The following is a 56771-nucleotide window of genomic DNA, read 5'->3' as shown; positions in this document are numbered from 1 at the left end:
CGGTCAGCGCGCCGACCTGGTCGAGGACCGTGCGGACGGCGTGGCCGGTACCGCCCTGCCGCTCCTGGACGACGGGTTCGGCGGCCGGAACGTGCTCGGCGAGATGGGCGGCGACCTGTTCGCGGCGATGGCCGACCACGACGATCAGGCGTCCGGGGTCGAGCTCGCGGGCGGCGGCCAGCACGTGGCCGAGCATGCTCCGCCCGCACAGCTCGTGCAGGACTTTGGAGGTACGGGACTTCATGCGGGTGCCCTCACCCGCGGCAAGGACGATGACGGCAGCCGGGCTGCTCGCGCTCACAGGGAGGCTCCTCGGCATTGCGGACGGGGAACGGTTCGGATGCAGTTCAGGACGCAGGACGCCGGCAGCCCGCCCAACAAGGTCATGACCTGCGAAGACGTCTTCGGCGGCAGGCCGTCACTCACCCGACCACCGAAGGATACCGCCCGTTGGCCGCGCACGACTCCGGCGCCCTGTCACGAGGTCCCCGACACGACCGCACGAGGGGTGACTCAGGTGTGGCTCCGCCGCCAGGACTCGAACCTGGAATCTTCTGGACCAAAACCAGCTGCGTTTCCAATTACGCCACGGCGGATCGCGCGCGCCGGGCCCTCACCCGGCAAGCAAGGCCAACGATACCGACCCGCGCGCCGGGACGACACTTCGATTAGTGCCTCGCACCCCGGTCAGGCGGGCGCGCGGCGCTTCTCGGGGGCCGGTGGCATGGGATCTCCTGGGGGAACGTTCGGAGCTTTTCCTCGGGGGTACCGGAAACTCGGCGAGCCCGGCAGGCGTTGTGCGGGTTCACCCCTTTTGTCTGGATATCGGACGCGGCCCGGCGGGTTCTTCCCGAATTCACCGGGGCGACTCTGTCCAACTTACGGAACCGTAGGTTACGGTGGCGTAAGTATCACCTACTGCTGAGAGGGGGGCATCGGTGCCTTCTGCCCCTGTCCTCGAATCCACGCCCCGTGTTCCGGCACGGCCCGACGTCCAAGTCGATCGCTCCAGCCGGGCCAAACGCCTTCTGGTGGCGCTGTTCACCGGGGCTCCGATCCTGGCCCTGCTCGCGGCGCTCCCGCTGGCCTGGGGCTGGGCGCTGACCTGGGTCGACATCGCCATCGCCGCGGTGTTCTACACCGTCTCCGGCCTGGGCATCACGGTGGGCTACCACCGGTACTTCACCCACGGCTCGTTCAAGGCCCGGCGCCCGCTGCGAATCGCGCTGGCGGTGGCCGGTTCGCTGGCCATCGAGGGACCGGTGATCAACTGGGTGGCCGACCACCGACGGCACCACAAGTACTCCGACAAGGAGGGCGACCCGCACTCCCCGTGGCGGTTCGGCGACGACTGGAAGGCACTGGCCAAGGGCCTGGTCTGGGCGCACTACGGCTGGCTGTTCGACCGTGCGCGCACCAACCGGCAGAAGTTCGCCCCCGACCTGCTCGCCGACCGGGACATCGTCCGGCTGCACCGGGCGTTCCCGGCGCTGGTGGCCGTCTCGTTCCTGCTGCCCGCCCTGCTCGGCGGGCTGATCACCATGTCCTGGACGGGTGCGCTGACCGCGCTGTTCTGGGCGTCGTTCGTCCGGATCGGCCTGCTCCAGCACGTGACCTGGTCGATCAACTCGATCTGCCACACGTTCGGTACCGAGGACTTCTCGGTGCGCGACAGGTCCCGGAACGTCTGGTGGCTGGCGATCCCGTCCTTCGGTGAGTCCTGGCACAACCTGCACCACGCCGACCCGACCTCCGCCCGGCACGGCGTGCTGAAGGGACAGATCGACAGCAGCGCCCGGCTGATCTGGATCTTCGAGCGGCTGGGCTGGGCGAGCGACGTGCGCTGGCCCGACGCCGAGCGGTTGGCCACGAAACGTCGTGGTTGAGCGCCATTATTAGGGTGTGACAGAACCCGCTCCCCGGTCCCGCAGAAAGCGGATGACCGGCAAGGAACGCCGAGAGCAACTGCTGGGCGTCGGCCGCACCCTGTTCGCCGAACGCGGCTTCGACGGCACCTCCGTCGAGACGATCGCCGAGGCGGCCGGTGTCTCCAAGCCCGTGGTGTACGAGCACTTCGGCGGCAAGGAGGGGCTGTACGCGGTCGTCGTCGACCGCGAGTTCGAGCGGCTGCTCGAACTGGTCAGCGAGGCGCTGACCGGCGGCAGCCACTACCGGCAGAAGCTGGAGCGGGCCGCGCTGGGCCTGCTCCAGTACATCGAGGAGAACAGCGACGGCTTCCGCATCCTGGTACGCGACTCGCATGGCGGCACCGGGACGGGCAGCTTCGCCAGCCTGCTGAGCGAGATCGCCAGCAGGGTCGAGCACGTGCTGGGCGAGGAGTTGCGCCGGCACGACTACGACGACCGGAGCGCGCCGATGTACGCGCAGATGCTGGTCGGCATGGTGGCGCTGACGGGCCAGTGGTGGCTGGACGCCCGCCGCCCGCAGCGCGAGGAGGTCGCGGCGCACCTGGTCAACCTGGCCTGGAACGGTCTGTCCGGGCTGGAGCAGCGCCCCACGCTCGACCCCAGGCGCCGCCGCAAGGAACTGCTGCGGCTCAAGCGGCAGCGCGAGAAGGCGGCGGCCCGCGAGGAGAAGGCCGCCGGGAAGACCCGCCGCAACCAGCCGGACGACGTCCCGGCCGAGCCCTGACCCGCCCGGGAACAAACGGCGTCCCGATCCCGTTTTCCGCCCGGCACGACCCCGCACAGCGGGTCACCGGAGCGGCCCGTTCCCGCGGCCCCGGCCGCCCGCTCCTCCTGGAGGACCGTCCCATGACGCCCTGCGCCCATCTGGCCTACCTGCCCGGCCCGGTCCCGGCGGCGACGTCGGACGGCTGCGCCGAATGCCTGTCCGCCGGCACCCGCTGGGTGCATCTGCGCCGGTGCCTGACCTGCGGGCAGGTCGGCTGCTGTGACTCCTCGCCGCGGCGGCACGCCACCGCGCACCACGAGGCCACCGGCCACCCGCTGGTGGAGTCGGCGGAGCCCGGCGAGGACTGGGCCTGGTGCTACCCGGACGAACTGCTGATCCAGCCCTACCCCGGCGGCATCGCCCGGTGAGGTCCGACCCCTGGCGGCCGTCCGGAGTTCGTCCGGACGGCCGCGTTCAGGGGTCGCCGGCCCGCGGGGTGGTGGGGCCGGGGTTTCGAGCGGGTGCCGCCCGCCGCCCGGAGGGCGCACCGCAGGGGAACGTGAGGCCTCTCCCGGCGGCGGGCGGCGCCCGTGTCTAGGGGGATCTGCCGGCCACCACGAAGATCCGGCGGAACGGGAAGACCGTGCCGTGCGGGGCCGGCGGGTACGCCTCGCGCAGCAGCCCGGCGTACTCGGCGAGGAAGTCTCCGGCCGCGGCCTCGTCCAGGGCGGCGAGCACGGGGCGCAACGCGGTGCCCTTGACCCATTCGAGTACCGGGTCGGGGCCGGGCAGCACCTGGGCGTAGGTGGTCTCCCAGGCGTCGACCCGGGCGCCCAGCGGCGCCAGCAGGTCCAGGTAGCCGGCCGGGTCGAGGACCGGCCGCCGGGCGACCGTGCCGGCCAGCCGGTCGCGCCAGCGGGGCGCCTCGGTCAGCTCGCGCAGCAGGGCGTGGCTCGGGGCGGCGTGGTTGCCGGGCACCTGGAAGGCGAGCACTCCACCCGGGGCGAGCGCGCCGAACCAGCGGGGCAGCATCCCGGCGTGGCCGGGCACCCAGTGCAGCGCGGCGTTCGACACGATCACGTCGACAGGCTCGTCAGGGTGCCAGCCGGCGATGTCGCCGACGGTGAAGTCCAGCCCCGGCTCGGGCCTCGCCCGGGCGATCATCTCGGCCGAGGAGTCGAGGCCGGTCACCGCGGCACCGGGCCAGCGCCCGGCCAGGGTGGCGGTGAGACCGCCGTCCCCGCAGCCCAGGTCCACGACGGTGCGCGGGGGGCGGGCGGGCGTCACCCGCGCCAGCAGTTCGGCGAACGGACGGCCGCGCTCGTCCTCGAACACCGCGTACTGGACGGGGTCCCACACCGCATGTCTCGACATCGAGAGATATCCTCACCCGAGTTTATCTCGATGTCAAGTTTCTTGATCGCGACACACTATCGGCGGCTCACTCCAGCGGCCGGTACGCCGACAGGACCTCCGGGTTGGCCAGCGAGTCGGGGTTGGCCGCCTCCGCCACCGGCGTGCCGAGCAGGATCTTCCGGACCGGGATCTCCAGCTTCTTGCCCGACAGCGTGCGGGGCACGCCCGGCACCCCGACGATCTCGTCGGGGACGTGCCGCGGCGACAGGGAAGAACGCAGCGCGCTCCGCAGCCGGCCCAGCAGGTCGTCGTCCAGTTCGGCGCCGGGGGCGAGCTGGACGTACAGCAGCAGCCGCCCCTCGCTGCCCAGCCGGCCGGTGTCGATGACCAGGCTGTCGAGGATCTCGTCGAACGCCTCGACCACCCGGTAGAAGTCCGCGGTGCCCATCCGGACGCCGCCCCGGTTCAGCGTCGAGTCCGAACGGCCGTAGATCACGCAACCGCCGTCCGGCAGGACCTTGATCCAGTCGCCGTGCCGCCAGATCCCCGGATAGACCGAGAAGTAGGAGTCCTGGTAGCGCTCGTCCCCCGGGTCGTTCCAGAAGAAGACCGGCATCGACGGCATCGGCCGGGTCAGCACCAGCTCACCGACCTCGCCGACCAGCGGCCGCCCCTCCTCGTCGAAGGCCGCCACGGCCGCGCCCAGGCCGGCGCACTGGATCACTCCGGCGCGCAGCGGCAGCAGCACCGACGGGCCCACGAAACCGGTGCACACGTCCGTCCCACCGGACAGCGACCCCAGCAGCAGGTCCGCGCCGACCGCCTCGTACACCCAGGCGAACCCCTCGGGCGGCAGCGGCGACCCGGTCGCCCCGACGCCGCGCAGCCGCGACAGGTCGTGGTCGGCGCCGGGCGTCAGCCCGGCTTTACCGGAGGCCAGGATGTAGGGCACGCCGACACCCAGGTAGGTCGTCCCGGTCTCGGCGGCCACCCGCCAGACCGTGTCGCCGGTCGGCGCGCCGTCGTACAGCACCACCGTGGCGCCCAGCAACAGCCCGCCGACGAGGTAGTTCCACATCATCCAGCCGGTGGTGGTGAACCAGAAGAACACGTCACCCGGGCCGATGTCCTGGTGGAACGACAGCGCCTTGAGATGCTCCAGCACGATCCCGCCGTGGCTGTGCACGATCGGCTTGGGCAGCCCGGTGGTGCCCGAGGAGTACACGATCCACAGCGGGTGGTCGAACGGCACCGCCGCGAACTCCGGGTCGGGGTCGTCGCCCTCGGTCGCCAGGAACTCCTCGTACCCCAGCCCGCCGGGCACCGCCTTCGGGTCGCCGGCCACCACCACCGTGGCCCGCAGCGAGGGCAGCGCCGCAACGATGTCGCCCAGCTCGGCGGCGCGGGAGAAGACCCGCCCGTTGTAGACGTAGGACTCCACCGCGACCAGCACGACCGGTTCGATCTGGGAGAACCGGTCGATCACGCTCGGCGCCCCGAAGTCGGGCGAGCAGCACGACCAGATGGCCCCCAGCGAGGCCGTGGCCAGGAGGAACACCAGCGCGTCGGGGGTGTTGGGCAGGTACGCCGCCACCCGGTCGCCGCGCCGCACGCCCTGCCGGTGCAGCGCCCGCCGGACCCGCCGCACCTCGGCGGCCAGCTCCCCGTAGGTCAGCCGCCGCTCCGCGCCGGACTCGGCGCGCCCGATCACGGCGAGCCGGTCGGCGTGCTCGGGGCGCAGCGCGTTCCCGGCGTAGTTCAGCGTGGCCCCGGGGAACCAGCGCACCCCGGGCATCTCGGTGCCGGTGCGCACCGGGCCGGTGCCGCGCTCGCCCCGCACGTCGAAGAACGGCCACAACGAGTCCCAGAACGCGTCGGTCTCGGTGACCGACCAGCGCCACAGCTCGTCGTACGTCCCGGCCTCGACTCCCCGCTCCGCCAGCCACCGCAGGTAGCGAGTGAGCTGGGCACGCTCGACGACTTCCGCGGACGGTTCCCAGAGGAGGGTGCCTTCTTTGATCACCCGGTCAGCCTACGACCGGCCGGTCAAGTACTCCACAGCCCGTACCACCGTTGCGGTGTCTCCCAAGGTGGGCAGCACCACGTCCGCTCCGGCGTCCCGCAGCTCCGTCTCGGTCGCGCTGCCGGTGGCCACCGCGACGATCGGGCAGCGCGCGATCTGGGCCGCCCGCACGTCCGCGGCCGAGTCGGCGATGTAGATCGTGGCGATCACCCGGTCGCCGCGCAGCCAGGCCGCCGACTCGTCGAACGGAACGCCGTACTTCTGGCTCGCCCGGGTCCGGGCCAGCTCGATCAGGGTGCCCTTGGGGTAGACCTCCGAGCCGTACCCGCCGACCTCCAGGTCGAGGTACCTGCCCAGCCCCAGCTCGGTGGCCTTGACCGCCGCGTTGTCGCGGATGGATCCGGTCAGCACGGTCTGCACGACGTTCCCCAGCCGGCCCACCGCGGCCAGCGCCTCCTTGGCGCCGGGCAGCACCCGCCCGTGCGCCCGGACGTCGCCCCGGCGCCCCTCGAACGCCCGGGCGAGTTCGGCCATGAACATCGGCAGGTGATCATCGGTCGTCTCGACGTCGTTGAACGCCAGCGTCTCGAAGATGATCTCGGATTCGGTGCGTCCCGCGGTGGGCGCCAGGCGGACCAGCGGACGCCCCGTGACCCGCTGGAACGCCTCGGCGTAGGCCTCGCGCGTAACACGCCCGACATCGACCAGGGTGTGGTCGAGATTCCACAGCACCAACCGGTGCATCGTCGTCATTCAGTTCCTTTCCGGGGCAGGCGTGCTAATCGTCGGGCCTGCTGCCCGGTCCCCGCAAGCAACCTTCCGACATACACGGCAATCGTGATCGACTGGTGTGGTCAGGACCCCATATGCGGATACCGGTGGTCCGTCGGCGGGACGAACGTCTCCTTGATGCTCCGCGCGTTCACCCAGCGGATCAGGTTGAAGATGGAGCCCGCCTTGTCGTTGGTGCCGCTGGCGCGGGCCCCGCCGAACGGCTGCTGCCCGACCACCGCCCCGGTGGGCTTGTCGTTGATGTAGAAGTTGCCCGCCGCGAACCGCAGCTCGTCGGCGGCCGCGGCGATCGCGGTCTGGTCCCGGGCGATGATCGAACCGGTCAGGCCGTACGGCGCCGCGCGCTCCATCTGGCGCAGCATGGTGTTGTAGGCGCCGTCCTCGTAGACGTGGACGCCGAGGATCGGCCCGAAGTACTCGGTGGTGAACAGCTCGTCCTCGGGGTCGTCGGCCTCCACCACGGTGGGCCGGACGAAGTACCCCTCGGAGTCGTCGGCGCCGCCCCCGGCCAGCACGCGCAGCCCACCGGCGGACGTGACCCGGTCCAGCGCGGCACGGTGCTTGGCGAAGGCCCGCTCGTCGATCACCGCGCCCATGAACAGCGAGAGGTCCTCGGCGACGTCTCCCACGGTCAGCGACTCGACGGTGTCCCGGAAGTCGTCGCGCATCCGGGTCCACAGCGAACGCGGCACGTACGCCCGGGAGGCGGCCGAGCACTTCTGGCCCTGGTACTCGAAGGCCCCCCTGACCAGCGCGGTGCGCAGCACGTCCGGGTCGGCGCTGGGGTGCGCCACCACGAAGTCCTTGCCGCCGGTCTCGCCGACCAGCCGGGGGTAGGCGCGATAGCCGGCGATGTTCTCCCCGACCGACCGCCACAGGTGCTGGAACGTGGCGGTGGAGCCGGTGAAGTGGATCCCGGCCAGGTCCGGATGGGGCAGCGCCGTCCGGGACAGCGCCCGCCCGTCGCCGGTGACCATGTTGATCACACCGGGCGGCAGGCCCGCCGCCTCCAGCAGCCGCATCAGGAAGTGCGCGGAGAACTGCTGGGTCGGCGACGGCTTCCAGATCACCGTGTTGCCCATCAGGGCGGGCGCGGTCGGCAGGTTGCCGGCGATCGAGGTGAAGTTGAACGGCGTGATCGCCAGGACGAAGCCCTCCAGCGGGCGGTACTCCATCCGGTTCCAGCCGCCGGGCGCCGAGTCCGGCTGGACCGTCATCAGCTGCCGGGCGTAGTGCGGGTTGAACCGCCAGAAGTCGATCAGCTCGCAGGCCGCGTCGATCTCCGCCTGGTATGGGGACTTCGACTGGCCGAGGACGGTCGCGGCGTTGAGCGTGGCCCGCCAGGGCCCCGCCAGCAGTTCGGCCGCCCGGAGGAAGACCGCGGCCCGGTCGTCGAAGGACAGCGCGCGCCAGGCCGGCGCCGCCGCCCGGGCCGCGTCGATCGCCGCCCGCACGTCGTCGTCGGTGGCGTCGCCGAGCCGGCCCAGCACCCGCTGGTGGCGGTGCGGCTGGACCACGTCGATCGGCTCGCCCCCGCCCAGCCGCTGCTCGCCCCCGATCGTCATGGTCAGCTCGATCGGGGCGGCGTCGCCGAGTTCCTTGATCCGGGCCTCCAGCGCGGTACGCTCCGCGCTGCCCGGGGCGTACCCCTTGACCGGCTCGTTCGCCGGTGCAGGCACGTTCGTCACGGCGTCCATTTCGCTCCCTGAAAAAGATTCTCTGTACTGGTTCGGGACGTACCCGAGCATTACGGCGATGACTCAGCCGAGGTGCGGCAGCTCCTGGGTGGCGTACCACATCAGCTCGTGCCCCTCGGCGCCGTCGACGGTGAATCGGGCGTCGTCGTCACCGGCGTCGGCGGCGGGCAGCGCCTCGGCCGCCGCGCGCACGTCATCGGCCGCGTCCTCGTCGTCCACATGCCCGGCGACGATCTTTCCGGCGGGCACCGGCTCGGCCACCCCGACCCGGGCCGGATCGGGCCCGGGCTCGCCGCGCCCCGAGACCGTTCCCTCGGGGACCTCCGCCACCAGCACCACCCGGCGCGGCGGCGCCGCGGGATCGGCGGCCAGCAGCCGGAGCGAGGCCCGTGCCGCGGCGGTCAGCGCGGCGTACTCCAGCTCCTCCAGGTCGCCGTCCGCGTACCACTCGCGCAAGGCGGGGGTGACGGCGTACGCGGTGCCCGGCTCGACCGATCCCGTGGCGAGCGCCCGGGCGAGCGCGGGCAGCGTCGACGGTAGATAAACGCGCATGTAGTGCAGTGTCTCAGGAGGTCAGCGGCAGCCCGAGCATGTCCTCCAGCCGGGCGACGGTGACGGCCGGATCGGTGTGGTGCAGGCCCACGATGCCGAGCGCCTCGGCCGCCCGGATGTTGTGCTCGATGTCGTCGATGAAGACGCACTCGGCGGGTTCCAGCCCGAGCAGCCCGACGGTGTGCCGGAAGATCCGCTCATCGGGCTTGCGCAGCCCGACCTCGCCGGAGATCACCACGGCGTCGAAGAGCTCGGCGAACAGCTCGCGGGGGTACTCGTTGCCCCAGGAGTTCGACAGCAGCGCGGTCGGCACCCCCGCACGGCGGGCGGCCCGCAGCGCGTCGTACATCTCCTCGACCGGCTGGAACGCCTGGAACATGCGGCTCAGCAGCCCGGTGCAGTCGACCTCGCCGCCGTCCACGGTGCACAGCTCCGCGGCCAGCAGCCGCTCGAACTCCGCCGGGGCCAGCGTGCCGTCCTCCAGGCCGTGGATGGGGTTGGCCCCGGAACCGTCGTAGGCCTGCTCCACCCAGCTCTGCATCAGGGTCCGGTACACCGCCCAGTCGATCTGCTCGGCGGTCACCCATGCCAAGATCGCTTCCTTGAGCGGCGAGGTGAGCACCCCGCCCCAGTCCGTGATAACCGCTTTCACCGCCACGGGGGGAATCGTACGCGATGTCCTTACAGGTCCCTTCCGGTGCCCGGGGGGCGGGTGCGCGGCGGCACCCCGCCCGCCCGGCGAAAATCGGAATCACCGGAACACACCAATTAGGCACTGTCCGCTATTGCGGCGGGTTGACCCTGCGTGCTTCCCGTCAGGCGCCCTCCGCCCGTTCGGCCGTGCCGTTGAGCCGGCGCAGGGCGTCGCGGACGCCCCCGTGCGCGGCGCGCAGGGTCGCCGCGGCCTCCGCGGCCGGCACCCCGCCGAGCAGCGAGACCAGCGCCACCCGGGTGTCACCGCCCGCCTCGGCCAGTGCCGCCTCGCAGGTGCGCGCGTCCAGCCCGGTCGCCTCGATCAGGATGCGCACCAGCCTGGTGCGCAGCTTGGCGTTGAGGGCGTCGACGCTGACCATCAGGTTGGAATAGGTGCGTCCCAGCCGGATCATCAGCGTGGTGGAGAACGAGTTCAGCACCAGCTTGGTGGCGGTGCCCGCCTTCATCCGGGTCGATCCACTGATCACCTCGGGGCCGGTGGCCAGGCCGATGTGCACATCGACCTCCGCACCGAACTTGGCCCGCGGATTGCAGCTCATCAGGGCGGTGTGCGCGCCGGCCCGGGCCGCCGTGCGCAGCGCACCCACCACGTACGGGGTGCGCCCGCTGGCCGCGATGCCGATCGCCACGTCGCCGCGGTGCACGTCCGCCGCGTCACGCGCGCCCAGTTCGGTGCTGTCCTCGACGCCCTCGACGGCCCGGGACAGCGCGCTCGGCCCGCCCGCGTGATGGGCCACGACACAGCCCTCCAGGCCGAACGTGGGCGGTAGCTCGGCGGCGTCGAGCACCGCCAGCCGGCCGGACGTGCCGGCCCCGAAATAGTGCACCCGGCCGCCGCCGCGCAGCGAGTCGACGGCCAAATCGACCACCTGCGCGATCTGCGGGAGTACCGCGGCCACCGCGCGGGCGACCGTGGCGTCCTCGTCGTTGATCAGCCGCAGCACCTCCAGGGTGGGCAGCGTGTCCACGTCATAGGTCCGGGGGTTACGCGCCTCGGTGGGCAGATCGCAGTTGATCACCGACGCCTCCGGTCGGGTCGCACGGTCCGGCCACGGACCGCCTCGTAGGTGGCCTCCAGCGCCTCCCTGGTCGCCTTGAAGGTCTGCTGCGCGACCCCCACGAACACACAGTCGATCACCGTGAGCTGGGCCAGCCGGCTGGCGGTGGCCCCGGACCGGAAGGTGGTCTCCCGGGCCGCGGTGGTCAGGATCAGGTCGGCGACCTCGGCGATGGGCGACTTGGGGAAGTTGGTCAGCGCCACCGTGACCGCCCCGTGCTGCCGGGCCACGGCCAGGGCGTCGATCGTCTCCACCGTCGCCCCGGTGTGCGAGATGCCCAGCGCGACGTCGCCTTCCCCGAGCACGGCGGCGCTGGTCAGCATGATGTGAGCGTCGGACCAGGCCGCGCAGACCCGGCCGATGCGGTGCAGCTTCTGCTGGAAGTCCAGCGCCACGAACGCGCTGGCGCCGACACCGTAGACATCGACCCTGGAGGCGCCCACCACCGCGTCGATCACCTGCTGCAGGACGTCGAGATCGAGCTGGTCGGCGGTCTCCTCCACCGCCCTGGCGTCGGCGTAGGTGACCTTCTCGACGATCTGGTCGAGCGGGTCGTCGGGGCTGATGTCGCTGCCGATCACCCGGCCGCCGGCGGCGCTCTGCGCCCGGCCGGCCTCGGTCGCGAGGGTCAGCCGCAGTTCCGGATAGCCGGTGAAGCCGATCGCCCGGCAGAACCTGATGACCGTGGTCTCCGAGGTGCCGCAGGCGTGGGCCAGTTCGGTGATGGTGGAGTTGGCGACCCCCTCGGGGTCGTCGATGACGCGTTGCGCGACTCGTCGTTCGGCTGGTGGCAACGAGGGGAGCAGTGAACGCACGCGCACGACGGTGCTCAGCGGTGCCGAGTCCCTCGATGCGGTGGTGTCCCCCGTGCCGCCTTTTTCCTGTCCGGCGGGTTTCCTCATGGAAGAAATTTTCTTACGTCCTAGATGTCTCGTCAACGTGGTAAAGGTCTACGGTCACCATGTGTTGACCCATTTGGCCGGTCCTTACGTGATCGGAATCGACGCGGGTGGCACAAAAACCCGCTGCACTGTGCTGACTTTGGGGGGCGCCGTCGCCGGTTCCGGCACCGGCCCCGGCGCCAACCCGAACTCGGGAGGCGACACCTCAGGTGCGCTGACCATGGCCCTACGGTCCGCGATTGGCGATCTGGACCGTTCCCTGATCCTCAACGGCGTCTTCGGCATCGCCGGGGCCGGCTCCGCGGGACGCCCCGCGGCGGTCGCGGCGGCCCGGCAGGCCTGGCACGCGGTCGGCCTGCGCGGCTCGCCCGCGGTGGTCACCGACATCGCGGTGGCCTTCGCGGCGGGCAGCCAGGAGCCCGCGGGCATCGTGGTGTTCTCCGGCACCGGCGCCGGCGCCGCGGTGATCCGCGACGGCGTCATCGTCCAGCGGGCGGACGGCTACGGCCCGCTCGTCGGCGACGAGGGGTCCGCCGTCTGGCTCGGCAAGGAGGCGGTGCGGGCGACCCTCGCGGCCGTCGACGGCCGCGGCGAGCCGACCCTGCTGACCGAGTCGGTCCCCCGGGCCCTGCTCGGCCCCGCCACCCCCCGGGTACCGCTGCCCCGGCGGGTGCCCGCCCTCGTCGGCGCCGCCGGGAACGACCCCGGCGAGCCCCCGCCACCGGCCATCCCGGTGGCTCAGGCGATCATCAAGGAAGTGCACGGCCGCCCCCTCGCGGATCTCGGCAAACTCGGACCGGTGGTCTGCGCCGCGGCGACCGCCGGCGACCCGGTGGCCCGGCGAATCACCGACGAGGCGGCCCACTCGCTGCTGCGCTCGGTCGACGCCGTCCGGCCCGCCCTCGACGGCCGGCCCGCGCCGGTCGTCACGGCCGGGTCGGTACTGGGCTCCGGGCCGGTGGCCGACGCCGTCCGGGCCGGGCTGTGCGAGCGGTTCGGCGCCCCGCCCCGCCCCGCGGGCGACGGCGCGATCGGCGCCGCGGGAATCGCGCTGCGCCGGCTCGGCCTGGTGTCGCCCCGCTGAACCGGTGACCCGGACCGCCTGGCCGCGGGCCCCCTCCCGCGCCCGGTCACGAGCACCGCCGCTCACCGACCGGCCCGCACCACCGCGCGGCGCCCATCCGGCCGCCAGTTCCGGCCGCACGCCGCGGTACGGTCACCTGATCGCCACAGGTGCCCTGTTCGCCGAACGTTCTCCCCATGCTGCCCACCTGCATGTACACAGCCCCTACCAGGCATAACGAACACTTCGGATTCCGCGTTCCCCAAGCCCTCGACGCCCATCCCGGCTCAGGCGGCGCCGATGCCGGCCACGCCTCACTCCCTCGGCTCAGGCTGTGCTCGCCACCGCCCTCACCTCACTCACTCACTACGCGGACCGCTCGTCCCTCACGGCCCACTCCGCTCGCTCCCTCGGCTCAGGCGGTGATGATCCACTGGCTGCCGGTGCGGCGGAGGACGTAGCGGTCGGCCAGGAGACCGCCGGGCCGGGCCGGTTCGCCGCGCCAGCCCAGCTCCGCGAAGGAGACGGTGTAGCCGGCGGGCTCCGGGCCGATCGTCGCGGTCGGGACGGAGACGGTGCGCAGCGCGGCCAGGTCCGCGGCGGAGAGCTCCCGGCGGGCCGCGGCCAGCCCTGTCCGGCAGCCACCCGGCGCGCCGAACGCCGACTCCTCGAACTCGGGGCCGATCAGGACGCAGATCCGCGGATCACCGGTCGCGATCCCGCGCAGGTAGCGCATCAGCGCCAGCCGGGCCGGATAGCTCGGCCCCGCCGGAGCGGGGGTGGCGGCGACCAGCGGGGCGTCGGGCTCCGGGGTGAGCGGCGGCAACCCGGCCTCGCCGGCGCCAAGCGTGCAGCCGGCCAGGCACAGAGCCACGACGGGAGCGACGGCGAGCCCGACCGGCCACCGGATGAGGCGATGCACAGGACCTCCTCGGGGATGAAGGCGTGTGCGGCGGCCCGGCCGTCGCGAGCCGATCTTCCCAGCTCGCACGCGGTCCGTCCATGCGTCCCGGCGGTCCGGCCGATCCCGGCCGCCGGGCGTCAGGGCAGCCGCATCCCGTGGCCGAGCCGGTAGGCGCCGGGAACCTCGACCGGCAGGCGACCGGACGGCCGGGCGGCGCCGGTCATCACCCGGGCGAGCGCCTCGGTCGAGACCGTCCCCGACGAGTAGGTGGCCAGCGCGGCCCGCGCCCGGCCCGCGTAGCGCAGGTCGTAGGGCGTCCCCATGGCGGCGAGCACCATCGGGCCACGGCCCGTCGGCTGCCTCAGCCGGGCGTCGGTGACCGCACCAGCGCTGATCGTGGTCAGCACCCGGACATCCGCGGCGGCCGGGTCGGCCACCGGCCGCGCTCCGGCCCGGCCCAGCGCGGCCGACAGCTCGTCGGCGCGCGGGCCGGCCACGTGCACCGACCGGCCGCGCAGCGGCAGCAGCCCACCGGAGTTCTTGACCAGGGTGACCGAACGCTCCGCGATCCGGCGGGCGGCGGCCCGGTGCCCGGCCGAACCGACGATCTGCTCGGCCCGATCGGGGTCGGCCGTGATGTCGCCGAACAGCCCGCGCCGCTCCTTCAACCGCAGCACCCGGGTGACCGCCTCGTCCAGCCGGGCGGCCGGGATGGCGCCGGACCGCACCGCGCGCAGCACCGCCGCGTACGCGGTGCCCAGGTCGGGCGGCATCAGCAGCTGGTCGGCCCCGGCCTGGACGGCCCGGACCGCCACGGCGGCGTCACCGTACTTGCGGCGGGCACCGGCCATCTGCAGCGAGTCGGTGACCGCCACGCCCTGGAAGCCGAGCCGCCCGCGCAGCAGCCCGGTCAGCACCGCCGGGGACAGCGTCGCAGGGTCCCCGGACCGGTCGAGGCCGGGGACGACGATGTGCGCGGACATGATCGCATCGACGCCCTGCCGGATCGCCGCCCGGAACGGCGGGGCGTCCAGCCGCTCCCACTGGGCGGGGTCGTGCTTGATGACCGGCAGCCCGGTGTGGCTGTCGGTGGCGGTGTCGCCGTGCCCGGGGAAGTGCTTGGCGGTCGCCGCCACACCCGCGTCCTGGAACCCGCTCACCGCCGCGCCCACGTACCGCGCCACCAGCTCGGGGTCCGAACCGTAGGAGCGGACGCCGATCACCGGGTTGGCCGGGTTCACGTTGACGTCGGCGACCGGGGCGTAGTCCTGGTTGATGCCGACCGCGCGCAGCTCGGTGCCGATCATCCGGGCCGCGGCGCGCGCGTCGTCCTCGCTGCGGGTGGCGCCCAGCGCCATGTTGCCGGGCAGCCGGGTGATGTACGGCAGCCGCGACACCGCGCCCTGCTCCTCGTCCACGCCGATCAGCAGCGGGATCTCGCTGGCCTCCTGGAGGGCGTTGGACAGCTCGGCGGTCTGCCGGGGGGTGCGGGCGTTGTTCGGGAAGTAGATGAACCCGCCCACCTTGTAGCGCCGGACCATCGCCTGCGCCTGCGCGGAGGTGCGGAACGCCGGGACGAAGAGCTGCCCGACCTTCTCCTCCACGCTCATCCCGGCGACGAAGCCCGGCACCCAGGAGGCGGCCGGCTTGTTCACCGTGGTGGAGTCGGCACGCCGCTCACCCTGGGCCCCCGCCCGGTCCTCCGTACAGCCCGCCAGCGGGAGCAGCAGGGCCGCCGCCGCCAGGACGGCGGTGGCACGCGGGAACACCGGGAATCGCGGAACACGCATCTGGACCAAGCCCCCCGACATGGTCTCGCGGATCGAACCCCCGCGACGCTAACACGCCGGTTCCGCTGCTCGGGCCATGCGCGCCGGGCTCAGCCGCCATCATGTTCGGTGGTCGCCACCAGGGAGGCCAGCCGGTCGAGCAGTTCCTCGGCGCCCTCGCCCTCGGCGGCGAGCACGACCTCCTCGTCGTGGCGCACGTCCAGCCCGAGCACCGCCAGGATGCTCTTCGCGTTGACCGGGGGGCGGCCGCGCCGGGCGATCGTGACGTCCACCGGCGCCTCGGCCGCCGCCCGCACGAACACCGCCGCGGGCCGGGCGTGCAGCCCGACCTTCGACCCGACCCGCACCCGTCGCTCGGCCACTGTTGAACTCCTCATGTCCAGGTGAACAGCTCGGCGCCCTGCTCGACCTCGCCGCTCTCGGCCACCCGGGACAGCGCGTCCGGGTGCGCGTCCAGCGCCACCACCACGCACACCGGCGACCGCCCGGCGGCCTCGACCGCGGCCGGGTTCCAGCCGACCACCGGCCGGCCGGCCTCGATGTGCGCGCCCTCCGGGACGAGCGGTTCGAAACCCGTCCCGCCCAGCCGCACCGTGTCGACGCCCAGGTGCACGAGCACGGCGTGCCCCTCGGCGTCGAGCACCACGTACGCGTGCGGGTGCAGTTTGAGCAGCGTGCCGGTGACCGGAGCGGCGGCCCGCCCGGGCGCCCGGATCGGATCCACCGCGGTGCCCGGGCCCACCATGGCCTCGGCCAGCACCGGATCGGGCACCCCGGCCAGGCCGACCACCCGGCCGGCCACCGGTGCCAGCACTCGGGTCATGCGACGCCCCCGCGCGGTCCGATCGTCGATGTCCCGGCGATCGTATCGCCGGGGGGCGCCTCGCGCGGGGTCATCGGGTCTGGGTGACCTTGCGCAGTCCGCGTGGCACGTCCGGGTCGATTCCGAGCGCCCGGGCGAGGGACTCGGTGACGAGCTGCCCCGGGACGATCAGGCCGAGCGGCGCCACCCACTCGGGCAGCCGGGGGCCGGGCAGCGTGTACGAGCAGACGTCCGCGAGCCCGCCGCCGATGCCGTACGCCCGGGCACCCGCGCCGGTGACCCGGCGGGCCAGTTCGACCGTGCCGGGCAGGGTGGGGCCCTCGTCGGCGGCGACCAGCAGCGCCGGGGTCTCGGCGTCGACCACGGCGATCGGGCCGTGCAGCAGGTCCGCGTACGACAGGCCCATGGCCTGCAGGTAGCACGCCTCCTTGAGCTTGAGCGCCAGTTCCAGCGCGGTGCCGAACGCCAGGCCGCGGCCCGACACCACCATGCCCGGCACCCGGGCCAGCTCCTCGACGATCGCGGGCAGCGCGGGGGACGCCTCGGTCTCCTCGACCAGGCGGGCCAGTTCGTCCGGCACCCGGCGCAGCTCGGCCTGGTCGAGGTCGGCGCCCAGCCCCAGGGCGAGCACCGCCACCGCGGCGAGCTGGGTGGTGTAGGTCTTGGTGGCGGGGACCGCCAGCTCCTCCCCCGCCTCGGTGATCAGCGCCACCTCGGCCAGCTCGGCCAGCGGGGAGCGCGCCGCGTTGGTCACCGCCACCGTCCGGGCGCCGCAGCCCGCGGCCCAGTCGAGCGTCTCGATGATCTCCTCGGTCGCGCCCGACTGGCTGATCGCCACGGCGAGCACCCCGGACAGGTCGAGCTTGGTCCGGTAGGCGGTGGCGATGGACGGCGCCGCGAGGGTGGCCAGCCGGCCCGCCTCGGACTCGATCAGGTAGCGCCCGTACACCGCGGCGTTGTCGGACGAGCCCCGGGCGATGAACAGCACCTGGCGGGTGCCGCGCGCCACCAGGCCGACGTCGGACATCCGCGGCAGCAGGCAGTCGAGCGTGCGGCGCAGCGCCTCGGGTTGCTCCCCGATCTCGGTGCGCATCCTGGTCATGGGTTCTCTCCTCGATAGACGGGCTCGCCGGCGACCCAGGTCGCCCGGGTCCGGAAGTCGTCGCCGAGCCACACCAGGTCGGCGGCGGCTCCGGGAGCGATCCGGCCGAGGTCGGGCCGGCCGATCAGGTCGGCGGGCACCCGGGTGGCGGCCCGCACGGCGGTGACCGGGTCGATGCCGATCTGGACGCAGTTGCCGATGGCCACGTCCAGGCGCAGCGCGGAACCGGCCAGCGTGCCGTCGGCGCGCACCGGGGGGCCGTCGGCGGGCAGGTCGATCGGCTCGCCACCCAGCTCGTACCGGCCCGGCGGCATCCCGGCCGCCGCGGCGGCGTCGGTGACCAGGACCACCCGGTCGGCCGCGGCGGCGAACGCCAGCCGGCAGACGACCGGGTCGACATGGTGGAGGTCCGCGATCAGCCCGGGGTGCAGCCGGGGGTCGGTGAGCGCCTGCGCGGCCACCCCGGGGGCGCGGTGGTGGACGCCCGACTGGGCGTTGAACAGGTGGGTGACCTTGCGCGCGCCGGCGTCGGCGGCGGCCGCGACCTGCTCGGCGGTCGCGTCGCTGTGCCCGACGCTGACCAGGACGCCGCGGCCGGTGAGGGTGCGTACCGCCGCCAGGCCGCCCGCCCGCTCGGGCGCGAGGGTGACCAGCTTGACCAGCCCGGTCTCCAGCAGCGCGGCGAGCGCGTCCGGGGTGGGGTCGACCAGCCGGTCGGCGCGGTGCGCGCCCCGGCGGTGCTCGGCCAGGAAGGGGCCCTCCAGGTGCACGCCGAGCACTCGCGCGCCGGGCGGCAGGCCCGGCAGCAGCTTCGCGGCGCCCCGCAGCGCGGCGGCCTGCTCCTCGACGGGAGCGGTGATGAACGTGGGCAGGAACGCGGTCACCCCGGTCTCCGGCAGCCGCCGGACGACCCGGTGCCAGCCGGCCTCGTCGATGTCGGCGAGGTCATGGCCGAAGTAGCCGTTGACCTGGAGGTCGACCAGTCCGGGAGCCAGCAGGCCGCCGGTCAGTTCGATGTCGGGGTGCTCGGCCGGGCGGCCCGCGCCCACCTCGGCGATCACACCGTCGGCGATGCGCAGATGGCCGGGCGCCGGCTCCCCGGCCTCCGTGATCATCCGCTCGGCGGCGATCAACACCATGGATCCACCTTCTGCCCCAACTGGTCTAGACCGGACTAGGCCAGTTGCACCATACTCCACATCCCCCGCCCGGAGGAGACCCCTTGGAGCGGCCGTTCCAGGGGCCGGAAGACCCGAATACTCGGGGTTCACCGTTGCCCGGCGGACCGGAAGTGCTCTACTTCTTGCTCTATGACGTGGTTTTCACGGTCGTGATCGCGAGGTTCGGCCTCCCACGTCCGGCCCAGGACGCGCTGCCCGCGGAGGACCACGCCCTTGATTGACCGCCGCACCATCGACCCGAACGCCCCGGTGCCGAAGTACTTCCAGCTCCGGACGTTGCTCCTGGACCTGATCGAGGACACCGGGCTGCCGGCCGACGCGCCGATCCCGTCGGAGCGGGAACTCGGCCGGCGGTACGAGCTGTCGCGGATGACCGTCCGGCAGGCCGTCGACCAGTTGGTGACGGAGGGACGGCTGTACCGGGTGCCCGGCAAGGGCACCTTCGTGGCGCGGGCCAAGCTGGACATGCCGCTGCGGCTGGTCTCCTTCACCGAGGACATGCTCGCCCGCGGGCTGCGGCCGGGCGCCCGCGACCTGGCGCGCCGCACGATCCGCGCCGACGCCCGGCTGTCCCGGGTGTTCGAGGCCCCGCCCGGCACCTCGCTGCACGTCGTCGAGCGGCTGCGCACCGCGGACGGCGAGCCGATGGCCATCGAGCGGGCGCACGTGCTGGCCGCACTGGCCCCCGACCTGCTCGACCGGCGGCTGGCGGACCGGTCGCTGTACGGGGTGCTGGAGGCGGTCTACGGGGTGACCTTCGACGCCGGCGACCAGACGATCGACGCGGCGATCGCCGACGACGAGGAGGCCGGGCTGCTGGAGATCCCGCGGGGCAGCCCGGTCCTGCTGCTGCGCCGCCGCTCCTTCATGGCGGGCCGCTGCGCAGAACTGGCCGTCTCCACCTACCGCGCCGACCGCTACCAGCTGCACACCACCCTCGACGTACCCCGCCCCCGCGGCGCGCGCTGACCTGCGGCCGGATCCGGCCACCGCGTATCAGGGCGGCCCGGCCGCGGCTCCTTCTCACGGTGCCGCGGCCCGCGGCACCCCGGTCTTCGAGGAGGTCGCCATGTCCCGCCGCTCCCCCGCCGTACGCCTGGTCCCGTACGGCCCGGCCCGCTCCGCCGTCGCCGGCTCCCTGGCCCTGGCCGCCCGGCCTCGGGCCCGGCGTCCCGGGCTGTGGGCGGTGGAAGCCGAGGAGGCCCGGCCGGAGCCGGACCCGCGGGCCGCCGCCGAGGCGATCGTCCGGCTGGTGGTGGAGGTGCTGGCCGGGATCCGGGCGTTCCACCAGTTGGCCCGGCGGGCCTCGCCGGAGGTGTGTCAGGGGCTGGCCGGGCTGCGGCCCGTGGTGCGCCCAGGCCGGCGCGTACCGCCGCCCCGGGTGCTGTCGTGCTGGGCGCAGCAGCCGGTCCGGGGTGCGGTGGAGGCGGGCGCCGTGGTGGCGCTGGGCGGCCGGGTGCAGGCGCTGGCCGTGCGGCTGGAGCCGCACCGGGGTCGCTGGCGCTGCACCGCGCTGGAGACCAGCGTTCCGGCCGGCTGAGCCGGATGCTCCCGGGTCAGCGGAGGACCGGAGCGCCGGCCGCCTGGGCGGGCCTGCTCGTGGAGGTGGTCCCGGTCGCGCCGACCGGGCCCAGCAGCACCAGCCCGGCGAGGGCGGCGAACACCAGTGCCCGAAGCTTCCGGGTACGGCCGATCAGTCGAAGAATGCGCATGTCATACACACTTTTCTTGCGGAGGGTGACGTAACTGTGACGATAAGACAACCCCCGGCGATCGGCCGCCGAAATTCGATTACAGACAGATGTCAATTCGTAGCAACCAGTGATATTCGCTGGTGCGGGCCCCATATAAGGGGGTTTTACCGACAACGCGACGGCCCTCCCGGACAACGCCGGGAGGGCCGTCATGCTGCGTTCAGCGGCGCTTCTTGCGGCGCTTGGACCGGTTGTCGCGGGGCTTGCCCTTGGGCCGCTCCTGGCCGGTCTCCTCAGAGTGGTGCTCGACGCTGCCGTCCTCAGCAGGCGCGGTGTAGTCGAGCTTCTTCGGCCGGTTCGGCTTGTCGAGGCCCTTGGCCCGGATCTCCGGGGTCTCGGCCTCCTCCTCGGCGTCCTCGGCGGCGGTCTTGGACACCTCGACCGGCTTGGCGCCGACGGCCGGGGCCGGCTGCTCCTCCACCTCGACCTCGAGGTTAAACAGGTAGCCGACCGACTCCTCCTTGATGCCGTCGAGCATGGCGTTGAACATGTCGTAGCCCTCGCGCTGGTACTCGACCAGCGGGTCGCGCTGCGCCATGGCCCGCAGGCCGATGCCCTCCTGGAGGTAGTCCATCTCGTACAGGTGCTCGCGCCACTTGCGGTCGAGCACCGACAGGATGACCCGGCGCTCCAGCTCGCGCATGACCTCGCTGCCGAGCTCCTCCTCGCGCTTGTCGTACGCCTCCTGGGCGTTCTCGCGGGCCTTCTCGGCCAGGGTCTCGCCGTCGAGCGAGGAGATCTCGCCGCCGATCTCCTCGACCACCTCGTCGACGGTGATCGAGATCGGGTAGAGCTGCTGGAACGCCTTCCAGAGCTTCTCCAGGTCCCACTCCTCGGCGAAGCCCTCGGAGGTGGCGCCGGCGACGTAGCCGCCGACCACCTCGTCGATCATCCGGCGGATCTGCTCTTCGAGGTCCGCGCCCTCCAGCACCTTGCGGCGCTCGGCGTAGATGACCTTGCGCTGCCGGTTCAGCACCTCGTCGTACTTGAGGACGTTCTTGCGGATCTCGAAGTTCTGCTGCTCGACCTGGTGCTGGGCCGACTTGATCGCGTTGGAGACGATCTTGGACTCGATCGGCGTGTCATCCGGGATGTTCAGCCGGACCATGATCGCCTCGACCCGGGCGGAGTTGAACAGCCGCATCAGGTCGTCTTCCAGCGAGAGGTAGAACCGCGACTCGCCCGGGTCGCCCTGCCGGCCCGACCGGCCGCGCAGCTGGTTGTCGATGCGCCGCGACTCGTGCCGCTCGGTGCCCAGCACGTACAGGCCGCCGGCCTCGACGACCTCCTCGTGCTCGCCCTTGACGGCGTCCTTGGCCTTGTCCAGGGCCTCGGGCCAGGCGGCCTCGTACTCCTCGGGCGTCTCCAGCGGGGACAGCCCGCGCTGGTGGAGCTCCAGATCGGCCCGGAACTCGGGGTTGCCGCCGAGCATGATGTCGGTGCCTCGACCGGCCATGTTGGTCGCCACGGTGACCTGGCCCTTGCGGCCGGCCTCCGCGACGATGGCGCTCTCCTTCTCGTGGTGCTTGGCGTTCAGCACCTCGTGCGGGATGCCGCGCCGCTTGAGCATCTTCGACAGCCGCTCGGACTTCTCCACCGAGGTGGTGCCGACCAGCACCGGCTGGCCCTTCTCGTGCCGCTCGACGATGTCGTCGACACAGGCCTCGAACTTGGCCTGCTCGGTCTTGTAGACGACGTCGGCGACGTCCTCGCGGACCATCGGCTTGTTCGTCGGGATCGACACGACACCGAGCTTGTAGATCTTGTTGAACTCGGCGGCCTCGGTCTGGGCCGTACCGGTCATGCCGCTCAGCCGGCCGTACAGCCGGAAGTAGTTCTGCAGGGTGATCGTGGCGAGAGTCTGGTTCTCGTCCTTGATCGCCACGCCTTCCTTGGCCTCGATAGCCTGGTGCATGCCCTCGTTGTAACGGCGGCCGTGCAGGATGCGCCCGGTGAACTCGTCGACGATCAGGACCTCGCCGTTCATGACGACGTAGTCCTTGTCCTTCTTGTAGAGCTCCTTGGCCTTGAGCGCGTTGTTCAGGAAGCTGACCAGCGGCGTGTTGACCGAGTCGTAGAGGTTGTCGATGCCGAGCCAGTCCTCAACCTTCTCGACACCGGTCTCCAGGATGCCGACCGTGCGCTTCTTCTCGTCGACCTGGTAGTCGCCGTCGGTCTCCTCCTTGCCGCTGGACGGCTTGAGGCGCGGCACGATCTTGGCGAACTCGGTGTACCACTTGGAGTTCTGCTCGGCGGGGCCGGAAATGATCAGCGGCGTCCGCGCCTCGTCGATCAGGATCGAGTCGACCTCGTCGACCACCGCGAAGAAATGCCCGCGCTGGACGCATTCTTCGAGGCTCCACGCCATGTTGTCGCGCAGATAGTCGAACCCGAACTCGTTGTTGGTCCCGTAGGTGATGTCGGCGTTGTACGCCTTACGGCGCTCGTCCGGAGACATCTCCGGCAGGATGACGCCGACCTCCAGGCCGAGGAACTGGTGCACCCGGCCCATCCACTCGGCGTCACGCCGGGCGAGGTAGTCGTTGACCGTGACGACGTGCACGCCCTCGCCGGCCAGCGCGTTCAGGTACGCGGGGAGCACACAGGTCAGGGTCTTGCCCTCACCGGTCTTCATCTCCGCGATGTTGCCCATGTGCAAGGCGGCGCCGCCCATGATCTGCACGTCGTAGTGACGCTGACCGAGGACGCGCTTGGCCGCCTCCCGGGCGGTCGCGAAGGCTTCCGGCAGCAGATCGTCAAGGGTCTCGCCATCGGCCAACCGCTCTTTGTACTTGTCGGTGAGCTCGCGCAACTCCGCGTCGCTCATGTCGACGAAGTCTTCCTCGATCGAGTTGACCTGGTTGGCGAGCCGCTTGAGCTTGCGCAGGAGCTTGCCCTCGCCCGCACGAAGGATCTTGTCAATGACTACTGGCACTCTCAACGGCTCCTTGCAGATCGTGGGTCACCGCAGACTGACGGCACGCACACCACACGTACGGTGCCATGGTAGGCGCATTCAAGGATGGTGCACGTCACGTGAGGGTGCAATCTACCCCGCTTCCGTTTACCCCATGGGGTGGGCGGAAGATGTTCTCAAGCACTCAAGGGGAGGCGAAATGTCCGGAGGTTCCCATGCTGGCCGACCGAGCTCGTGGCTGGTCGTTGCCATAATCTTCATCGGCTTCTCGGTCGGTGGAGTGGCGTTGGTCATCGGCCCGGCCTGGTGGCTGTTCTGGGTGGGGGCCGCCATCGTGGTCGCAGGCGGCGTCCTCGGCCTGGCCGTCGGCATCTTCTCCGACGTCGTGGTGGACGAGCCCCGGGTGATCCCGGAGATCGTCGACTACTCACTGCTCGGCAAGCAGGGCGCCCAGCGGCGCGGCGGACGGCTTGGTGAGACGGATGACAAGCCGACGCGCACTGATACTCAGGACACTCCACACGGCTGACCTGTACCGGCCGGTTATCCCGACGGCCGGGAGCGTCGCGACGCTCCCGGCCGTCGGCATACGTGCGGAACTGCGAAAACTCTGTGCCCGTGCACACCCGTCAGCGGAGGTCCGCGAGGGTCGGGGGCAGGGCACGGTGGACGGCCGGGGCCAGTTCGGGTGGGTCGAATTCGGCGACCCGGACGTCGGTGGCCCCGACCCAGCCGGCGGCCTGCCAGAGCGCGGTGCGGAGTGCCGCGATCGCTTTCTCGGCCCGGGCGGGAGTACTCGTGGCCCACGGCTCGAACGACGCCCGCCGGGCCACCAGCACGCCGTTCTCGCGGGCCGGGTCGACCCGGCCGATCAGCCGGCCGCCGGCCAGCAGCGGCATCGTGAAGTAGCCGTGCACCCGCTTGGCCCGGGGGACATAGGCCTCCAGCCGGTGGTCGAAACCGAACATCCGCGCCGTCCGCCTGCGGTCCCAGACCAGCGAGTCGAAGGGCGACAGCAGCGTGGTGGCGTGCCGGCCGCGTACCGGCGTGGCCAGCGCGTCGGGGTCGGCCCAGGCGGCCTGCGGCCAGCCGGCGACCCGCACCGGGACCAGACCGGCGGCCTCGACCACCGCGGTGACCTGGTCGCCCTTGATCCGGTAGTAGTCGGCCAGGTCGGCGCGGGTGGCCACGCCCAGCGCACGGCCGGCGTGCGCCACCAGCCGGGTCAGGCAGGTGGTGTCGTCGGGCTCGGTCGCCAGCAACTCGGCCGGCACGACCCGCTCCGGCAGGTCGTACACGCGGCGCCAGCCGGTCCGCCGCACACAGACCACTTCGCCGATGTCGAGCAGCCACTCGATGGCGATCTTGTGTTCGCTCCACTCGTACCACTCGCCGCCCGCCTTGGCACCGCCCAGTTCCCTGGTGGTGAGCGGGCCCTCGGCGCGCAACCGGTCGAGGATGTGCGCGGTGAGCCGGCGCGTGTCGGCCTCGGGCAGCTGGTGCCAGCGCCAGCCTCGGCTGCGGAACGCCCTGCGCCGGAACTCCAGGTAGGGCCACTCGGTCATGGGCAGCACACACGCGGCGTGCGCCCAGTACTCGAACGCCGCGGGCGTCGTGCCCGAGGCAGCGGGCGCCGCTCCCCAGAAGGCCTCCTCCACCGTGGTGCGGCCGACCGGGCCGAGCCTGGCGTACGGGACCAGCTCGTGGGAGCGGGCCAGCACGGAGATCGTGTCGAGCTGGACGGCGCCCAGCCGGCGCAGCAGCCCGGGCACTCCGCCGCGACGGCCCTCGGCGCCCAGGAGCCCCTGGGCGCGCAACTGCAACCGGCGGGCTTCGTCGGCACTGAGCTCGATCACGCGCAGGAGCCTACGCCCCGGCACCGACGGTTCCGGACGCTCCGGGCACCGCTCAGGTGATCTCCAGGAGCTTCTCGCGGACGGCGTAGACCACAGCCTCCATCCGGGAGTGCAGTTGCAGCTTCTCCAGGATGTTGCGGACGTGGTTCTTGACCGTGTTCTCCGAGATGAAGAGCTCCTTGGCGATCTCACGGTTGCCCAGGCCCCGGGCGACCAGCCGCAGCACCTCCATCTCGCGATCGGTGAGCCGGGGGGCGGGCACCTGCTGCTGCCGCTCCTCGCTCCGCTTGGCCAGCGACGCGAACTCGGTGATCAGCTTGGAGGCCATCGACGGGCTGATCAGCGACTGCCCGCCATGGACCGCCCGGACGGCATGGGGCACCTCGTCGATCGAGATCTCCTTGAGGAGGTAACCGGTCGCCCCTGCCTTGATCGCCTCGAAGAGGTCTTCCTCCTCATCGCTGATCGTCAGCATCACGATCTTGGCGCTGGGCGCCGCGTCCTTGATCGCCGTACACGCCTCGATGCCGCTGCGCCGGGGCATCCGGATGTCCATGAGGACCACGTCCGGCAGCAGATCGCCGGCCTTCTCGACGGCCTCGAAGCCGTCGCCGCCCTCACCGACCACCTCGATGTCGTCCTCGCCGCCGAGCACCATCTCCAGGCCACGGCGGAACAGCGCGTGGTCATCGACGATCAGCACCCGGATCGCCTCGGCCTCCGGTGCCGGCTCTCCGCCGTGCAACTGCTGGGAGGCCGCCGCGGCTCGGCGGCCGGCCTGCGGGCGGGAGCCGCGAGTCTCGGGTTTCTCGCTCAATCCTCCTCCTCCGAACCGCCCATGCGGGGGGTCGTCCGGTACGCCGGCTCGAACCTGGTTCGAGCCGGCGTACCGACCTTTCTAGATCATGGCACGGTCGAGGCGGTGACGGGACGCAAGCGCCGTATCACTCTTCGACGAGGCGGATGATTCCGTAGTCCCACCCGCGACGGCGATAGACCACGCTCGGCTGGCCGCAGTCGCTGTCGCGGAACAGGAAGAAGTCGTGGCCCACCAGTTCCATCTCGAAGAGGGCCTGCTCGACGCTCATCGGCTCGGCCTTGTGGAACTTCTCGCGGACGACGACGGGGCAGTCGCCTTGGACAGGGATCGGAACGATGTCGCCGTCGGGCCGGGCGTCGTAGTCGGTCTCGTAGTCGGTATCGCGGTCGGTGTCGGGTGCGGTACGGGGTTCGGCCACCATCGTGGCGACCGGCTCGGCGAACGTGGGCACGACGGGTTCGACGGGCTCGGCCGGAGCGCGCCTGGCGTGCGAGCGGCCGTTCTGGTGGCCCTTGCGCCGGTCGGCGATCCGCCGCATCCGGCCCTCAAGTTTGTCGAGCGCGAGATCCAGCGCCGCGTACCGGTCGTCAGCGGCGGCTTCGGCCCGGATCACCGGACCGCGGGAACGGATCGTCAGCTCGACGCGCTCGCGGCGGTCGGCCTGACGCGGGTTCCGCTCCTCCAGAACCTCCACATCGACCCGGATCACCTTCTGATCCAGCTTCTCGATCTTCATGAGCTTCGTGTCGACGTGCCTACGGAACCTGTCGTTCACGTCCGTCCGGCGGCCTTTCACGATGATGTCCACGTGGGACCCCCCTCCTCCCGCTTGTTGAACGAGTTCCCGGAGTGACCGGGTTCCCGACTTTTCGGGATGCACACCCGCCCGGCCGACCTGGTCTTCGTCCCCACATCCGCCTGCTGAGGGGCTCGCGGCGCTTTCGCCACTACTACCCTTCTCTCCGCTCGGAGGGTGTCTGACCCTCCGACGAGGCAGGACTTACCTCTAAGCCGCACCGTGATCGGTCGACGAGAAGTCGCCTTACGTGGGCCGTTTCGCCTGCGGCTGGCATCGGCTAGCCGGACCTGGTGAGGTCCGACGCAACCACGGACCCGGGCGGGTGCCATGTCAGGAACGCTAACCCTTTACGACTCGAATGTCAGGGGGGTGGCCGGAGGAAAAACTCACGGACCGTCATCGCCCAGGGGGCGCCGAGGGAGGAAGCGGACTTCGTCGAGCGGCCTCCCCACCGCACACCCCCTGTCTCCAAGGGGTTACCGGTCGGGTCGGCGCACCGGCCAGCCCCTTCTGACCCTCCGGTGAGTTTTGCCGGTACGGCCCGCCGAGCACCCGCGCGACCGGTACACCGCCCCCGACACCCCCCTTTACAAAGGCCACGCTGCGTGACATTCTCCCCCCTTCCCGGAGAGGGCGAGAGTCACCCTGATTCCGGTCACCACCTGGGGATGGTTCCGGCCACCCCGGTTCCGGTCGCATGACACGGCGCGGTGGGCTTACCCGAAATCCTCACCCACCGTGGCGGGGGGTCGCGGCGACGGCGGCGACCGCGCGAACATCGGCCCCGGCGGCGCGCAACGCGCGCGCCGCCTCGGCCAGGGTCGCCCCGGACGTGATCACGTCATCGACCAGGACGACCGGCCCGACGGGCGGCCCGCCCCGGCGCACCACCAGCGCGCCCGCCAGGTTGGCCGCCCGCGCCGCCGCGTCCAACCCCGCCTGGTCGGCCACCCCCCGGCGGTGCCGGAGCGCGTCCGCCCCGGTCACCGCCCACCCGGCCCGGCGCAGGCCGAGCACGGCCGCCGCCGCAAGGCGCCCGACCGGCCGGTACCCCCGGCGCCGCGCCGCCGCCCGCGCCGACGGCACCGCCACCACCGCGAACGCCGGACGCCCGGCGCCCGGCGCCGCGCCCACGAACAGGCCCGGGCCCGGGAAGGCCGCCGCGGGGGCGGCCGCGGCCCAGGCGGCGACGATCGCGCGGGCCAGCGCGGCGCCGAGGGGAGCGGCCAGGTCGGTCCGGCCACGCTCCTTGTAGGCGATGACCGTGTGCCGGACCGGGCCCGTGTAGTCCGCCGCCGCCCAGGGCGGCGGGAGGCCCGCCAGAGCGGGCACCGGCCGGGCCGGGCCGGCGAGCGCCGCGGCGCAGCCGGAACAGAGCGGTTCCCCCGCGCCGCAGCCGGCGCAGTGCCGTGGCAGTACCAGGTCGATCAGTTCGGCGAGCCATCCCATGCCCTCGACCCTGCCGCCCGGCCCGGCCGTACCGCCACCCCGCCGCCCCACTGTGGAAAACCGTACGGGCAGGTCAGCCCGGATAGGCCGGGTCGCTGCCGGGGACCGTGCAGAGCCACTCGCTGGACCGCTCATCGGGGTTGCGCTGGCGGCAGATGTGGGCGCGCTGCCGCCCCTGGGCGTCCCGCCGGATGGAGCCGACCAGGACCGGCGAGTCGGGCGCCGCGGTGATCGACACCGGATCGCCCAGCGCCCCGATGCCGATCGGAGTGATCATCCCGCCGCTGACCGGAACCAGGTAGGGGAACACCTGGGTGTCCGCCGCGGTGGTGCCCAGCACGGCCAGCGTCCCCGAGTCGTACCAGAACAGGTCGCGGGCGTTCACCACGTCGGAGCTGACCGGCAGGAAGTTCTCCCCCATCACCCGCCCGGCCGGTTCGCGGGCGATCCGGCCGAGCTGGATCTGGGCCCGCTCGCCGTCCTTGACGAGGGCGGCGACCCGGACCCCGTCCCGGGCGATCCGCATGGCCAGCACCTCGTACCCACCCAGCCCCCAGCGCTCCACCCGCGCCCACTCGCGGCCGCTCTCCTTCACCCAGAGCCACGACCCCTCGGAGTCGGACTCCACCACCCACAGCGCGCCGTTGCGATCCCAGGTCGGCGTGGTGAACCGGGACCTGGGACGGCTCGCCACGAGCGTCCCGCGCAGCGTGGTCGCGCCCGCCCTGACCGGCCCGGCGAGCACCTGGCGGCCGTCCTCGTCCAGGCCGGCGACGAACCCGGCGTCGAGGGACACGGCCGGCCGGTGGACCGTGTCCCCCACCGGCTGGGAGGCGTCCTCGCCGAGCCGGTGGAGCCGCGCGTCCGGCCCGCGCAGGAAGGCCGGCTGGGGGGTCTCGGGCGTGCTGGCGTCCGGGCTGTAGCCGATCCAGTCACGGGGCGACTGGGTCGGCCCGGCACCGTCCGGGCGCACGGTCTCCCCGTCGATCTGGATGCGCATCTGCCGTACCTCGGGCAACTGCCGCAGCGTCCACATCAGCTGGGCGGACATCCGCCGCCGGTCACCCGTCCGGGCCTCCGCGCTGAGGTCGACCACGGCGACGCCGTCGGACACCTGCACCCCGTCGCCGAGCAGCCGGGTCCCCGCGGGGAACGTCGTCTTCACCGCCGGCTGCAGCCAGGAGGTCGGCCCGCCCAGCAGCGCCCGCACGAGCTGGCGGGCCAGGTCCTGGCGGTTGACCAGCGGCAGGAAGACCGGGTTGGGCACCACGACGTTGCCGTCGGGAGCGAAGAAGTACAGGTTCAGCGTGCGGAACGCCCGGTCCACGTCACGCCGGCTGAGCAGCAGCCCGTCGGTGAGCTGCTCGGGCAGGCCACTGATCCGCCACTGCCCCCGGGCGTCCCGGGACAGGTGGAACGTCTGGTCGATCGGCCTGGCGTCGGCCTCGTACTGCCCGTCGCGGCCGATGGCGCCGACCTGGGACCCGCGAACAGCCACGGAGACCTGGGTGGCGCCCGGCTCGGTCGCCACGACGTCGACGCTGTCCTCGTAGACGGTCACGCCGGGCCGCGCCTCGGGCTGCCATTCGGTGCCGGGAGCCAGGTAGGCGCGGGCCACCCGGTGCCCGTCGTCGAAACTCGCCGACGCGATGAGGAAACCCCGGACGATGTCGACCGGCTCCCAGTCCGCGCCGGGCCGGACCGGAACGATCCGCACGTACGGGTCGTCGACCTGCTCCACCCGCTCGGCCGGCGGCCCGGAGGCCACCCGGCCGCCGGTGGGCACGCCGGCGCAGCCCGCCGCACAGGCCAGAACCGTCACCAGCGCGAACAACCGCCCCGGCCGGCGCCCCCGCCCGTGCCCCGGCCTGCTCATTCGCCCAGCTCCAGCTCCGCGAAGGGGGTGGGCGTCAGCTCCACCTCCGGCGGGACGAGGGGCAGCGGCGAGCCGCGCAGTTCCTCACCCGCCGCCCGGGGCAGTGACAGCCGGAACTGCGACCCGACGCCCGGCTCGCCCCACGCCTGCAACCAGCCGCCGTGCAACTGGGCGTCCTCACGGGAGATCGACAACCCCAGCCCGGTGCCACCGGTGGTCCGCGCCCGGGCCGGGTCGGCCCGCCAGAAACGGTCGAACACCATCTGCGCCTCCCCCGGCTTGAGCCCCACCCCGTGGTCGCGCACCGCGATCGCCACCGCGTCGCGGTCGGAGGCCATGGTCACCACGATGTCCTGGCCCTCGCCGTGCTCCACGGCGTTCACCAGGAGGTTGCGCACGATGCGCTCGATCCGCTTGCGGTCGACCTCGGCCATGACCGGCTCACCGGGCAGTTGGAGCACCAGCTTGCTGCCCTTGCGCTCGGCCAGCCCCTCGGTGTCGCCGACGGCCCGCAGCACCAGGTCGCGCACGTCCACCGACTCGGCGTCGAGGGTGGCCGCCCCCGCGTCGTACCGGCTGACCTCCAGCAGATCGGCCAGCAGCGCCTCGAACCGTTCGAGCTGGCTCTGCAGCAGCTCGGCCGAGCGCTGCACCAGCGGGTCGTCGAAGGTGTCCCGGTGCTCGTACAGCATGTCGCCCGCGATGCGGATGGTGGTCAGCGGGGTGCGCAGCTCGTGCGAGACGTCCGAGACGAACTGCCGCTGCACCTGCGACAGCCCCTCCAACTGGACGATCTTCTCCTGGAGGTTGGCGGCCATGTCGTTGAATGAGGTGGCCAGCCGGGCGAGGTCGTCCTCGCCGCGCACCCGCATCCGCTCCTCCAGCCGGCCCGCCGCCAGCCGCTCGGCGGCCTGCGCGGCCAGCCGGACCGGGATGACGATCTGCCGGGTGACGATCGAGGCGATCGCGGCGAGCAGGAGCACCAGCACGGCGCCCACCCCGACCAGCGTGCGCTGCACCTCGGTCAGCGTCTGCTGCTCCTGGGTGAGCGGGAAGAGGTAGTAAAGCTCGAACCGGCCCGCCTTGCCGCCCACGATCAGGCCGGGCACCGGCTCGTGCCCGACGTAGGTCAGCCGGCCGTAGGTGCGGTCGCGGTAACCGATGGGGTCGGCCGCGACCTGCCGGCGCAGCCGTTCCGGCACGCTCTCGGGCCGCAGCTCGTTGGTGGCGAACCCGTCGAAAAGCGGCTCGCCGGTGTCCCGCAGGTAGACCTCGTACAGCCCGGACGGGCCGCTGCGCGCCGCCAGCGTCCGGGCGATGTCCTCCAGCCGGACCCGGGGGTCGGCCGTGCCGAAGTTGACCGGGTCGCGCTGGATGATTCCCAGCCCCTCCTCCAATTGGAGGAGGGCGGCCTTCTCCTTGCTGTCCAGCAGCGCGGTGGTGATCTGCTGCATCAGGAAGACGCCGAGGATCGCCACCACGATCGCGGAGATGACCATCGTGGAGGCCACCACCCGGACCTGGATCGACCTCCGCCAGCGGGTGACGGCGCCGCGCACGCCGCGCCGGGTGAACCGGCGCATCCGGCCGAGCCACCGGCGCACGGGCGGCTTTCTCCACGCCTTCACGATCGGCCTTCTCGCTGTTCGGGGGGAGGGCGTGCTACCGGCTCACGCGGGGCCGGCCTTGTAGCCGACGCCACGGACCGTGACGACGATCTCGGGGTGCTCGGGGTCCTTTTCGATCTTGGCCCGCAGCCGCTGCACGTGGACGTTGACCAGCCGGGTGTCGGCCGCGTGCCGGTACCCCCACACCTGCTCCAGCAGCACCTCGCGGGTGAAGACCTGGCGTGGCTTGCGCGCCAGCGCCACCAGCAGGTCGAACTCCAGCGGGGTCAGCGGGATGTGCTTGTCGGCCCGCTTCACCGAGTGGCCGGCCACGTCGATGGTGATGTCGCCGATCTGCAGCGTCTCCGGGGCCGGTTCGTCGGTGCGGCGCAGCCGGGCCCGGACCCGGGCCACCAGTTCCTTCGGCTTGAACGGCTTGACGATGTAGTCGTCGGCGCCCGACTCCAGGCCGAGGACGACGTCGACGGTGTCGCTCTTGGCCGTCAGCATCACGATCGGGATGCCCGACTCGGCGCGGATCTGGCGGCACACGTCGATGCCGTCCGCGCCGGGCAGCATCAGGTCGAGCAGCACGAGGTCGGGCCGGGTCTCCCGGAACGCCTCGAGCGCCTTGTCGCCGTCGTGTACGAACGACGGCTCGAAGCCCTCGCCGCGTAGCACGATGCCCAGCATCTCGGCGAGTGCGAGGTCGTCATCGACGACCAGTACGCGTCCTCTCATGGCCCTCATCGTCACAGGTAGTCAGCACGGCGATTCACCCTGGCGAGCCAGGCTACCCGCGTTCACCCGATGCGTGCCGCGTCGAGGTCGAATACTGCGAAAAACGGTTGATTCACTCGGATCCCAGCTACGCTACGTGTCTATCCAGCAGCATCGCGCGATATTTGGCGATTTCCCCAATGATCACGGAGAGGTACGGGCGACATGGGCGTTTCGTGGATCAGGCAGTGACCCGGCGACTGAGCATTTCGGACTCGCCACCCATGACAGGATGACCTGACGGAGTCATCGCACGGGGAGTACACGATGCCGGATCCGGAGGTTTGGGCGGCGCCCTCCTCGGGCGCGCCCACCGCGCGCGCCGCCGCCCCCGCACCGGCCGAAGCTCCGCCCGAGTCCGGCCGCGCCGACCTGCTCCGAAGCGAGATCCCGTTCCGGCCGCTGGGCATCTCCGAGATGCTCGACGGCTCCCTGGCCGCGATGCGCCGGAACCCGCGGGCCGTGCTCGGTCTCTCGGTGGGCATCACCACCGTGGTCCAGGTGCTGATCTCCCTGATCGGCTACTACTTCATCGGCACGCAGGCCGACGAGGAGTTCACCCCGGCCCCGGTGATGGACAGCCTCGGTGCCCAGTTCACGCTGAGCGTGGTCGGGCTGATCGTCTCCGCCGCCTCGGTCGTGCTGCTCTCCGGGCTGCTCGCGCCGGTGCTGGCCCGCACCGTGTTCGGGCTGCCGGCCTCGCTCGGCCAGTCCTGGCAGGACGTCCGGCCCCGGCTGCCGCACCTGATCGGGCTGACCGCGCTGGTCACCGGGCTCGCGCTGGTGGCGCTGGCCCTGCCCGTGCTGCCCTTCCTGCTGTTCGTGGCCATCGACGCGCCGCCCGCGCTGGGCGTGCTGTCGGCGCTGTTCGGTTACCCGATCGGCTTCGTGGCCATGATCTACGTGTACGTGCTGTTCGTCCTGGCCGTCCCCGCCGTGGTGCTGGAGCGGCTCGGGGTGATGGACGCGCTGCGCCGGGCCCGGCAGCTCTCCCGGGGTCGCTGGTGGCGGACCTGCGCCACCCTGGTGCTCACCCTGGTGATCACGGTCCTCATGGGTTTCCTGGCCCTGCGGATCCCCTTCCTGCTGCTCCAGCTCTTCCTCTTCGGCGACGCCCCCGAAGGCACCTCGCTGGTCCTGGCGCTGGCCCTGGACACGTTCGGCCGGATCGTGAGCTGGACGCTGGTCGTCCCGTTCGACGCGGGAGTGATCGTCCTGCTCTACATCGACCGGCGGATGCGGCGGGAGGGGTTCGACCTGGAACTACAGACCCGATCCGACGAGGTGCGAGACGAGGACTTCCTCGGGCTGTGGCGGCCCGGCGACCTCGTCCCGCCGCCCGGGGCGCGCCCCATGCCCGAGCCCGTCCGCCCGCACGCCGGCCCGCACTTCGGCCCGCCGCGACAGCCGGGCCCGCCGGGACAGCCGGGCCCGCCGGGACAGCCGGGCCCGCCGGGACAGCCGTTCCCGCCAGGCCCGCCGTTCCCGCCAGGCCCGCCGTTCCCGCCGGGACAGGCCGGCCCGCCGCCGGCCGCGCCGCGGGGGTGGATGTCGTGAACCCGCTCGCACGCATGATCATCAGCGCGCCGGAGCCGATCGCCCGCGACCCGGCGCGCGAGCTCGCCGAGCGCGAGCTGGAGAAGCCCATCTACCACCGCGACGACCCCTCGTTGCTGGAGCAGATCTGGCAGCGGTTCAGCGAGTGGCTCCGGGATCTGTTCAACCGGGTCCCCGACCCGCAGGCCCAGGGCGCGGGCGGCGGCATCTTCTCCTGGGTCATCGTCGCCCTGGTGGTGATCATCGCGGTCGGGCTCGTCGCCTGGGTGATGCGGGGCCGCCGCAACACCCGCTCCGAGCGGGCCGCGTTGCTGGACGAGCAGCCCAGCACCGCCCTGGACCACCGGGCCGCCGCCGAGCGGCACGCCCTGGCCGGCGAGTGGGCCGAGGCGATCCGGGAACGGCTGCGCGCCATCGCCCGCGACCTGGAGGAGCGCGCCATCCTCCCCGCCCGCCCGGGGCGCACCGCGGACGAGCTGGCCGGTGAGGCCGGCACCGAGCTCCCCGACCACGCCGACGAGCTGCGCGCCTGCGTGCTGATCTTCGACGACGTGTGGTACGGCGACCGCCCCGGCACCGAGGCCGGCTACGCCCGCCTCACCGCGCTGGACACCGCCCTGCGCTCCGCCCGCCCCCGTCCCCTCCCGCAGCCCGAGGCCGTCTCATGACCGCGACCACGGACATCCCGACGGCCGCCCAGGTGGCGGGACGCCGCTGGCGGGCGTCCCGCGCGGTCGTCTTCACCATCCTGGGGCTGGTCGCCGTCGCGATCGGGCTCGCCGTGCTGCGCCCCGCCACCAGCGCCCAGTTCCTCGACCCGGAGTCACCCGCCAAGGACGGCACCCGCGCGCTCGCCCAGCTGCTGGGACAGCGCGGCACCCCGGTCCAGGTGGTCCGCGACACCGCCGCGGCGGCCAGGCAGGCGCGCCCCGACAGCGTCCTGGTCGTCACCCGGTTCGAGCGGCTCGGCTCCGAGCAGGTCGACCAGCTGCGCGACCTGCCGGGCTCCCTGATCCTGGTGGAGCCCAGCCGGGACGCGCTGCAAGCGCTGGCCCCGGGCATCCAGCGGGCCTCCGCCGGCTTCTCCGACGGGTCCGTCGCGCCGTCCTGCTCCCTGCCCGCCGCCACCCTGGCGGGTTCGGTGGCGTTCCACCGGTCGGAGGCCTACGAGGCCCCACCGACGGCGACCCACTGCTACCCGTCCGAGGGGCTGCCCCGGGTGGTGCACCTGCCACGGGGCGACCGGACGGTCACCGTGCTCGGCTCGGGCCTGCCGTTGACCAACCGCTACCTGGCCGAGGCGGGCAACGCCGCCCTGGCCCTCAACCTGGTGGGGGCGCGCTCGTCGGTGGTCTGGCTGATCCCCGACCTGCCGACCCCGGGCAGCCGCAGCGGCGACGTCACCTACGACGAACTCATCCCGGCCGGCGTCAAACTCGCCGTCCTGCAGATCCTCATCGCGGTGGTGCTGACCGCGCTGTGGCGAGCCCGGCGGCTGGGGGCGGTGGTGACCGAGCCGCTGCCGGTCGCGGTGCGCTCCGCCGAGACGGTGGAGGGCCGGGCCCGGCTGTACCGGGCGCACCACGCCCGTGACCGGGCGGCCGACGCGCTCCGGGCGGGCGCCCGGGAGCGGCTGGTGCCGCTGCTCGGCCTGCCCCGCGGCGCCGCCCAGGACCCAGCGGCCGAGCAGGAGATCGTCCTGGCCCTGGCCCCCCGCGCGGGCTGGGACGCGGCGGTCGTGGGCTGGGCCCTGTACGGTCCTGCACCAGCGGACGACGCGGAGCTGGTACGGCTCGCCGACGTCCTCGACGACCTCGAACGAAAGGTACGACAGTCGTGAACAACCCGGTCGATGTCGTGAAGGGCCCGGGGGGAGCGCCCGCCGAGGCCGCGGACGCCCGTAGCGCGCTACGGGCGCTGCGCGGCGAGGTCGGCAAGGTGGTGGTCGGCCAGGACGCGGTCGTGACCGGCCTGGTGATCGCGCTGCTGTGCCGGGGCCACGTACTCCTGGAGGGTGTGCCGGGCGTCGCCAAGACGCTGCTGATCCGTACCCTCTCCCGGTCGCTGACCCTCGACTTCAAGCGGGTGCAGTTCACCCCCGACCTGATGCCCGGCGACGTGACCGGCTCGCTGGTGTACGACGCGAAGACCGCGGAGTTCGAGTTCCGCGAGGGCCCGGTGTTCACCAACCTGCTGCTGGCCGACGAGATCAACCGCACCCCGCCCAAAACCCAGGCGTCACTGCTGGAGGCGATGGAGGAGCGGCAGGTGTCGGTCGAGGGCTCCGCCCGGGCGCTGCCCGACCCGTTCATGGTCTGCGCCACCCAGAACCCGGTCGAGTACGAGGGCACCTACCCGCTGCCGGAGGCCCAGCTCGACCGGTTCCTGCTGAAGCTCACGGTGCCGGTGCCCTCCCGGGAGGACGAGATCGCGGTGCTCCAGCGGCACGCGGCCGGGTTCGACCCGCGTGACCTGTCGGAGGTGTCCGCCGTGGCGGGCGCCGCCGAACTGGCCGCGGGGCGGGCCGCGGTGCGCGCGGTGCTGGTCGACCCCAAGGTGGCGGGCTACGTCGTCGACCTGTGCCGGGCCACCCGGCAGTCGCCGTCGCTCCAGCTCGGGGTGTCGCCCCGGGGCGCTACCGCGCTGCTCGGCACCGCCCGGGCCTGGGCCTGGATGTCGGGCCGCGACTACGTGACTCCCGACGACGTGAAGGCGCTGGCCCGGCCGACCCTGCGGCACCGGGTGCAGCTCCGCCCGGAGGCCGAACTGGACGGCGCCACCCCCGACGGCGTCCTGGAGGGCATCCTGTCCACCGTTCCGGTCCCCCGCTGATCGGCCGGCTGACATGGCGGTGACGGGCCGGCTGGGGCTGCTGGCGGCGCTCGGCGTGATCGTGCCCCTGCTCGTGGGACGCGGCTGGGCGCTGCTCGCGGTGCAGGGCGTGCTGCTGCTCGGCGTGGTGGTGGACCTGGCGCTGGCCGGCAACGTCCGGGCGCTGCGTTTCCACCGTGACGGCGACGCGAGCGTACGGCTGGGCGAGACGGCCCGGGTCGGGCTGATCGTGGAGAACCTGGGCCGGCGCCGGATGAAGGCCGTGCTGCGCGACGCCTGGCCGCCGTCGGCCGGGGCCTCGCCGCGGACGGCCCCGCTGAACGTCCCGGCAGGCGAGCGGCGCCGGGTCGAGATGACCCTGGTACCGACCCGGCGCGGCGACCGGCGGGCGGTGACGGTGACCGTCCGGTCGGTGGGCCCGCTCGGGCTGGCCGCCCGGCAGCTCTCCCGGCCGGCGCCGTGGACCGTGCGGGTGCTGCCCGCCTTCCCGTCCCGCCGGCACCTGCCCGCCCGGCTGCGCAAGCTGCGCGAGCTGACCGGCCAGCACGTGGCGATGGTGCGCGGTCAGGGCACCGAGTTCGACTCGCTGCGCGAGTACGTGGTGGGCGACGACGTCCGCTCCATCGACTGGCGGGCCACCGCGCGCCGCGCCGACGTGGTGGTGCGGACCTGGCGGCCCGAGCGTGACCGGCGCATCTACCTGGTGCTGGACACGGGACGCACCGCGGCCGGGCGGGTCGGCGACGTTCCCCGGCTCGACTGCTCCATGGACGCGGCGCTGCTGCTCGGGGCGCTGGCCTCGCGGGCGGGCGACCGGGTCGACCTGCTGGCCTACGACCGGCGGGTGCGGGCCCGGGTGGAGGGCGTCTCGCGAACCGACCTGCTCACCTCGATGGTGCAGGCGATGGCCCCCCTGGAGCCGGAGCTGATCGAGTCGGACGCCGCCGGCATGGTGTCCACGATCATGGCGCGGGTGCGCCAGCGCTGCCTGGTGGTGCTGCTGACCGAGCTGAACCCCGCCGCCATCGAGGAGGGGCTGCTGCCACTGCTCCCCCAGCTCACCGCCCGGCACCTGGTGATGGTCGCCGCGGTGGCCGACCCGCGGGTGGACGAGATGGCGGCGGCGCGCGGCGACCTGGCCGCGGTCTACGACGCCGCGGCGGCCGAACGCGCCCGCGCCGACCGGCGCCGCCTCACCGCCGAACTGCGCCGCTACGGCGTCGAGGTCGTGGACGCACCCCCGGACGAGATCGCCCCCGCCCTGGCGGACGCCTACCTCGCCCTCAAGGCCGCCGGCCGCCTGTAACCGGTTACGGATGTTGCAGGGGCATCGCCCACATGGGGATACTGGGCTTAAGAAGTGTTGTTGACTATGTCGGCAACACTCATCACCTAACGCGGAGGGCCCAGCCGTGACCGCTTTTCCGGACTGGATGTTGGCGCTTCCCGAGGAAGGGCTCACGGCGGAGGAATACGATCGGATGCCGGCAGAACAGTGCCGGAACATCGAGATCGTCGACGGGAAGATCATCGTGTCCCCCTCCGCCACCCCTCGGCATAACATAATCATCAGGGAAATAGCCAACGCGCTCACAGCTGCGGTTACCTCGCCATGGCATGTCACCTCTGATGTCGACCTGCGCATCGCCGACGTCCCCCTGCTCAACCGGAGACCTGACGTCCTGGTCTTCCAGGGGGACTTGGACGAACTTCCCGTCAGACCGCACCAGGTGCTTCTCGCCGTCGAGGTGATGAGCAAAGGCAGTGTAACCACCGACCGGATCGACAAACCCGCGGAATACGCCTCTGTGAAAATCCCTCACTATTGGCGCCTGGAGCGGGATGGCGATGAATTGGTCGCCTATACCTACGCGCACGACTCGACGAAAGGTGCATATATCCCATCCGGGACATATCGCGGGCGACTCAAGACGGACCGGCCGCTGTCCGTCGACATCGATCTCGACATTCTGCTCAGATAAGCGGTCAGCCCGAGGCCGGGGCGAGGTCCGGGGTCTCCTCGATGTCGCCGGTGGCGCCGGTGCGGACGGCACGGCGGCCCAGGACGATGAAGTAGGTCAGGAAGGCGAACTCGGCGACGACGCCGATGCCGACGCGCAGCCAGGTGGTGTGCACCCAGCCGGTGACGAAACCCTCGATCAGGCCGGAGACCAGCAGCACCACGATCAGGCCGAGAGCGATGCTCATCATCGCCCGGCCTTCCTCGGCCAGCGCCTGGGTCCGGCTGCGGGGGCCGGGGTCGATGATCGTCCAGCCGAGCTTGAAGCCCGCCGCGCAGGCCAGGTAGACGGCGGTCAGCTCCAGCAGGCCGTGCGGCAGGATCAGGCCGAAGAAGATGTCGCCCTTGTCGTGGGCGAACATCAGCCCGGCGATCTGCCCGAGGTTCTCCTGGTTCTGCCAGAGCACGAACAGCGTGAACGTGCCCAGCAGCACCCCGCCGGCCAGCGCCTGGGCCGACACCCACACGTTGTTGATCCAGACCTGGAAGGCGAACGACTCGGCCGAGTGCTCGGTGTAGTAGTTGGCGAAGTCGTGCTCCACCAGTTCCCTGATCTGGTGCGGCGTGGCCATCGCGGCCTGCACCTCGGGATTGCGCGCCACCCAGATCGCGATCACCAGCGAGGCCAGGTTGGCGAGCAGCGCGGTGGCCAGCAGCCACCAGCGCAGCCGGTAGGTGGCGGCCGGGAACGACACGGTGAAGAACCGCGTGACGTCGCGCCAGAGCGGGGCCTGCGCCCCGGCCACCGCGGCCCTGCCGCGGGCGACCAGCGACGACAGCCGGCCGACCAGCACCGGGTCGGGTGAGCTCGACCGCACCACCGACAGGTGGGTGGCGGCCCGCTGGTACAGCTCGATCAGCTCGTCGATCTCCGGGCCGGTGAGCCGCCGGCTGTCGTTGATCAGACGCTCCAGCCGCAGCCACTCGGCATGATGGTCGGCCACAAAAGCATCGACGTCCACCGGGCGAGACTAACGCCCCGGACCGCGGAACCGGCAAACTAGGGCGTACATCGGTGTCACACGAGCGGGGAGCGGCATGGCGGAACTGGTCACCGGCGAGGCCGTCGAACTCGATCTGCGGGTCGCCCGGCCGGCCAGCCGGACGTGCGCGCTGCTCCTCGACCTCATGTTCCAGTCGGTCATCCTGAACATCGCCCTCTACACGGTGAGCATGACCGCCCTGGTGGCGGACGAGGCGTGGACCGTGGGGCTGTCCATCCTCTCCCTGGTCGCGGTCACGGTGGGCTACCCGGCGGCGTTCGAGACGCTGTCGCGCGGGCGCACGCTCGGCAAGCTGGCCCTGGGGCTGCGGGTGGTGAGCGACGACGGCGGGCCCGAGCGGTTCCGCCAGGCGCTGGCCCGGGCGCTGGCCGCGGCCATCGAGATCTGGATGCTGATGGGCGCCCCGGCGCTGATCAGCTCGCTGTTCAACCGGCGGGGCAAGCGGCTGGGCGACCTGCTGGCGGGCACCGTGGTGATCCAGGAGCGGGTGCCCAGTTCGGTGGTGTTCGGGCCGGTCGCGGTGATGCCGCCGCAGCTGGCCGGCTGGGCCCGGGGGCTCGAACTGTCGCAGGTCTCCGACGGGCTGGCGCTCAGCGCCCGGCAGTACCTGACCCGCTTCTGGGAGCTCATCCCCGAGGTGCGCGACACCCTGGGCCAGCGGATCGCCGACCAGGTGACGGCGGTGATCAGCCCGCCGCCCCCGCCCGGGGTGCGGCCGGAGATCCTGCTGTCGGCCGTGCTGGCCGAGCGTTCCCGGCGGGAGAGTACGCGGCTGTACCGGATCAGGGAGCGCCGCGGCCGCCTGCACGAGGCCCCGCCGGCTCCCGTGCCGGCGATGGCCATGGCCGGCCCGCCGCCCCGGCCCGTCCCGCCCGCGGGCCCGCCCGCACCGCCGCCGCCCAGCCCGCCGGGCCCCGGCCAGCCGCAGTTCCTCCCGCCCGCCCACTACGGCGCCGGCCCGTACGCCCAGACCCTCCCCCAGCAGCCGCCGCCGGGTGGCTGGGTCGGACGGTAGTTCACGGCAGGGTCGGCGGGGACTCCAGGTCTTCGAGCTCCAGGCCGGGGGCGGCGAGCACCACGTCCCCGGCCAGGTGCACCTCCACGGTCTCGGCGGTCGCCAGGTCGGTGATCTCGTAGCGTTCGACCGGGAGCGGGGCGAGTTCCGCCGCGTAGGTGGTGGTCTCGGCCAGCCGCCAGCGCTGCCCGATGTCCAGGGCGGCCAGGCCGGGCCCCTGCACCCGCACCAGCCGGACGGCGGCCGACCCGCCCGCCGCCAGCCGCAGGGACCGGGCCACGGCGACCAGGAACGCCGGGGACTCGCCCAGGAAGCCCGCCGCCCGCGCCGCGTGCTCCGCGGGCTCGCCGGAGGCGCCGGAGCGGATCCAGTACAGCTCGGAGCCGGCGACGCCGCCGCGCAGCAGCCAGTGCCGGGTGGCGAGTTCGACCCGGATCTGCCGCCAGCGGGCGTCCACGGTGAGGTCGGTCCGGCCGCCGTCCGCCCGCTCGCCGACGTACCGCCAGCCGCCCGCGCCCGGCGCGCACTGGAACCGCTCCGTCACCTGCTCCTCGACGTGCAGGTACGTCCCGCGCGGCATCAGGAGCCGTGCTGCCAGGAGCTGAGGTAGTCCTCCTGCTCGGCGTTGAGGGAGTCGATGTCGACCGCCATGGAGGCCAGCTTGAGCCGGGCCACCTCCGTGTCGATGGCGGCCGGAACCTCGTACACGCCCGGGGTGAGGTTCGGGTAGGCGGTGGCCAGCCAGGCGCAGGTGAGGGCCTGGTCGGCGAAGGACATGTCCATCACGGCGGGCGGGTGCCCCTCGGCCGCGACCAGGTTGACCAGCCGCCCCTCGGCGAGCAGGACGATGCCCCGGCCGTCGGGCAGCACGTACTCGTCGGCGTGCGGGCGCACCCCGCGGCGCACCTCCACGGCCGCCTCGGCCAGCCCGGCCACGTCGATCTCCACATCGAAGTGCCCGGAGTTGGCCAGGATCGCCCCGTCCTTCATCTCCGCGAAGTGCTCGGGCCGGATCACGTCCCGGTTGCCGGTGGCGGTGATGAACACGTCGCCGTGCGGGGCGGCCCCGGCCATGGGCAGCACCCGGTAGCCCTGGAGCGCCGCGTCCAGCGCCTTCACCGGGTCGATCTCGGTGACGACGACCCGGGCGCCCAGCCCGGCGGCCCGCTCGGCCAGGCCCCGGCCGCAGTAGCCGAATCCGGCGATGACGACCGTCCGGCCGGCGAGCAGGGTGTTGGTGGCCCGGACGATGCCGTCGAGCGTCGACTGCCCGGTGCCGTACCGGTTGTCGAACATGCGCTTGGTGGCGGTGTCGTTGACCGCCACCACCGGGAACCACAGCGCCCCCTCGCGGACCATCTGGTGCAGCCGGATGACCCCGGTGGTGGTCTCCTCGCAGCCGCCCTTGACCGTGCCGAGCAGGTCCGGGCGGTCGGTGTGCAGGGTGTTGATCAGGTCGCAGCCGTCGTCGAGCACCAGGTCGGGGCCGGTCTCCAGGACCTGGTGGATGTGCCGGTAGTACAACTCCCGGTCGGTCCCGGCACGCGCGTACACGGCGGCGCCGTACTCGTGTGCCAGCGCGGCGGCGGTGTCGTCCTGCGTCGACAGCGGGTTGGACGCCGCCAGCGCCACGCTCGCCCCGCCGGCCTGGAGGGTGCGGATCAGGCCGGCCGTCTCGGTGGTGACGTGCATGCAGGCCGCGATCTTCAGCCCGGCCAGCGGACGGTCGGCCGCGAACCGCTCCCGGATCTGCCGCAGCACGGGCATCGCCCGGTCGGCCCACTCGATCCGCTTCACCCCGGCGTACGCCAGTGCGGCGTCCGCGATGTCACTCATCTCCACCCCTCGTCCCCACCCGGAACCGACCGCCCGGACCACACGGGAACGGCACCTGATCGTTCCACCGACTGCCCCACCGGGTCGACCGCCAAGGCACGCGAACGCGCACCGCGACCGCCCGCCTCGACCACCACCGGCACGCAGACCACCGCACGGAACCGGCGACCCGGCCCCGTCGGAGCGCGAGCCGCCGGCCCGCCGCGAGTGCGTCCGAAGGCTGCTCCCCCGCGCCGAAGGCGCCTGATCGCAGATCGCTCCGCGTGGGTGCCCGCGCCGAAGGCGCTCGATCCACGCGGAGCGATGCCGCACGAGCCGCGGTCCGAGTAGCGACGAGCCGCTAGGCGAGGAGCGTCGGGAGGACCGCCATAAATTCAGTACCGGTAGTGGTCCGGCTTGTACGGGCCCTCGACGTCGACGCCGATGTACTCGGCCTGCTCCTTGGTCAGCTTGGTGAGCTTGACGCCGAGCGCGTCCAGGTGCAGCCGCGCCACCTTCTCGTCGAGGTGCTTGGGCAGCACGTAGACGCCGAGCGGGTAGTCCTCGGTCTTGGTGAACAGCTCGATCTGCGCGATCACCTGGTTGGTGAAGGAGTTGGACATCACGAACGAGGGGTGGCCGGTGGCGCAGCCCAGGTTCATCAGCCGGCCCTCGGCCAGCACGATGATCTGCTTGCCGTCGGGGAAGGTCCAGGTGTGGACCTGCGGCTTGACCTCCTCCTTCACGATGCCCGGGGTCCGGGCCAGCCCGGCCATGTCGATCTCGTTGTCGAAGTGGCCGATGTTGCTGACGATCGCGTTGTGCTTCATCCGGGCCATGTGGTCGGCCGTGATGATGTCGAAGTTGCCGGTGGTGGTGACGAAGATGTCGGCGGTCTCGACGACGTCCTCCAGGGTGGTGACCTGGAAGCCGTCCATCGCGGCCTGCAGCGCGCAGATCGGGTCGATCTCGGTGACGATCACCCGGGCGCCCTGGCCGCGCAGCGCGTCGGCGCAGCCCTTGCCCACGTCGCCGTAGCCGGCCACCACCGCGACCTTGCCGCCGATCAGCACGTCGGTGGCGCGGTTCAGGCCGTCGAGCACCGAGTGCCGGCAGCCGTACTTGTTGTCGAACTTCGACTTGGTGACCGAGTCGTTGACGTTGATCGCCGGGAAGGCGAGCGTGCCGGCCTTGGCCATCTCGTACAGCCGGTGCACGCCGGTGGTGGTCTCCTCGGTGACGCCCTTGATCGCGGCGGCGGTCTCGGTCCAGCGGCCGGGCCGCTCGGCGATCGTCCGGCGCAGGGTCTCCAGGATGATCCCCCACTCCTCGGGGTCACCCTCGCCCGCCGTGGGCACGGCGCCGAGCTTCTCGTACTCGGCGCCCTTGTGGACGAGCAGCGTGGCGTCGCCGCCGTCGTCGAGGATCATGTTGGGCGGCGTGCCGTCGGGCCAGGACAGCGCCTGGTCGGTGCACCACCAGTACTCCTCCAGGGTCTCGCCCTTCCAGGCGAAGACCGGGACGCCGGCGGGCGCGTCGACGGTGCCGTCCGGCCCGACGACGACCGCGGCGGCGGCGTGGTCCTGGGTGGAGAAGATGTTGCAGCTCACCCAGCGCACGTCGGCGCCGAGCGCGACCAGGGTCTCGATGAGCACGGCGGTCTGGATCGTCATGTGCAGCGAGCCCATGATCTTGGCCCCGCGCAGCGGCTGCGCCTCGGCGTATTCGGCGCGTACGGCCATCAGCCCGGGCATCTCATGCTCGGCGAGCTGGATCTCCTTGCGGCCGAACGCCGCCAGCGACAAGTCGGCGACCTTGTAATCCATCGTTCGTGAACTCCTTGAATGAGACCTGGGGGCGTTCGTACGTCGCGAGTCTAGGCGTGCTCCGGAGGCCGACGCACGGCCGGAGGCGACTTTCTCACACTGATTTGTCAGAATACGCTCCATGCGTATCACCGAGGCCGCCCGGCGGCTCGGCACCTCGCCCCGCATGCTCCGCTACCGCGAGGCGCTGGGCCTGCTGCCCCCCACCCGCGAGCCGGGCGGGCACCGCCGGTTCGGGGACGCCGAGCTGCGCGCGGTCGCGCTGGCCCTGGCGCTGGAGAAGCGCTACGACATCAGCCCCGCCGAACTGGCCTTCGGGCTGCGCGTACTGGCCGAGCCGGACGTCCAGCTGCGGGTCCGCGAACTGGGCGAGCGCATCGGCCGCCTGTCGGCCCCGCCGGCCCGGGCCCTGGACTTCGAGAAGGAGAAGGCCCTCCGCCTGCTCCGCCGCACCCCACCCCGTGATCAGCGGGGGTCGGGGTCGCCGCCGGGGACGACCAGGCCCGACTCGTAGGCCAGGACCACCGCCTGGGCGCGATCACGCAGGCCCAGCTTGGTGAAGACGCGGGCCACGTGCGTCTTGACGGTGTGCTCGCTGACCACCAACCGGGCGGCGATCTCGGCATTGGAGAGCCCCGCCGCGATCAGCACCAGGACCTCGTTCTCCCGGGCCGTCAGGGTCTCCAGCTCCGCCGGCGGGCGCGGCCGGTGGCGCCGCTGCCGGGTGAACTCGCGGACCAGCCGTCCGGTCACCTGGGGGGACAGCAGCGCGTCGCCCCGCGCCACCACCCGCACGGCCGACACCAGCTCGTCGGCGGTGGCGTCCTTGAGCAGGAAACCGCTGGCGCCCACGGCCAGCGCCTCGAAGACGTACTCGTCCACGTCGAAGGTCGTCAGCACCAGTACCCGGACGCCCTCGGCGCCCGGCCGGCCCAGGATCCGCCGGGCGGCTTCGATGCCGTCCATGCCGGGCATCCGGATGTCCATGACCACCACGTCGGGCGTGTGCCGCCGGGCCAGCTCCACCGCCGCCAGGCCGTCGCCGGCCTCCCCGACCACGGTGATGTCGGGCTGGGCCGCCAGCAGGGCGGCGAACCCCGCGCGGACGATGGTCTGATCGTCAACGACCAGCACTCGGATCACGACCGGGGATTCTCCTCACGGGCGAAGGGCAGTTCGGCCTCCACCACGAACCCACCGGAGTCGGCGGGGCCGGCGGCGAAGCGACCGCCCAACATCGTCGCACGCTCCTCCATTCCCACAAGGCCGTGCCCGCCCGCTCCCCCCGTCGGATCGAGCACCATCGTCGGCGCCGCCGCACCGTCGTCGCGGACCCGCACCGCCAGCCGGTCGTTCAGGTACGCCAGTTCCACCCGCACGTGCGCGCCGGGCGCGTGCCGGCGGGCGTTGGTCAGCGCCTCCTGGACGATGCGGTACGCCGACAGCTCGACGGTCGTCGACAGGCCCCGCACCTCCCCTTGCACCGTCATGTCCACGTGACCGCCCGCCCCGCGATGCTGGTCGATCAGCTCGGGCAGCCGTTCCAGCCGGGGCTGCGGGGCCGACTCGGGCTCGCTGCCGGCATCCGCTCGCAGCACGCTCAGCAGCCGCCGCATCTCCACCAGCGCCTCGCGCGCGGTGTGCGCGATCTCGGCGTACCCCTGCGCGGCCTCCTTCGACAGGTCGTCCATGGTGTACGGCGCCGTCTCGGCCTGCACGGCGATCATCGACACCGAGTGGGCCACCACGTCGTGCAGTTCGCGGGCGATCCGGGCCCGCTCCCGCATGACCGTCTGCTCCCGCTGGACGACGCTGAGCCGGGTGAGGGTCTCGGTGTTGCGCTCGCGGACCTCGGCGTTGGTCCGCTCGGCGGTCTCCACCACCCGCCGCGCGTCGCCCAGCCCGATCGCCGCGAGCAGCACCAGCACCGCCGCGTACCACGGCAGCGGGTCCAGGCCGTCGCCGGCGAGGTAGACCACGGCGATGGTCACCACGCCGCCCACCGCGAGCATCCCGGTCGACGGCCGCGGCAGGTGCCGGGCCAGCGAGTGCAGCGTGAACAGCGCGGCGGCCGTGGTGGTGACCAGCAGCAACTGGCCCGTCAGCAGGCTCGCCGCGTACGCCGCCAGCACAACGGCGGCCATCGGCCGCAGGAACTCACGCCGCCACACCAGCGGCAGGGTGACGGCCACCGCGAAGGCGCCCGCCACGCTCACCGGCGACTCGTCGTGCGGAGCCAGTTCGGCCAGCGCGGCCAGGGTCATGGCCACCCCCGTCAGCGGGGCGAACAGCCACGACTCGGTGAACTCCCGCCACGCCCCGATCCACCGCGGCAGCGGCCCGGCCGGGCCCGGGGCCTCGTACAGCGCCGTGCCGCCGGGGCCGCGGGGAGCGGGCCGGCGGGACGCGCCGTACAGCCCGGCCGTGATCCGGGCCGTCACGGGCTTCAGCAGCCGGCCGAGACCGGTGATGATCCAGAGCAGGATCTGGCCGACACCGGCCACGATCCGCCCGGACAGCCGCCAGGCGTGCGGGGCGAGATCCTGCCCCAGCGGCGGGGCGTGGTCGGTCTGGTCGTTACGGGTCACCACCCCATAGTGGCCCCCAGGACAGAAGGGTCGCCTCACCGCACAGTGCCATGCGGCGGTCCCGGCTCCTCCCACCTGAGAACGACACCGGTTCCATTCTTCCGGGGGACGCCAGCCCACCTGCGTGAACGTAATGTCATGTTCGTGACGGCACGGTGGTGGCTTCGACGAGGGGGTTCGGGGGCGCCACCGCCGTCACGCCAGGCCGCCCGGCACAGGAGTCCGGGCGGTGTGCATGGGGAACGAGGCGCCCTCGCCGGTGCGGCGGTCGATGTGTCTCTGCAAAGGGACGTGCCGGTCGCGCCTGGGCTGGGGTTCTACGACCGGGACGGCCGGCCGGTGAGGGTGTCTCCGGGAACGACGACGGCCCGGACGGAGTCTCCGTCCGGGCCGTGATCCGTCATCAGACCGTGGTGGCGGCCTCACCCTCCGGGGCGGCGGCCTCGTCCAGCGCGGGCTCCAGGTAGATCAGTCGCGCCTCGGGGAACTGCTCGCGGACCTTGGCCTCGGCCGCGTCGATCCCGCGGGCCACGTCCGCCGCGGTGTCGTCGTGCTGCACCGCGATCTTCGCCGCGACCAGCATCTCCTCCGGGCCGACGTACTGCGTCCGGATGTGGATCACACGGTCGACCTGCTCCACCGACTCCAGCGCGTCGATGATCTTCCGCTCGGCCTCGGGGCTGGCCCCCTCGCCGATCAGCAGGCTCTTGGTCTCGATGGCCAGGATCACCGCGATGACACCGAGCAGCACGCCGATGGAGACGGTGCCGATGCCGTCCCAGACCGGGTCGCCCGTGACGACGGCCATCGTGACACCGAACAGGGCCAGGACCAGGCCGACCAGCGCGCCCAGGTCCTCCAGCAGCACCACCGGGAGCTCGGGGGCCTTGGACCGCCGGATGAACTCCCACCAGCTCTGCTCGCCGCGGACGAGGTTGGACTCGACGATCGCGGTCCGGAAGGAGAAGATCTCCATGATGATCGCCACGATGAGCACGCCGAACGCCCACTCCGGCGAGTCGATCCCGTGCTCGGGGTGCTCCAGCGCCTCGTGGATCTTGTGGTAGCCCTCGTACAGCGAGAAGGCCGCGCCGACGGTGAACAGCACCACGGCGACCACGAACGCGTAGAAGTAGCGTTCCCGCCCGTAGCCGAAGGGGTGCTGCGGGGTGCGCTCGCGCCGGGCGCGCTTGCCGCCCACCAGCAGCAGCGCCTGGTTGCCCGAGTCCGCGAGAGAGTGGATGCCCTCCGCCAGCATCGACGACGACCCGGTGAACCCGAACGCCACGAACTTGGCGGTCGCGATACCCAGGTTCGCGGCCAGCGCCGCGACGATCGCCTTGGTCCCGCTGCCCGCGCTCACCGGCGTGCTCCACGGCTAGTCATACAATCCTCGCTTTGAGCTCCTGGATGGCTGACACCGGGGTGGGATCAACACCCAGTGCGATGGCCAAGTAAACCGTGACATAGTCGGCCAGCGCGATCAGAGTGGCGATTCTCTCCAGCGGATGCTCACCCTCGGCCCTGATTTCGGTCACCCCCAACCCGCGGGCCTGGGCTAGCTCGACCGAGACCTCCCGCCGCTTGCGCACCTGCGGATGCTCGTCGGTGTCACGCAGCACCACCAGGTGCAGCCCGGTTTCGGAGTCTTCGGACCGGTCCCGGAAGAAGTCGTCGAGATCGCCCGTGCCGCCCCCCGGCCGGTTCGCGAAGAACCCGTCGAAGGCCACCACCTGGTTGTGGTTGGCCTCCGGCAGCTCGCCGTAGACCCCGGGGTACTTGGCGTTCTCGTTGAGCTGGCAGCAGAACCGGTACGCGGCGGTACCGGCCAGCGCCGACGTGCCCCAGACCATCGGCAGCGAGCCGGCCAGGTCGAGCGCGAGCTGCTTGGCCGGGTTGACGAACGACTCGCTGTCGGGACGGCAGCGGTGGCTCACCTCCTCCAGCCGCAGCGCGGCAGCCTCCAGCACCTCGGCCGGCGCCGACACCAGGCCGAGCGTCCGGGCGGCGAGGATCAGCGGCACCGACAGGCCCCAGAGCGTGGAACGGGGCATGCCCACCGACCGGACCGGCACGAACGGCGCCCGCCCCTGGACCGCCATCTCGGCCAGCGGCGACTCCTCGCCCCCGATGAACAGCAACCGGCAGCCGCGGCGCAGCGCCTCGCGCGCCACCAGCAGGGTCTCCTCGGTGCCGCCGGAGCACGAGACCGCGATCACCAGGTCGGCGGCGCCGACCCAGCCGGGCAGGGCGTAACCACGCACCGTGATGATCGGCACCGGGCAGCCGACACCGCAGACCGCGGCCAGCACGTCACCGGAGATCCCCGAACCGCCCATGCCGGTGACCACGATGGCCCGCGGCCGGCCGTCCTCGGCGAGCCGTTCCAGCCCCGCCTCGGCCGCCCTCAGCTGCGCCTCGCGGATCTGCGCGGCGGAGGTCGCCACCTGCCGCAGCATGTCCCCGGGGTCGGCGGCGGCGAGGGCCGCCGCGTCGTCGAGACGGCCGAGGTCCAACTTCACGTTCATGGAGCCGATGCCCGGGCCTCGTCCACCAGGAGGACGGGGATGTCGTCGCGCACCGGATAGGCGTAGCCGCACTCGCCTGTGCAGACCAGCTCATCGGCGGCCTCGTCCGCCCGCAGCGTTCCCTGACAGTTGGGGCACGCCAGGATCTCCAGCAACCAGGAGTCGAGCTTCATCACTTGTTCCTCACGATGGCCAGGACCTCGTCGCGAATTTCGCGCATGGTCTGCTCGTCGGCCGCCTCCACGTTGAGGCGCAGCAGCGGCTCGGTGTTGGACGGCCGCAGGTTGAACCACCAGTCGGCGGTGCCGACGGTCAGCCCGTCCAGTTCATCGACGGTCACGCCGGAGCGGTCGGCGAACTCGGTCCGGACCAGCTCGGTCGCCGCGGCCTGGTCGGCGACCTCGCTGTTGATCTCGCCGGAGGCCGGGTAGCGGTCGTACTCCCGCAGCAGCCCCGACAGGGGGCCGTCCTGCTCGCCCAGGGCCGCCAGCACGTGCAGGGCGGCCAGCATCCCGGAGTCGGCGAACCAGAAGTCGCGGAAGTAGAAGTGCGCGGAGTGCTCGCCGCCGAACACCGCCCCGGTCTCGGCCATCGTCTGCTTGATGAACGAGTGGCCCACCCGGGTGCGGATCGGGGTTCCGCCGTGCTCGGTGATGAGCTCGGGCACCGCGCGCGAGGTGATCAGGTTGTGCACGATGTTGGCGCCGGGGTGCTTGGCCAGTTCCCGGGCGGCCACCAGCGCGGTGACCGCCGAGGGCGAGACGATCTCGCCCCGCTCGTCCACCACGAAGCAGCGGTCGGCGTCGCCGTCGAAGGCCAGGCCGATGTCGGCACCCGTCTCGCGCACCTTGGCCTGCAGGTCGCGCAGGTTCTCGGGCTCGATGGGGTTGGCCTCGTGGTTGGGGAAGGTGCCGTCGAGCTCGAAGTACAGCGAAACCAGGTCGATCGGCAGCCCGGCGAACACCGTCGGGACGGTGTGACCGCCCATGCCGTTGCCCGCGTCGACCACGACCTTGAGCGGACGGATGCCGGACAGGTCGACCAGGGTCTTCAGATGATCGGCGTACCCCTGCAGCACGTCCTGGCTGCTGACCTTGCCGGGGGCGCCCTCGTACGCGGGGACGCCGCGCTCGACCAGTTCGCGGATCTCGCCCAGCCCGGTGTCGCGGCCGATCGGCTTGGCGCCCGCCCGGCACAGCTTCAGCCCGTTGTAGCGGGCCGGGTTGTGGCTGGCGGTGAACATCGCGCCGGGCAGGTCCAGGCTGCCGCTGGCGTAGTACAGCATGTCGGTGGAGCCCAGGCCGGCCTCGATCACATCCGCGCCCTGCGCCGTCGCCCCCCGGGCGAAGGCGGCGGCCAGCGGCACTGAGGACTCGCGCATGTCGTACGCGGTGACCACGGCGGTCGCCCCCGTCACCCGGACGAAGGCCGCGCCGATCGCTGCTGCGGTCTCGACGTCGAGTTCTGCGGGCACGACTCCCCGGATGTCATATGCCTTGAAGATCTTGGCGAGGTCGCCCACTCCAGCTCCCTGTTGATGTAGCGCTGTCGCACCGATGGTCGAGCCTACCGGGAGCGAAGGAAGCGGGATCACGCAGTCGGTGCAGGAAGAGAGATCATTCGGTTGGCGTTAAATGTCTATTCGTCCGCGGCGGGGGTCGTGCCGGACGACGGGTCGGAGCGCAGCACCCGCAGGTGGCCGCGCCGGCTCACCTCGATGCCCTGGCCCACCGGCTCCTGCCGCCGGGTGGGACGGGCGGCCTCGCGTACGGCGTCGGCCAGCGCCTCGAGATCGTCGGAGCTGGGCTCGGTGTCCTCGACCGGCAGGCGGACCAGTTCCCAGCCCATCGGGGCGGTGAGCCGGTCGGCGTGCTCGGCGCACAGGTCGTAACAGTGCGGTTCGACGTACGCGGCGAGGGGGCCGAGCACCGCCGTCGAGTCACGGTAGACGTACGTGAGCGTGAAGACTGCGGACTCCTTGCACGCGGTGCGGGAGCAGATGCGGACGGGGCTCACGATGGCCGACCGTACCCCCCTCTCGTCCGTACCGCCACCACCTACGCGACCGTGTCTCCATTACCGGTTCAATTCAGTGCCAACAGCCGTATATCGCGCAGTGTCCTGCTCTGCTCCGACCACTCTCCGTCCAGGGGCACATCCGCCCGGGACCGCGGGGGGATAAGCTCGGAGATGTGCGATCCCGTGTGGCAGGGCCACGACGCCGCGACCGGCACGGCCGCGGTCTGCGCGGCCCGCTGGCTCCTCCGGAGGCTCCGCTCTCGCGTACCCGCGCGCAGCGTTTCGACGACCTCGTCCGTGACGAGGTGCGCCGGCTCGGGCAGCGCTGGAGCAGAGAGCTGGCACAGGTGGAATTCGCGGTGGAAGAGGTGCCGCAGGTCGAGCCCTGGGCCGATGGCGCCGACCCGGTGCCGCTCAGCGAGACCCGGTCCGGCGGCACGGCCGCCCCGCCCAGCATCGTCCTCTTCCGCCGGCCGATCGAGGCGCGGGGCGACGACGAGCGCGAGGTGGCCCAGCTGATCCGCGATCTCCTCGTCGAGGAGGTCGCCGACCTGCTCGGTCTCTCACCCGAGTCCGTCGACCCCAGCTACGACACCCCGGACGACTGATCAGGGCAGCAGGGAACTCAGCGAGTCGCCCACCGGGGGCAGGTCCAGCGCGGTGCGGGCCGGCCCCACCGGGAGCAGGGTGACCGCCTCCGTGGCGCCCCTGCCCGCCGTCAACAGCCGGGCCGCGTGCACCGGCCCGGACCCCTCCCGCGCGGTCACCAGCAGGCCGAAGGAGCCGGCGCCGGCCGGAGCCGGGACGCGCACCTCCAGGGTCCGCCCCGCCGCCACGGTGACGTCCTGGGGGGCGCCGCGAGCCCCCGCCGCGTCCACGGTGACGATGCGGACGGCTCCCGCCCCGTCAGGGGCCGTCAGCAGCAGGGAGGCGTCGAAGCGGTTGTCGGCCGCCACACCCCCGGGCCCACCCGCCGGGCCCAGCGGCGCGGTGGCGGTGCCGAACGCCACGTCGGCGCCGCGGCGGGTGGTGAACCCGGTGACGATCGGCCGGTCCGACACCAGCCGGACGGCCGCGGGGCGACCCGCGAGCACCCGGTCCAGGTCCAGCGTCGACACCGACGCAGCGGGCGCGTCCAAAACGCCCTGCCCGCCCGGGGCGAACGTGCCGTCCGGAGTGATCACCTTGACCTCGACCCGGGCGTCCCGGTCGCCCGGTACCCCGACCAGCAGCCGCCGTTCGCCGCTGCCGGCCGGCAGCCCCGGCAGGACGAAGGACCGGGCGGGACCGGGCGCGAGGGGCAACCAGTCGACGCCCTTGCCCGCGGCGACCCGGACCCGGACGGCGGCGGCGACCCGGCCGGTGTTCGCCCGCACCCGGAGCGCCAGCGCCTCGGCGGTCTCGGCCACCTCGCCCAGCCCCGCCGCGGACCGGCCGATCGGCACGATCTCGGTGCTGTACGGCTCGATCTGCAGGCCCCGGCCGTCGGTGGTCTCCAGCGGGCCCTCCCCCGACATCGCCAGCACGTCGACGGCGGCGGGTTCCGCGTCGACGTTGGTGATGTAGAGGTCGATGTCCTCGGCGGCGACGGGGCCGGGCCCCACGAACCACAGGTCCGTGCCGGGCGCGGCGCAGCGGGTGCCGGCCAGCCCCCGGTCGTCGCCCCGCGCCGCGGAGACCGACTGCTCGGCCGTGAGCCCGGCCGCCGGCGGCCCGGTGGCCCGCAGCGTGTAGGAGCCGGCGTCGCCGGCGGAGACGTCCTGCGCCCAGGCGACGCCCGGGCCGCCTGGAGCGGCGACGACGGCACCGCCTGGGGTCGCCGTCACCGTGGTCCGGCCGCTGCCGCGGGCACCGGGCGGGGCCAGCGCGCTGAGCCGCACCCGGTCGCCGCGCGGGGCCGGGCAGGCCAGCACGGCGGACGTGACCGGGGTGCTCCCACCGGTCTCCGCCGTCACCGCGCCGGGCCGCGACAACCGGGCCGCCCCGTACAGCGCCAGCAGGGCCACCAGCACCAGGAGGGCGGTGGCGTACCGGTACCCGAGAAACCGGATCAGCCCGTTCACTCGTCTCCCCGCTCGTTCCCGGGCTCGCCGCCCGTGGCCACCGCGTCCCCCGAGCTCTCGGCGGCCCCCGGGGGCTCGGCGGTTCCGGCCTCCTCGCCCCGGCGAGGCGCCGGAGGCACCGGGTCGGGCCCGGCCGGGGCCGGCTCGGCGCCGGAGGCCGGGCGGCCGAACCGGATCTCGGCGGGGCTGCGGAAGCGGATCCGCCGGGCACCCGACCCGGTCTTGCGCCGGCGGCCCGGGCCCGATCGCCGGCGTTCCTCTCCACCGGCGGCCTCCGGCACCGCGAAGGCGCCGCTCCCGGTGGTCGTCGAGTCCCCTGGGAGCTCGGCCTCCTCGCCGGAGGTCCGCGCGGCGTACTCACCCGACGCGTTCACCACCGGTTGCTCACCGGTGACGTCCGGCACAACGTGCTCACCAGACATGCCCGGCAGGGCGTGCCTGCCAGAAGTCCGCGCCGCGTGCTCGCCAGACCCGCTCACCACCGGCTGCTCACCAGAGACATCCGGCACAACGTGCTCACCAGACATGCCCGGTACGGCGTGCCTGCCAGAAGTCCGCGCCGCGTGCTCGCCAGACCCGCTCACCACCGGCTGCTCACCAGAGACATCCGGCACAACGTGCTCACCAGACATGCTCGGCAGGGCGTGCCTGCCAGAAGTCCGCGCGATGTGCTCGCCAGACCCGGCCGGCACGGCGTGCCTGCCGGAGGTCCGTGCGGCGTGCTCACCGGAAGCGGTGAGTTCGTCGGCTTCCACGGATTCGGCCGGTTCGGCGGTGTGGGCACGGCGGGGGCGGCGGCGCAGGCCCCGGTGCGCGTTCCGGCCGGGGCCGCGCTCGACGGTCTGCGAGCCCGTCCGGCCGTCGGGCCGGCCGCCGGGCAGGGCGAGGGCCGCGACCACCAGCAGGGCGGCGGCCTGGATCGTCACCCAGAGGTGCCGGCCCCGCATGCTCCGCGTCAGCTCGAACCGGCCGCCGGCGGCCGGCACCGCGTATCCCTGGGCCCAGCCGTCCACGGTGCGGGCCGCCGGGCGGGCCCCGTTCAGCGTGGCGCGCCAGCCGCCGTCGGCGGGCTCGGCCAGCAGCAGCACCCGGCCGTCGCGGCCCGGCGGGACGACCGCGGCGGCGTCCGTCCGGCCGGCGGGCAGCGGGGTGATGGTCGGGCCGTCCAGCAGCATCAGCCGCCCGCCGGGCGTCACCAGCCGCCAGACGCCCCACTCGGTGGTGCGGCTCAGCCGGGTCACCCCAGGGGCCCCGTCGAGGACGGAGGTCATCGGGTCGGCGGCCGGCCGTGGCACCAGGAAGTACCGCACGCCCATCCGGGTCAGCGCCGGCGCGTCGGCGTGGCCCGCGGCCAGCCGGGCGACCAGACCGTCCATCCGGTGCCGCGCCGTCGTGTCGGCGGGGGTGTCGGCCTCGCCCAGCCGGGGCTCGGCGCCGCGCAGCACGGAGTAGGAGACCCGGCCGGTCCGCTCGGTGCCAAGCACAAGGGTGCGGGCACCGGTCGGGCCGGCGCCGAGGAACGAGGGGACGGAGTCGGGGTCGACCTCGCCCAACGGCCCGCGCACGCCGGTCACCACCCAGTGGCCGGCGGCCAGCAGCGGGGCGCTCACCGCCAGTGCCAGGACCGCCGCCCCGGCCGGGCGGTACAGCAGGTGCTTGCCGGCCAGCGCCTCGGCCGCGCGCTGGACGACGGCGGTCGCGGCGAGCAGCACCCCCAGCGCGGCGACCAGCAGCGGAACCCCCGGCCAGGCGGACGATCGGTCGGCCACGCTCGTCACCTGCACGGCGCTCACCAGGATCGCCACGAGCAGGCCGAACAGGGCGAGCATCCAGCCGGTCATCACCGTGGTGCGCCGGCTGCGCAGCGGCAGGGCCAGCACGGCGACGGCGAGCAGCCCGTACAGCACCCAGTGCGGCGGGGTGCCGGGACCGCCCGGGTCGAGCATCAGCAGCGCCCCGGCGGCCGGCGCGGCGTCGACCAGTTCGGGCCGGTGCAGCCCCGCCTCCAGCAGGAAGCGGGACGGGTGCCGGAGCAGGCCGAGCGTCCACGGCAGCAGCAACAGCGGCGGCAGGGAGAGCGCGACCACCAGGTCGCGGTCGGCGCCGCGCCGTGCCGCGCCGAACGCGAACCGGCCCAGCAGCCCGGCGATCAGGGCGAGTAGCCAGGTGAGCGGCACGAAGGCCATGGTCACGGTCAGCAGCAGGGCCGTCCCCCAGGCGGCCCGGCGGGCGCGCAGCCGGCGGGCGGCCGGGTCGGCGAGCCGGGGCAGCCCGTAGATCCGGGCGACCAGCAGGCCCAGCAGGGGTGTCAGCACGAACACCACGGCGGTGCCGAGCCGTCCGGCGGCGATCGTGCCGGTGGCCACCGGCAGCAGCGCGTAGGTCACCGCGATCCAGGCCCGCAGCACCGGGGCCGGGACCAGCCGGCGGGCGGCGCGCGCCCGCCGGCCGGTGCGCGGCGGCTCGGTGACGACCAGCCCGGACGCCAGGTAGGCGGTCAGCCCGGCCAGCGGGACGCTGGCCAGGAGCAGCAGCGAGACGGCGAGCCAGGGCTTGCCGAACGTCACGGTGGACAGCGCGGCGAGCACCCCGACGTAGGGGGGTGATCCGGCGTCCGAGCCCAGCCCGGCCGGATGCCAGCCGGCGGCGTACTGGGCCCACAGGTCGCCCGCCCCGCCGGGTGCGGGCACCAGCGCGCCGCCGCCCAGCCGGCCGGCCGCCAGCAGCACCGACCGTTCCGCCACGAGGGCCACGACGGCCAGCGCGGCCACGAGCAGCACGCCGGGGTTGCTCAGCACCCGGCGGCGGGCCGACCGCCATCGGACCTCGACCGTGGGACCGGGCCGCCGCTCGGTCGCCAGTGCTGTCGAGAAGCGCTCGACCGCGCGCCGCAGCGCCACCCGGCGCGGCAGGAAGCGCCGGACGCTGCGGTAGACGTGCGTGCGGCCCGCGGCCCGGGCGGCCCGGGCGCGGCGCAGCCGGTCGGGCGAACGGATCACGTCGGCGAACGCGCCCAGTTCGTCGCGGGCGGCGGCCGGGCGTTTGGCGGCCAGCA

General features: G+C 72.8%; 54 protein-coding genes and 1 tRNA gene (2 of these 55 cut by a window edge). 17 read left to right on the top strand and 38 right to left on the bottom strand.

The features are described 5' to 3' along the window. A protein-coding gene (gene glmU / locus DPM19_RS15170; RefSeq protein WP_111867902.1) for a bifunctional UDP-N-acetylglucosamine diphosphorylase/glucosamine-1-phosphate N-acetyltransferase GlmU crosses the window boundary here: on the bottom strand, window positions 1-301 show its 5' portion. 1148 nt of this gene lie to the left of the window's left edge; only the first 301 of its 1449 coding nucleotides appear in the window; the start codon lies at window positions 299-301; its stop codon lies off the left edge, out of view. Between the two features lie 219 nt (window positions 302-520). After that, window positions 521-596: transfer RNA gene (locus DPM19_RS15165), tRNA-Gln, on the bottom strand. A gap of 342 nt (window positions 597-938) precedes the next feature. Here DPM19_RS15165 and DPM19_RS15160 point away from each other — a divergent pair. The 3 genes from DPM19_RS15160 (at window position 939) to DPM19_RS15150 (ending at window position 3062) form a co-directional block, all read left to right on the top strand. Further along, window positions 939-1886 carry an acyl-CoA desaturase gene (locus tag DPM19_RS15160; RefSeq protein ID WP_111867899.1) on the top strand — a complete coding sequence of 316 codons (948 nt, stop codon included), beginning with the start codon at window positions 939-941 and terminating at the stop codon, window positions 1884-1886. A 52-nt stretch (window positions 1887-1938) separates the two neighbouring features. Further along, entirely contained in the window at window positions 1939-2652 is a 714-nt protein-coding gene (locus DPM19_RS15155) for a TetR/AcrR family transcriptional regulator (protein ID WP_111867897.1), read from the top strand. Window positions 2653-2774: 122 nt separating this feature from the next. Further along, window positions 2775-3062 carry a UBP-type zinc finger domain-containing protein gene (locus tag DPM19_RS15150; RefSeq protein ID WP_111867894.1) on the top strand — a complete coding sequence of 96 codons (288 nt, stop codon included), beginning with the start codon at window positions 2775-2777 and terminating at the stop codon, window positions 3060-3062. A 166-nt stretch (window positions 3063-3228) separates the two neighbouring features. Here the strand turns inward: DPM19_RS15150 and DPM19_RS15145 are convergent, their stop codons facing one another. From DPM19_RS15145 to DPM19_RS15110, 8 genes are all read right to left on the bottom strand, one after another. Next, window positions 3229-4008, bottom strand: a complete 780-nt coding sequence (locus DPM19_RS15145; protein ID WP_111867891.1) for a trans-aconitate 2-methyltransferase — start codon at window positions 4006-4008, stop codon at window positions 3229-3231. A 67-nt stretch (window positions 4009-4075) separates the two neighbouring features. Beyond that, entirely contained in the window at window positions 4076-6013 is a 1938-nt protein-coding gene (locus tag DPM19_RS15140) for an acetoacetate--CoA ligase (RefSeq protein WP_111867888.1), read from the bottom strand. A 9-nt stretch (window positions 6014-6022) separates the two neighbouring features. Next, complete coding sequence (locus tag DPM19_RS15135; protein ID WP_111867885.1) at window positions 6023-6766, bottom strand: HAD family hydrolase; 744 nt, start codon at window positions 6764-6766, stop codon at window positions 6023-6025. A gap of 101 nt (window positions 6767-6867) precedes the next feature. Further along, a complete protein-coding gene (gene pruA, locus DPM19_RS15130) occupies window positions 6868-8502 on the bottom strand; it encodes an L-glutamate gamma-semialdehyde dehydrogenase (protein WP_111867883.1) in 1635 nt (544 codons plus the stop codon). Between the two features lie 63 nt (window positions 8503-8565). Next, complete coding sequence (locus DPM19_RS15125) at window positions 8566-9054, bottom strand: DUF6912 family protein (RefSeq protein ID WP_111867880.1); 489 nt, start codon at window positions 9052-9054, stop codon at window positions 8566-8568. 13 nt (window positions 9055-9067) lie between these two features. Then, window positions 9068-9712 carry an HAD family hydrolase gene (locus DPM19_RS15120; RefSeq protein WP_233510168.1) on the bottom strand — a complete coding sequence of 215 codons (645 nt, stop codon included), beginning with the start codon at window positions 9710-9712 and terminating at the stop codon, window positions 9068-9070. A 157-nt stretch (window positions 9713-9869) separates the two neighbouring features. Next, window positions 9870-10787, bottom strand: coding sequence for an N-acetylmuramic acid 6-phosphate etherase (gene murQ, locus DPM19_RS15115; RefSeq protein ID WP_111867877.1), 918 nt, complete (start codon window positions 10785-10787; stop codon window positions 9870-9872). Next, window positions 10784-11728, bottom strand: coding sequence for a MurR/RpiR family transcriptional regulator (locus tag DPM19_RS15110; protein WP_111867875.1), 945 nt, complete (start codon window positions 11726-11728; stop codon window positions 10784-10786). The genes murQ and DPM19_RS15110 overlap by 4 nt, the downstream gene beginning before the upstream one ends. Before the next feature lie 37 nt (window positions 11729-11765). Here DPM19_RS15110 and DPM19_RS15105 point away from each other — a divergent pair, with 37 nt between their 5' ends. Further along, window positions 11766-12812 (top strand): N-acetylglucosamine kinase, encoded by a 1047-nt coding sequence (locus tag DPM19_RS15105; RefSeq protein ID WP_325050244.1) that lies wholly within the window; start codon window positions 11766-11768, stop codon window positions 12810-12812. Between the two features lie 394 nt (window positions 12813-13206). On the opposite strand, the gene DPM19_RS15100 is transcribed toward DPM19_RS15105, so the two are convergent. The 6 genes from DPM19_RS15100 to nagA all read right to left on the bottom strand — a co-directional run bounded on the left by DPM19_RS15100 (window position 13207) and on the right by nagA (window position 18549). Next, window positions 13207-13713, bottom strand: a complete 507-nt coding sequence (locus DPM19_RS15100) for a hypothetical protein (protein WP_111867870.1) — start codon at window positions 13711-13713, stop codon at window positions 13207-13209. A 119-nt stretch (window positions 13714-13832) separates the two neighbouring features. Further along, entirely contained in the window at window positions 13833-15485 is a 1653-nt protein-coding gene (locus tag DPM19_RS15095; protein ID WP_111867867.1) for a glycoside hydrolase family 3 protein, read from the bottom strand. Between the two features lie 89 nt (window positions 15486-15574). After that, complete coding sequence (locus DPM19_RS15090) at window positions 15575-15847, bottom strand: HPr family phosphocarrier protein (protein WP_199485099.1); 273 nt, start codon at window positions 15845-15847, stop codon at window positions 15575-15577. Between the two features lie 11 nt (window positions 15848-15858). Further along, the gene (locus DPM19_RS15085) at window positions 15859-16308 is read right to left on the bottom strand and encodes a PTS sugar transporter subunit IIA (protein ID WP_111867862.1); all 450 of its coding nucleotides are present in this window, start codon (window positions 16306-16308) and stop codon (window positions 15859-15861) included. 70 nt (window positions 16309-16378) lie between these two features. Beyond that, a complete protein-coding gene (locus tag DPM19_RS15080) occupies window positions 16379-17401 on the bottom strand; it encodes an SIS domain-containing protein (RefSeq protein ID WP_199485114.1) in 1023 nt (340 codons plus the stop codon). A 5-nt stretch (window positions 17402-17406) separates the two neighbouring features. Continuing rightward, entirely contained in the window at window positions 17407-18549 is a 1143-nt protein-coding gene (gene nagA, locus DPM19_RS15075; protein WP_111867857.1) for an N-acetylglucosamine-6-phosphate deacetylase, read from the bottom strand. A gap of 83 nt (window positions 18550-18632) precedes the next feature. On the opposite strand from nagA, the gene DPM19_RS34850 reads away from it, so the two are divergent. The 3 genes from DPM19_RS34850 to DPM19_RS15065 all read left to right on the top strand — a co-directional run bounded on the left by DPM19_RS34850 (window position 18633) and on the right by DPM19_RS15065 (window position 20131). After that, on the top strand, window positions 18633-18812 hold the full coding sequence (locus tag DPM19_RS34850; protein ID WP_146778878.1) for a hypothetical protein: 180 nt from the start codon (window positions 18633-18635) through the stop codon (window positions 18810-18812). Further along, window positions 18805-19560, top strand: a complete 756-nt coding sequence (locus tag DPM19_RS15070; protein ID WP_233510167.1) for a GntR family transcriptional regulator — start codon at window positions 18805-18807, stop codon at window positions 19558-19560. The genes DPM19_RS34850 and DPM19_RS15070 overlap by 8 nt, the downstream gene beginning before the upstream one ends. A gap of 100 nt (window positions 19561-19660) precedes the next feature. After that, window positions 19661-20131, top strand: coding sequence for an Rv3235 family protein (locus DPM19_RS15065; RefSeq protein WP_111867855.1), 471 nt, complete (start codon window positions 19661-19663; stop codon window positions 20129-20131). A gap of 16 nt (window positions 20132-20147) precedes the next feature. On the opposite strand, the gene DPM19_RS35265 is transcribed toward DPM19_RS15065, so the two are convergent. Together DPM19_RS35265 and secA are read right to left on the bottom strand one after the other, a co-directional pair. Further along, complete coding sequence (locus DPM19_RS35265) at window positions 20148-20303, bottom strand: hypothetical protein (RefSeq protein WP_158566795.1); 156 nt, start codon at window positions 20301-20303, stop codon at window positions 20148-20150. Window positions 20304-20505: 202 nt separating this feature from the next. Continuing rightward, entirely contained in the window at window positions 20506-23280 is a 2775-nt protein-coding gene (gene secA / locus DPM19_RS15060) for a preprotein translocase subunit SecA (protein WP_111867853.1), read from the bottom strand. On the opposite strand from secA, the gene DPM19_RS36955 reads away from it, so the two are divergent. Then, the gene (locus DPM19_RS36955) at window positions 23171-23791 is read left to right on the top strand and encodes an HGxxPAAW family protein (RefSeq protein ID WP_325050242.1); all 621 of its coding nucleotides are present in this window, start codon (window positions 23171-23173) and stop codon (window positions 23789-23791) included. The genes secA and DPM19_RS36955 overlap by 110 nt on opposite strands. Before the next feature lie 100 nt (window positions 23792-23891). Here DPM19_RS36955 and DPM19_RS15050 read toward each other — a convergent pair whose 3' ends face one another. The 7 genes from DPM19_RS15050 to mtrA all read right to left on the bottom strand — a co-directional run bounded on the left by DPM19_RS15050 (window position 23892) and on the right by mtrA (window position 32410). Further along, window positions 23892-25118, bottom strand: coding sequence for a winged helix-turn-helix domain-containing protein (locus DPM19_RS15050; protein ID WP_111867847.1), 1227 nt, complete (start codon window positions 25116-25118; stop codon window positions 23892-23894). Between the two features lie 52 nt (window positions 25119-25170). Continuing rightward, a complete protein-coding gene (locus DPM19_RS15045; RefSeq protein ID WP_111868402.1) occupies window positions 25171-25863 on the bottom strand; it encodes a response regulator in 693 nt (230 codons plus the stop codon). Window positions 25864-26062: 199 nt separating this feature from the next. Beyond that, window positions 26063-26746 carry a ribosome hibernation-promoting factor, HPF/YfiA family gene (gene hpf / locus DPM19_RS15040; RefSeq protein WP_111867845.1) on the bottom strand — a complete coding sequence of 228 codons (684 nt, stop codon included), beginning with the start codon at window positions 26744-26746 and terminating at the stop codon, window positions 26063-26065. 720 nt (window positions 26747-27466) lie between these two features. Next, window positions 27467-28186 carry a ComF family protein gene (locus DPM19_RS15035; protein WP_111867842.1) on the bottom strand — a complete coding sequence of 240 codons (720 nt, stop codon included), beginning with the start codon at window positions 28184-28186 and terminating at the stop codon, window positions 27467-27469. Window positions 28187-28259: 73 nt separating this feature from the next. After that, window positions 28260-30062 (bottom strand): LpqB family beta-propeller domain-containing protein, encoded by a 1803-nt coding sequence (locus tag DPM19_RS15030; protein WP_111867840.1) that lies wholly within the window; start codon window positions 30060-30062, stop codon window positions 28260-28262. Beyond that, window positions 30059-31645, bottom strand: a complete 1587-nt coding sequence (mtrB, locus tag DPM19_RS15025) for an MtrAB system histidine kinase MtrB (RefSeq protein ID WP_111868399.1) — start codon at window positions 31643-31645, stop codon at window positions 30059-30061. The genes DPM19_RS15030 and mtrB overlap by 4 nt, the downstream gene beginning before the upstream one ends. Before the next feature lie 87 nt (window positions 31646-31732). After that, window positions 31733-32410, bottom strand: a complete 678-nt coding sequence (gene mtrA, locus DPM19_RS15020) for an MtrAB system response regulator MtrA (protein WP_111867837.1) — start codon at window positions 32408-32410, stop codon at window positions 31733-31735. Window positions 32411-32716: 306 nt separating this feature from the next. Between mtrA and DPM19_RS15015 the strand changes: the two genes are divergently transcribed. The 6 genes from DPM19_RS15015 (at window position 32717) to DPM19_RS14990 (ending at window position 38820) form a co-directional block, all read left to right on the top strand. Then, window positions 32717-34006 (top strand): glycerophosphoryl diester phosphodiesterase membrane domain-containing protein, encoded by a 1290-nt coding sequence (locus DPM19_RS15015; protein WP_111867834.1) that lies wholly within the window; start codon window positions 32717-32719, stop codon window positions 34004-34006. Continuing rightward, window positions 34003-34674: a DUF4129 domain-containing protein gene (locus DPM19_RS15010; RefSeq protein WP_233510165.1), complete on the top strand. Its 672-nt coding sequence runs from the start codon at window positions 34003-34005 to the stop codon at window positions 34672-34674. The genes DPM19_RS15015 and DPM19_RS15010 overlap by 4 nt, the downstream gene beginning before the upstream one ends. Further along, window positions 34671-35846: a DUF4350 domain-containing protein gene (locus DPM19_RS15005; RefSeq protein ID WP_111867831.1), complete on the top strand. Its 1176-nt coding sequence runs from the start codon at window positions 34671-34673 to the stop codon at window positions 35844-35846. Before DPM19_RS15010 ends, DPM19_RS15005 begins: the two co-directional genes overlap by 4 nt. Beyond that, complete coding sequence (locus tag DPM19_RS15000; protein ID WP_111867829.1) at window positions 35843-36838, top strand: AAA family ATPase; 996 nt, start codon at window positions 35843-35845, stop codon at window positions 36836-36838. The genes DPM19_RS15005 and DPM19_RS15000 overlap by 4 nt, the downstream gene beginning before the upstream one ends. Before the next feature lie 13 nt (window positions 36839-36851). Next, window positions 36852-38144, top strand: coding sequence for a DUF58 domain-containing protein (locus tag DPM19_RS14995; protein ID WP_111867826.1), 1293 nt, complete (start codon window positions 36852-36854; stop codon window positions 38142-38144). A 106-nt stretch (window positions 38145-38250) separates the two neighbouring features. After that, window positions 38251-38820, top strand: coding sequence for a Uma2 family endonuclease (locus DPM19_RS14990; RefSeq protein ID WP_111867824.1), 570 nt, complete (start codon window positions 38251-38253; stop codon window positions 38818-38820). Window positions 38821-38824: 4 nt separating this feature from the next. On the opposite strand, the gene DPM19_RS14985 is transcribed toward DPM19_RS14990, so the two are convergent. Further along, window positions 38825-39820, bottom strand: coding sequence for a stage II sporulation protein M (locus DPM19_RS14985; protein ID WP_111867821.1), 996 nt, complete (start codon window positions 39818-39820; stop codon window positions 38825-38827). A gap of 76 nt (window positions 39821-39896) precedes the next feature. Between DPM19_RS14985 and DPM19_RS14980 the strand changes: the two genes are divergently transcribed. Continuing rightward, a complete protein-coding gene (locus DPM19_RS14980; protein ID WP_111867818.1) occupies window positions 39897-40877 on the top strand; it encodes an RDD family protein in 981 nt (326 codons plus the stop codon). A 1-nt stretch (window position 40878) separates the two neighbouring features. Here the strand turns inward: DPM19_RS14980 and DPM19_RS14975 are convergent, their stop codons facing one another. The 3 genes from DPM19_RS14975 to ahcY (DPM19_RS14965) form a co-directional block, all read right to left on the bottom strand. Next, complete coding sequence (locus tag DPM19_RS14975) at window positions 40879-41457, bottom strand: hypothetical protein (protein WP_111867816.1); 579 nt, start codon at window positions 41455-41457, stop codon at window positions 40879-40881. Next, window positions 41457-42713 carry an adenosylhomocysteinase gene (gene ahcY, locus DPM19_RS14970; protein ID WP_111867813.1) on the bottom strand — a complete coding sequence of 419 codons (1257 nt, stop codon included), beginning with the start codon at window positions 42711-42713 and terminating at the stop codon, window positions 41457-41459. The genes DPM19_RS14975 and ahcY (DPM19_RS14970) overlap by 1 nt, the downstream gene beginning before the upstream one ends. A gap of 374 nt (window positions 42714-43087) precedes the next feature. Further along, entirely contained in the window at window positions 43088-44518 is a 1431-nt protein-coding gene (gene ahcY / locus DPM19_RS14965) for an adenosylhomocysteinase (RefSeq protein WP_111867810.1), read from the bottom strand. A gap of 121 nt (window positions 44519-44639) precedes the next feature. Here ahcY (DPM19_RS14965) and DPM19_RS14960 point away from each other — a divergent pair, with 121 nt between their 5' ends. Continuing rightward, window positions 44640-45032, top strand: coding sequence for a MerR family DNA-binding transcriptional regulator (locus DPM19_RS14960; protein ID WP_111867807.1), 393 nt, complete (start codon window positions 44640-44642; stop codon window positions 45030-45032). On the opposite strand, the gene DPM19_RS14955 is transcribed toward DPM19_RS14960, so the two are convergent. The 7 genes from DPM19_RS14955 to DPM19_RS14925 all read right to left on the bottom strand — a co-directional run bounded on the left by DPM19_RS14955 (window position 44984) and on the right by DPM19_RS14925 (window position 51650). Then, window positions 44984-45661 (bottom strand): response regulator, encoded by a 678-nt coding sequence (locus DPM19_RS14955; protein WP_111867804.1) that lies wholly within the window; start codon window positions 45659-45661, stop codon window positions 44984-44986. The genes DPM19_RS14960 and DPM19_RS14955 overlap by 49 nt on opposite strands. Then, window positions 45658-47106 (bottom strand): sensor histidine kinase, encoded by a 1449-nt coding sequence (locus DPM19_RS14950; RefSeq protein WP_233510164.1) that lies wholly within the window; start codon window positions 47104-47106, stop codon window positions 45658-45660. Before DPM19_RS14950 ends, DPM19_RS14955 begins: the two co-directional genes overlap by 4 nt. A 403-nt stretch (window positions 47107-47509) precedes the next feature. After that, complete coding sequence (locus DPM19_RS14945; RefSeq protein ID WP_111867799.1) at window positions 47510-48469, bottom strand: cation diffusion facilitator family transporter; 960 nt, start codon at window positions 48467-48469, stop codon at window positions 47510-47512. Between the two features lie 19 nt (window positions 48470-48488). Continuing rightward, window positions 48489-49634 carry a bifunctional phosphoglucose/phosphomannose isomerase gene (locus DPM19_RS14940; RefSeq protein ID WP_111867796.1) on the bottom strand — a complete coding sequence of 382 codons (1146 nt, stop codon included), beginning with the start codon at window positions 49632-49634 and terminating at the stop codon, window positions 48489-48491. Next, window positions 49631-49807, bottom strand: coding sequence for a Trm112 family protein (locus tag DPM19_RS14935; protein WP_111867794.1), 177 nt, complete (start codon window positions 49805-49807; stop codon window positions 49631-49633). Before DPM19_RS14935 ends, DPM19_RS14940 begins: the two co-directional genes overlap by 4 nt. Continuing rightward, window positions 49807-51156, bottom strand: coding sequence for a phosphomannomutase/phosphoglucomutase (locus DPM19_RS14930; protein ID WP_111867791.1), 1350 nt, complete (start codon window positions 51154-51156; stop codon window positions 49807-49809). Before DPM19_RS14930 ends, DPM19_RS14935 begins: the two co-directional genes overlap by 1 nt. 116 nt (window positions 51157-51272) lie before the next feature. Next, entirely contained in the window at window positions 51273-51650 is a 378-nt protein-coding gene (locus DPM19_RS14925; protein WP_111867788.1) for a DUF3499 domain-containing protein, read from the bottom strand. Between the two features lie 176 nt (window positions 51651-51826). Between DPM19_RS14925 and DPM19_RS14920 the strand changes: the two genes are divergently transcribed. Then, window positions 51827-52261 (top strand): metallopeptidase family protein, encoded by a 435-nt coding sequence (locus DPM19_RS14920; protein WP_233510163.1) that lies wholly within the window; start codon window positions 51827-51829, stop codon window positions 52259-52261. On the opposite strand, the gene DPM19_RS14915 is transcribed toward DPM19_RS14920, so the two are convergent. Together DPM19_RS14915 and DPM19_RS14910 are read right to left on the bottom strand one after the other, a co-directional pair. Beyond that, window positions 52262-53716, bottom strand: a complete 1455-nt coding sequence (locus tag DPM19_RS14915; protein ID WP_111867783.1) for a DUF5719 family protein — start codon at window positions 53714-53716, stop codon at window positions 52262-52264. It lies immediately after the preceding gene. Then, a protein-coding gene (locus tag DPM19_RS14910; protein ID WP_233510162.1) for a glycosyltransferase crosses the window boundary here: on the bottom strand, window positions 53713-56771 show its 3' portion. The gene runs 784 nt beyond the window's last position; 3059 of the gene's 3843 nt are visible here — the last part of the coding sequence; its start codon lies off the right edge, out of view — the gene reads right to left on this strand; it ends in the stop codon at window positions 53713-53715. The genes DPM19_RS14915 and DPM19_RS14910 overlap by 4 nt, the downstream gene beginning before the upstream one ends.

It is taken from the genome of Actinomadura craniellae (assembly GCF_003289645.1).
GTDB lineage: Bacteria > Actinomycetota > Actinomycetes > Streptosporangiales > Streptosporangiaceae > Actinomadura_D > Actinomadura_D craniellae.
Note: the sequence above shows the minus strand (reverse complement) of the source record. Positions and strands in the feature narration are given on the sequence as shown.

What these genes read in the sequence shown, in the direction of transcription:
- DPM19_RS15155 (WP_111867897.1), top strand. Translation starts at nt 1,939, where the DNA reads ATGACCGGCAAGGAACGCCGAGAGCAACTGCTGGGCGTCGGCCGCACC.
- DPM19_RS15150 (WP_111867894.1), top strand. Translation starts at nt 2,775, where the DNA reads ATGACGCCCTGCGCCCATCTGGCCTACCTGCCCGGCCCGGTCCCGGCG.
- DPM19_RS15145 (WP_111867891.1), bottom strand. Translation starts at nt 4,008, where the DNA reads ATGTCGAGACATGCGGTGTGGGACCCCGTCCAGTACGCGGTGTTCGAG.
- DPM19_RS15135 (WP_111867885.1), bottom strand. Translation starts at nt 6,766, where the DNA reads ATGACGACGATGCACCGGTTGGTGCTGTGGAATCTCGACCACACCCTG.
- pruA (WP_111867883.1), bottom strand. Translation starts at nt 8,502, where the DNA reads ATGGACGCCGTGACGAACGTGCCTGCACCGGCGAACGAGCCGGTCAAG.
- DPM19_RS15125 (WP_111867880.1), bottom strand. Translation starts at nt 9,054, where the DNA reads ATGCGCGTTTATCTACCGTCGACGCTGCCCGCGCTCGCCCGGGCGCTC.
- DPM19_RS15110 (WP_111867875.1), bottom strand. Translation starts at nt 11,728, where the DNA reads ATGAGGAAACCCGCCGGACAGGAAAAAGGCGGCACGGGGGACACCACC.
- DPM19_RS15095 (WP_111867867.1), bottom strand. Translation starts at nt 15,485, where the DNA reads ATGCGTGTTCCGCGATTCCCGGTGTTCCCGCGTGCCACCGCCGTCCTG.
- DPM19_RS15085 (WP_111867862.1), bottom strand. Translation starts at nt 16,308, where the DNA reads ATGACCCGAGTGCTGGCACCGGTGGCCGGCCGGGTGGTCGGCCTGGCC.
- DPM19_RS15080 (WP_199485114.1), bottom strand. Translation starts at nt 17,401, where the DNA reads ATGCGCACCGAGATCGGGGAGCAACCCGAGGCGCTGCGCCGCACGCTC.
- nagA (WP_111867857.1), bottom strand. Translation starts at nt 18,549, where the DNA reads ATGGTGTTGATCGCCGCCGAGCGGATGATCACGGAGGCCGGGGAGCCG.
- DPM19_RS15065 (WP_111867855.1), top strand. Translation starts at nt 19,661, where the DNA reads ATGTCCCGCCGCTCCCCCGCCGTACGCCTGGTCCCGTACGGCCCGGCC.
- DPM19_RS35265 (WP_158566795.1), bottom strand. Translation starts at nt 20,303, where the DNA reads ATGCGCATTCTTCGACTGATCGGCCGTACCCGGAAGCTTCGGGCACTG.
- DPM19_RS36955 (WP_325050242.1), top strand. Translation starts at nt 23,171, where the DNA reads ATGTCGACGAAGTCTTCCTCGATCGAGTTGACCTGGTTGGCGAGCCGC.
- DPM19_RS15035 (WP_111867842.1), bottom strand. Translation starts at nt 28,186, where the DNA reads ATGGGATGGCTCGCCGAACTGATCGACCTGGTACTGCCACGGCACTGC.
- DPM19_RS15030 (WP_111867840.1), bottom strand. Translation starts at nt 30,062, where the DNA reads ATGAGCAGGCCGGGGCACGGGCGGGGGCGCCGGCCGGGGCGGTTGTTC.
- mtrB (WP_111868399.1), bottom strand. Translation starts at nt 31,645, where the DNA reads ATGCGCCGGTTCACCCGGCGCGGCGTGCGCGGCGCCGTCACCCGCTGG.
- mtrA (WP_111867837.1), bottom strand. Translation starts at nt 32,410, where the DNA reads ATGAGAGGACGCGTACTGGTCGTCGATGACGACCTCGCACTCGCCGAG.
- DPM19_RS15015 (WP_111867834.1), top strand. Translation starts at nt 32,717, where the DNA reads ATGCCGGATCCGGAGGTTTGGGCGGCGCCCTCCTCGGGCGCGCCCACC.
- DPM19_RS15005 (WP_111867831.1), top strand. Translation starts at nt 34,671, where the DNA reads ATGACCGCGACCACGGACATCCCGACGGCCGCCCAGGTGGCGGGACGC.
- DPM19_RS14995 (WP_111867826.1), top strand. Translation starts at nt 36,852, where the DNA reads ATGGCGGTGACGGGCCGGCTGGGGCTGCTGGCGGCGCTCGGCGTGATC.
- DPM19_RS14980 (WP_111867818.1), top strand. Translation starts at nt 39,897, where the DNA reads ATGGCGGAACTGGTCACCGGCGAGGCCGTCGAACTCGATCTGCGGGTC.
- DPM19_RS14975 (WP_111867816.1), bottom strand. Translation starts at nt 41,457, where the DNA reads ATGCCGCGCGGGACGTACCTGCACGTCGAGGAGCAGGTGACGGAGCGG.
- ahcY (WP_111867813.1), bottom strand. Translation starts at nt 42,713, where the DNA reads ATGAGTGACATCGCGGACGCCGCACTGGCGTACGCCGGGGTGAAGCGG.
- ahcY (WP_111867810.1), bottom strand. Translation starts at nt 44,518, where the DNA reads ATGGATTACAAGGTCGCCGACTTGTCGCTGGCGGCGTTCGGCCGCAAG.
- DPM19_RS14960 (WP_111867807.1), top strand. Translation starts at nt 44,640, where the DNA reads ATGCGTATCACCGAGGCCGCCCGGCGGCTCGGCACCTCGCCCCGCATG.
- DPM19_RS14940 (WP_111867796.1), bottom strand. Translation starts at nt 49,634, where the DNA reads ATGAACGTGAAGTTGGACCTCGGCCGTCTCGACGACGCGGCGGCCCTC.
- DPM19_RS14935 (WP_111867794.1), bottom strand. Translation starts at nt 49,807, where the DNA reads ATGAAGCTCGACTCCTGGTTGCTGGAGATCCTGGCGTGCCCCAACTGT.